Origin of the sequence: Methylocystis sp. B8 (assembly GCF_005771425.1) — a bacterium.
GTDB lineage: Bacteria > Pseudomonadota > Alphaproteobacteria > Rhizobiales > Beijerinckiaceae > Methylocystis.
In genome coordinates this window covers 54,565-110,713 of record NZ_VBTZ01000007.1, presented here as the reverse complement: position 1 = coordinate 110,713, position 56,149 = coordinate 54,565, and the positions used below count along the sequence as shown (strand labels likewise).

At 61.8% G+C, this 56,149-nt stretch carries 55 protein-coding genes (2 of these 55 running past the window's edge); 27 read left to right on the top strand and 28 right to left on the bottom strand.

Annotated elements, in window-relative coordinates; all coding sequences use genetic code 11:
- The 3 genes in view from FEV16_RS12555 to FEV16_RS12545 are tightly spaced (at most 37 nt apart) and all read right to left on the bottom strand, a layout consistent with a single transcriptional unit that may run on beyond the window.
- A protein-coding gene (locus FEV16_RS12555; RefSeq protein WP_138167977.1) for an FAD-dependent monooxygenase crosses the window boundary here: on the bottom strand, nt 1–1,002 show its 5' portion. It extends 648 nt beyond the left edge of the window; the window shows 1,002 of its 1,650 coding nt (coding positions 1–1,002); the start codon lies at nt 1,000–1,002; its stop codon lies beyond the left edge, outside the window.
- Between the two features lie 37 nt (nt 1,003–1,039).
- Nucleotides 1,040–1,540, bottom strand: a complete 501-nt coding sequence (locus FEV16_RS12550; protein WP_138167976.1) for a hypothetical protein — start codon at nt 1,538–1,540, stop codon at nt 1,040–1,042.
- On the bottom strand, nt 1,537–2,145 hold the full coding sequence (locus tag FEV16_RS12545) for a TetR/AcrR family transcriptional regulator (protein WP_138167975.1): 609 nt from the start codon (nt 2,143–2,145) through the stop codon (nt 1,537–1,539). Before FEV16_RS12545 ends, FEV16_RS12550 begins: the two co-directional genes overlap by 4 nt.
- Before the next feature lie 213 nt (nt 2,146–2,358).
- Here FEV16_RS12545 and FEV16_RS12540 point away from each other — a divergent pair, with 213 nt between their 5' ends.
- The 11 genes from FEV16_RS12540 (at nt 2,359) to FEV16_RS12490 (ending at nt 13,895) form a co-directional block, all read left to right on the top strand.
- Nucleotides 2,359–2,838, top strand: a complete 480-nt coding sequence (locus FEV16_RS12540; protein ID WP_138167974.1) for a DNA polymerase III subunit chi — start codon at nt 2,359–2,361, stop codon at nt 2,836–2,838.
- The gene (locus FEV16_RS12535; RefSeq protein ID WP_138167973.1) at nt 2,805–3,539 is read left to right on the top strand and encodes a class I SAM-dependent methyltransferase; all 735 of its coding nucleotides are present in this window, start codon (nt 2,805–2,807) and stop codon (nt 3,537–3,539) included. The genes FEV16_RS12540 and FEV16_RS12535 overlap by 34 nt, the downstream gene beginning before the upstream one ends.
- On the top strand, nt 3,536–4,624 hold the full coding sequence (locus FEV16_RS12530) for an ABC transporter ATP-binding protein (protein WP_138167972.1): 1,089 nt from the start codon (nt 3,536–3,538) through the stop codon (nt 4,622–4,624). The genes FEV16_RS12535 and FEV16_RS12530 overlap by 4 nt, the downstream gene beginning before the upstream one ends.
- Nucleotides 4,625–4,778: 154 nt before the next feature.
- Entirely contained in the window at nt 4,779–5,693 is a 915-nt protein-coding gene (locus FEV16_RS12525; protein ID WP_138167971.1) for an ABC transporter permease subunit, read from the top strand.
- Nucleotides 5,690–6,523, top strand: coding sequence for an ABC transporter permease (locus tag FEV16_RS12520; protein ID WP_138167970.1), 834 nt, complete (start codon nt 5,690–5,692; stop codon nt 6,521–6,523). Before FEV16_RS12525 ends, FEV16_RS12520 begins: the two co-directional genes overlap by 4 nt.
- On the top strand, nt 6,520–7,068 hold the full coding sequence (locus FEV16_RS12515) for a CDP-alcohol phosphatidyltransferase family protein (RefSeq protein ID WP_138167969.1): 549 nt from the start codon (nt 6,520–6,522) through the stop codon (nt 7,066–7,068). Before FEV16_RS12520 ends, FEV16_RS12515 begins: the two co-directional genes overlap by 4 nt.
- 1 nt (nt 7,069) lies before the next feature.
- The gene (locus tag FEV16_RS12510; RefSeq protein ID WP_138167968.1) at nt 7,070–8,290 is read left to right on the top strand and encodes an AI-2E family transporter; all 1,221 of its coding nucleotides are present in this window, start codon (nt 7,070–7,072) and stop codon (nt 8,288–8,290) included.
- Nucleotides 8,287–8,988 carry a DnaA/Hda family protein gene (locus tag FEV16_RS12505; protein ID WP_138167967.1) on the top strand — a complete coding sequence of 234 codons (702 nt, stop codon included), beginning with the start codon at nt 8,287–8,289 and terminating at the stop codon, nt 8,986–8,988. Before FEV16_RS12510 ends, FEV16_RS12505 begins: the two co-directional genes overlap by 4 nt.
- 59 nt (nt 8,989–9,047) lie before the next feature.
- Nucleotides 9,048–11,279 (top strand): RNA degradosome polyphosphate kinase, encoded by a 2,232-nt coding sequence (locus FEV16_RS12500; protein WP_138167966.1) that lies wholly within the window; start codon nt 9,048–9,050, stop codon nt 11,277–11,279.
- Complete coding sequence (ppx, locus tag FEV16_RS12495; protein WP_138167965.1) at nt 11,272–12,798, top strand: exopolyphosphatase; 1,527 nt, start codon at nt 11,272–11,274, stop codon at nt 12,796–12,798. The genes FEV16_RS12500 and ppx overlap by 8 nt, the downstream gene beginning before the upstream one ends.
- A 53-nt stretch (nt 12,799–12,851) precedes the next feature.
- Complete coding sequence (locus FEV16_RS12490) at nt 12,852–13,895, top strand: linear amide C-N hydrolase (protein WP_138167964.1); 1,044 nt, start codon at nt 12,852–12,854, stop codon at nt 13,893–13,895.
- Nucleotides 13,896–13,905: 10 nt separating this feature from the next.
- Here FEV16_RS12490 and FEV16_RS12485 read toward each other — a convergent pair whose 3' ends face one another.
- From FEV16_RS12485 to rnd, 4 genes are all read right to left on the bottom strand, one after another.
- Nucleotides 13,906–14,862 (bottom strand): 2Fe-2S iron-sulfur cluster-binding protein, encoded by a 957-nt coding sequence (locus tag FEV16_RS12485; protein WP_138167963.1) that lies wholly within the window; start codon nt 14,860–14,862, stop codon nt 13,906–13,908.
- Between the two features lie 118 nt (nt 14,863–14,980).
- Nucleotides 14,981–15,346 (bottom strand): group 1 truncated hemoglobin, encoded by a 366-nt coding sequence (locus FEV16_RS12480; RefSeq protein WP_138167962.1) that lies wholly within the window; start codon nt 15,344–15,346, stop codon nt 14,981–14,983.
- Nucleotides 15,347–15,487: 141 nt separating this feature from the next.
- A complete protein-coding gene (locus FEV16_RS12475; protein WP_138167961.1) occupies nt 15,488–15,877 on the bottom strand; it encodes a hypothetical protein in 390 nt (129 codons plus the stop codon).
- Nucleotides 15,878–16,122: 245 nt separating this feature from the next.
- Nucleotides 16,123–17,295 (bottom strand): ribonuclease D, encoded by a 1,173-nt coding sequence (rnd, locus tag FEV16_RS12470; protein WP_138167960.1) that lies wholly within the window; start codon nt 17,293–17,295, stop codon nt 16,123–16,125.
- A gap of 220 nt (nt 17,296–17,515) precedes the next feature.
- Here rnd and FEV16_RS12465 point away from each other — a divergent pair, with 220 nt between their 5' ends.
- Nucleotides 17,516–18,463, top strand: a complete 948-nt coding sequence (locus FEV16_RS12465) for a tetratricopeptide repeat protein (RefSeq protein ID WP_138167959.1) — start codon at nt 17,516–17,518, stop codon at nt 18,461–18,463.
- A 22-nt stretch (nt 18,464–18,485) separates the two neighbouring features.
- Here the strand turns inward: FEV16_RS12465 and FEV16_RS12460 are convergent, their stop codons facing one another.
- Nucleotides 18,486–18,989, bottom strand: a complete 504-nt coding sequence (locus FEV16_RS12460; RefSeq protein WP_138167958.1) for a peroxiredoxin — start codon at nt 18,987–18,989, stop codon at nt 18,486–18,488.
- 264 nt (nt 18,990–19,253) lie between these two features.
- Here FEV16_RS12460 and FEV16_RS12455 point away from each other — a divergent pair, with 264 nt between their 5' ends.
- The gene (locus FEV16_RS12455; RefSeq protein WP_246657308.1) at nt 19,254–22,625 is read left to right on the top strand and encodes an AsmA-like C-terminal region-containing protein; all 3,372 of its coding nucleotides are present in this window, start codon (nt 19,254–19,256) and stop codon (nt 22,623–22,625) included.
- 27 nt (nt 22,626–22,652) lie between these two features.
- Here FEV16_RS12455 and tyrS read toward each other — a convergent pair whose 3' ends face one another.
- A complete protein-coding gene (gene tyrS, locus FEV16_RS12450) occupies nt 22,653–23,915 on the bottom strand; it encodes a tyrosine--tRNA ligase (protein WP_138168052.1) in 1,263 nt (420 codons plus the stop codon).
- A gap of 147 nt (nt 23,916–24,062) precedes the next feature.
- On the opposite strand from tyrS, the gene FEV16_RS12445 reads away from it, so the two are divergent.
- Both FEV16_RS12445 and FEV16_RS12440 read left to right on the top strand, forming a co-directional pair.
- A complete protein-coding gene (locus tag FEV16_RS12445; protein ID WP_138167956.1) occupies nt 24,063–25,484 on the top strand; it encodes an MBOAT family O-acyltransferase in 1,422 nt (473 codons plus the stop codon).
- Nucleotides 25,485–25,487: 3 nt separating this feature from the next.
- Entirely contained in the window at nt 25,488–26,792 is a 1,305-nt protein-coding gene (locus FEV16_RS12440; protein ID WP_138167955.1) for an alginate O-acetyltransferase, read from the top strand.
- Between the two features lie 6 nt (nt 26,793–26,798).
- On the opposite strand, the gene FEV16_RS12435 is transcribed toward FEV16_RS12440, so the two are convergent.
- Nucleotides 26,799–27,653 (bottom strand): EcsC family protein, encoded by an 855-nt coding sequence (locus FEV16_RS12435; RefSeq protein WP_138167954.1) that lies wholly within the window; start codon nt 27,651–27,653, stop codon nt 26,799–26,801.
- A gap of 272 nt (nt 27,654–27,925) precedes the next feature.
- Here FEV16_RS12435 and FEV16_RS12430 point away from each other — a divergent pair, with 272 nt between their 5' ends.
- Complete coding sequence (locus tag FEV16_RS12430; RefSeq protein ID WP_138167953.1) at nt 27,926–28,468, top strand: DUF992 domain-containing protein; 543 nt, start codon at nt 27,926–27,928, stop codon at nt 28,466–28,468.
- A 36-nt stretch (nt 28,469–28,504) separates the two neighbouring features.
- Here the strand turns inward: FEV16_RS12430 and FEV16_RS12425 are convergent, their stop codons facing one another.
- From FEV16_RS12425 to FEV16_RS12390, 8 genes are all read right to left on the bottom strand, one after another.
- The gene (locus tag FEV16_RS12425) at nt 28,505–29,242 is read right to left on the bottom strand and encodes an SDR family NAD(P)-dependent oxidoreductase (RefSeq protein ID WP_138167952.1); all 738 of its coding nucleotides are present in this window, start codon (nt 29,240–29,242) and stop codon (nt 28,505–28,507) included.
- 68 nt (nt 29,243–29,310) lie between these two features.
- Entirely contained in the window at nt 29,311–30,807 is a 1,497-nt protein-coding gene (gene purF / locus FEV16_RS12420) for an amidophosphoribosyltransferase (RefSeq protein WP_138167951.1), read from the bottom strand.
- A 99-nt stretch (nt 30,808–30,906) separates the two neighbouring features.
- Nucleotides 30,907–31,542, bottom strand: a complete 636-nt coding sequence (locus FEV16_RS12415) for a CvpA family protein (RefSeq protein WP_138167950.1) — start codon at nt 31,540–31,542, stop codon at nt 30,907–30,909.
- Between the two features lie 192 nt (nt 31,543–31,734).
- On the bottom strand, nt 31,735–33,150 hold the full coding sequence (radA, locus tag FEV16_RS12410; RefSeq protein WP_138167949.1) for a DNA repair protein RadA: 1,416 nt from the start codon (nt 33,148–33,150) through the stop codon (nt 31,735–31,737).
- Between the two features lie 64 nt (nt 33,151–33,214).
- Nucleotides 33,215–33,559 carry an integration host factor subunit alpha gene (locus FEV16_RS12405; protein ID WP_138167948.1) on the bottom strand — a complete coding sequence of 115 codons (345 nt, stop codon included), beginning with the start codon at nt 33,557–33,559 and terminating at the stop codon, nt 33,215–33,217.
- Between the two features lie 224 nt (nt 33,560–33,783).
- On the bottom strand, nt 33,784–34,761 hold the full coding sequence (locus FEV16_RS12400) for a beta-ketoacyl-ACP synthase III (RefSeq protein WP_138168051.1): 978 nt from the start codon (nt 34,759–34,761) through the stop codon (nt 33,784–33,786).
- 8 nt (nt 34,762–34,769) lie between these two features.
- The gene (gene plsX, locus FEV16_RS12395) at nt 34,770–35,846 is read right to left on the bottom strand and encodes a phosphate acyltransferase PlsX (RefSeq protein ID WP_138167947.1); all 1,077 of its coding nucleotides are present in this window, start codon (nt 35,844–35,846) and stop codon (nt 34,770–34,772) included.
- Nucleotides 35,847–35,997: 151 nt separating this feature from the next.
- A complete protein-coding gene (locus FEV16_RS12390; RefSeq protein WP_138167946.1) occupies nt 35,998–36,552 on the bottom strand; it encodes a DUF177 domain-containing protein in 555 nt (184 codons plus the stop codon).
- 177 nt (nt 36,553–36,729) lie between these two features.
- On the opposite strand from FEV16_RS12390, the gene FEV16_RS12385 reads away from it, so the two are divergent.
- Both FEV16_RS12385 and FEV16_RS12380 read left to right on the top strand, forming a co-directional pair.
- Entirely contained in the window at nt 36,730–37,176 is a 447-nt protein-coding gene (locus FEV16_RS12385) for an outer membrane protein assembly factor BamE (RefSeq protein ID WP_138167945.1), read from the top strand.
- A gap of 265 nt (nt 37,177–37,441) precedes the next feature.
- The gene (locus tag FEV16_RS12380) at nt 37,442–38,512 is read left to right on the top strand and encodes a transglycosylase SLT domain-containing protein (protein ID WP_138167944.1); all 1,071 of its coding nucleotides are present in this window, start codon (nt 37,442–37,444) and stop codon (nt 38,510–38,512) included.
- Nucleotides 38,513–38,569: 57 nt separating this feature from the next.
- Here FEV16_RS12380 and argC read toward each other — a convergent pair whose 3' ends face one another.
- Nucleotides 38,570–39,481, bottom strand: coding sequence for an N-acetyl-gamma-glutamyl-phosphate reductase (argC, locus tag FEV16_RS12375; protein ID WP_138167943.1), 912 nt, complete (start codon nt 39,479–39,481; stop codon nt 38,570–38,572).
- A 147-nt stretch (nt 39,482–39,628) separates the two neighbouring features.
- Here argC and FEV16_RS12370 point away from each other — a divergent pair, with 147 nt between their 5' ends.
- From FEV16_RS12370 to FEV16_RS12350, 5 genes are all read left to right on the top strand, one after another.
- A complete protein-coding gene (locus tag FEV16_RS12370) occupies nt 39,629–39,823 on the top strand; it encodes a DUF1289 domain-containing protein (protein ID WP_138168050.1) in 195 nt (64 codons plus the stop codon).
- 87 nt (nt 39,824–39,910) lie between these two features.
- Entirely contained in the window at nt 39,911–40,096 is a 186-nt protein-coding gene (locus tag FEV16_RS12365) for a hypothetical protein (protein WP_138167942.1), read from the top strand.
- A 10-nt stretch (nt 40,097–40,106) separates the two neighbouring features.
- Nucleotides 40,107–40,571, top strand: a complete 465-nt coding sequence (locus FEV16_RS12360; RefSeq protein ID WP_138167941.1) for a flavodoxin family protein — start codon at nt 40,107–40,109, stop codon at nt 40,569–40,571.
- A 67-nt stretch (nt 40,572–40,638) separates the two neighbouring features.
- Nucleotides 40,639–42,021, top strand: coding sequence for a peptide MFS transporter (locus tag FEV16_RS12355; protein ID WP_138167940.1), 1,383 nt, complete (start codon nt 40,639–40,641; stop codon nt 42,019–42,021).
- Nucleotides 42,018–42,368, top strand: coding sequence for a hypothetical protein (locus tag FEV16_RS12350; RefSeq protein ID WP_138167939.1), 351 nt, complete (start codon nt 42,018–42,020; stop codon nt 42,366–42,368). Before FEV16_RS12355 ends, FEV16_RS12350 begins: the two co-directional genes overlap by 4 nt.
- 66 nt (nt 42,369–42,434) lie before the next feature.
- Here the strand turns inward: FEV16_RS12350 and rpsI are convergent, their stop codons facing one another.
- The 5 genes from rpsI to FEV16_RS12325 all read right to left on the bottom strand — a co-directional run bounded on the left by rpsI (nt 42,435) and on the right by FEV16_RS12325 (nt 46,879).
- Nucleotides 42,435–42,911, bottom strand: coding sequence for a 30S ribosomal protein S9 (rpsI, locus tag FEV16_RS12345; RefSeq protein ID WP_138167938.1), 477 nt, complete (start codon nt 42,909–42,911; stop codon nt 42,435–42,437).
- Nucleotides 42,912–42,913: 2 nt separating this feature from the next.
- The gene (gene rplM, locus FEV16_RS12340) at nt 42,914–43,384 is read right to left on the bottom strand and encodes a 50S ribosomal protein L13 (protein WP_138167937.1); all 471 of its coding nucleotides are present in this window, start codon (nt 43,382–43,384) and stop codon (nt 42,914–42,916) included.
- Between the two features lie 262 nt (nt 43,385–43,646).
- Entirely contained in the window at nt 43,647–44,909 is a 1,263-nt protein-coding gene (locus tag FEV16_RS12335) for an oxalate decarboxylase family bicupin (protein WP_138167936.1), read from the bottom strand.
- A 107-nt stretch (nt 44,910–45,016) separates the two neighbouring features.
- Nucleotides 45,017–46,495 carry an ammonium transporter gene (locus FEV16_RS12330; RefSeq protein WP_246657307.1) on the bottom strand — a complete coding sequence of 493 codons (1,479 nt, stop codon included), beginning with the start codon at nt 46,493–46,495 and terminating at the stop codon, nt 45,017–45,019.
- Between the two features lie 33 nt (nt 46,496–46,528).
- On the bottom strand, nt 46,529–46,879 hold the full coding sequence (locus FEV16_RS12325; RefSeq protein ID WP_281404856.1) for a P-II family nitrogen regulator: 351 nt from the start codon (nt 46,877–46,879) through the stop codon (nt 46,529–46,531).
- Between the two features lie 283 nt (nt 46,880–47,162).
- Between FEV16_RS12325 and FEV16_RS12320 the strand changes: the two genes are divergently transcribed.
- The 3 genes from FEV16_RS12320 to FEV16_RS12310 are packed head-to-tail and all read left to right on the top strand — an operon-like array spanning nt 47,163 to nt 49,914.
- Nucleotides 47,163–48,551 carry a leucyl aminopeptidase family protein gene (locus FEV16_RS12320; protein WP_138167934.1) on the top strand — a complete coding sequence of 463 codons (1,389 nt, stop codon included), beginning with the start codon at nt 47,163–47,165 and terminating at the stop codon, nt 48,549–48,551.
- Nucleotides 48,548–49,405 carry an NlpC/P60 family protein gene (locus tag FEV16_RS12315; protein WP_138167933.1) on the top strand — a complete coding sequence of 286 codons (858 nt, stop codon included), beginning with the start codon at nt 48,548–48,550 and terminating at the stop codon, nt 49,403–49,405. The genes FEV16_RS12320 and FEV16_RS12315 overlap by 4 nt, the downstream gene beginning before the upstream one ends.
- 2 nt (nt 49,406–49,407) lie before the next feature.
- On the top strand, nt 49,408–49,914 hold the full coding sequence (locus FEV16_RS12310; RefSeq protein ID WP_138167932.1) for a MaoC/PaaZ C-terminal domain-containing protein: 507 nt from the start codon (nt 49,408–49,410) through the stop codon (nt 49,912–49,914).
- Here FEV16_RS12310 and FEV16_RS12305 read toward each other — a convergent pair.
- From FEV16_RS12305 to FEV16_RS12290, 4 genes are all read right to left on the bottom strand, one after another.
- Complete coding sequence (locus FEV16_RS12305) at nt 49,897–51,546, bottom strand: ABC transporter ATP-binding protein (protein ID WP_138167931.1); 1,650 nt, start codon at nt 51,544–51,546, stop codon at nt 49,897–49,899. The two genes, FEV16_RS12310 and FEV16_RS12305, sit on opposite strands and share 18 nt — an antisense overlap.
- Complete coding sequence (locus FEV16_RS12300) at nt 51,543–52,715, bottom strand: ABC transporter permease (protein WP_138167930.1); 1,173 nt, start codon at nt 52,713–52,715, stop codon at nt 51,543–51,545. The genes FEV16_RS12305 and FEV16_RS12300 overlap by 4 nt, the downstream gene beginning before the upstream one ends.
- A complete protein-coding gene (locus FEV16_RS12295; RefSeq protein WP_138167929.1) occupies nt 52,712–53,824 on the bottom strand; it encodes a microcin C ABC transporter permease YejB in 1,113 nt (370 codons plus the stop codon). The genes FEV16_RS12300 and FEV16_RS12295 overlap by 4 nt, the downstream gene beginning before the upstream one ends.
- A gap of 67 nt (nt 53,825–53,891) precedes the next feature.
- Entirely contained in the window at nt 53,892–55,802 is a 1,911-nt protein-coding gene (locus tag FEV16_RS12290) for an extracellular solute-binding protein (RefSeq protein ID WP_138167928.1), read from the bottom strand.
- 157 nt (nt 55,803–55,959) lie between these two features.
- Here FEV16_RS12290 and FEV16_RS12285 point away from each other — a divergent pair, with 157 nt between their 5' ends.
- On the top strand, nt 55,960–56,149 hold the 5' end (the start) of the coding sequence (locus FEV16_RS12285; protein WP_138167927.1) for an NAD-dependent succinate-semialdehyde dehydrogenase. 1,259 nt of this gene lie beyond the right edge of the window; 190 of the gene's 1,449 nt are visible here — the first part of the coding sequence; its start codon is at nt 55,960–55,962; the stop codon falls past the right edge of the window.

The window sequence follows — 56,149 nt, the reverse complement described above, 5'->3', positions numbered from 1 at the left end:
CGGTTCATAGCTGTCGAGGAGGAGATTGGCGTCGCCAATGCCCTGAAGCGCATGGGCGAGCTTCCAGCCGAGATTCACCGCGTCCTGAATTCCGGTATTCATGCCTTGTCCGCCGGCGGGGCTGTGAACATGCGCGGCGTCGCCTGCAAGGAAGCAGCGCCCGGCCCGATAGCGCGCCGCCACGCGCTCATTGATCCGGAATGCCGATAGCCAGCTTGGATCGCGCAGACGCATGCCCGGCGGCCCGTAGCGATCGGCACGGCCTTGCAGCTCATCGAGCGTCGGCGGGATATCGGCCGCCGTGTCATTCCCGCGGATAGCGAATATCCGCCAAGTCTCCTCTTCGAACGGAAACAGGGCGACGGTTCCGCCTCGGCGCCACCATAGATAGATGTTTTTGTGGTCCAACCCGCCGCCGTCGATGCGCACGTCGCCGAGGAGGAAAGTCTGAGGTTCGGTCGAGCCTTCGAATGCAATGTCGAGCGCTCTGCGGACTTCGCTGCGGGCGCCGTCGCAACCGACGAGATAGCGGGCGCGCGCCATTTCGGTTCGCCCGTTGGCGTGGTTGAGGGTCGCAGTCGCGCCGTCATCGTCCTGAGAGAGACTAGTCAGTTCGACGCCGCGCTCCACCGTGACGCCCAAATCAGAGAGCCGCGCATTGAGCAAACGCTCGGTCTCGGACTGCGGAATAAGGAGCGGGAACGGAAACGGGCTGTCGATGCCCTCGCCAACTTCCATTCGCGCGAGTTGTCGACTGCCGTCGCCGATGCAGAGCGCGTTGAGCCGCGCGCCGTCACGCAGAAAGTCGTCGATGACGTTCATGCCCTGCATGGCTTCAAGGCTCGCGCTCCAAATAGCCAACGCCTTGGAAACGGAGCTCGGCTGCATCGCCCGATCGATGATGCGTACCGGAATTCCGTATCGACGCAGCGTGATCGCCAGCGAAAGCCCGGTTGGGCCGGCGCCGACGATCAGAACATCCTCGATTTTTTCTGCCGACATGACTTCTCTCTCGATCGGAGGACAAAAAACGGATCGTCTACTTCGCGGCGGCCTCTGCACGTTCGCGCATGAGGGCCTCGATTCGGCCGATCTGCATGAAGGAGGCGTATTCGTCGGCTAAGTCCGCCGGCGCCAGTTCGAGCATGACGCGGTTCTCGACCCAGAATTCGAGAAGGTGGAAGACTGGCGGCTTGCCAGGCGCGCCGCGGCCAAAAAACTTGGTGCGCCATCCCTCGCGGGCCCCGATGCGCTCAATGGCGGCGCGGTCGACCGGCACGGAAATCAGCGCATGGAAGGGGAAATAGCCTTCCGACGACGGCCCGGGCGTGAAGGCGACCTGCGCGCCGTCCTCGCCCGGCGTTAGGGTGATCGTGTTCGGATAGACCTCGATCATCGTGCCGTGCGGGTCGCCGCTCATCGCCATATGGGCGCCCGGCAGCGGACCGCTGAAAGGAAAGGCGCGCCCGTTCATGATCTCTGCGAGAACGTCGGCGACATGGGCCGGATCGCGCGCGGGAATGGAGATATGGTGAATCATTGCTTCCCTTGTTTTGTCGCGGATGTGTCATTCGCGGTTGGCGAGACTGGCGGCCCGTCGAGGCCGGAGGGGTCGGATTTCAGGGCGTCAGTCAGCGCGCGGATCCCCCACGAAGCGACGGTTTGCGCCTCCTCCGAAGTGAAGCGGCAGGTATCCCGCAGCCAGCGCCAATAGGTTGGGCTCCAGTACGAGGCGATGGCCAGCGCGCCACGACGCAGTTGCGTCGGGGTCAGATCGGGGAAAGCGACGCCGACTCCGGCGACCCACCCGCCGAGGCGATTGTCTCGATCAGCGTAGCGCTGCCTGTCCCAAGAGGGTTGATTCATCAGGTTCCTGAGCAGCGCCCCGTATTGATCGTAGAAAGGGAACAATCGCTGCGGCATCGTTGGGAGTTCGGCGAGCGGCGGCAGCGGCTTGTCGAGACCGAGCCGGGGCTTCAACCAGAGGAAGAAAGCCGCAACCAGATCGTCCATGGTCGCGAAATGCGCGTAGACCGTCGGCGGCGAAACCCCAGAGAGCGAAGCGATCTTGCGCAAACTCAGGCTCTCGATGCTCTCTTTTTCCAGATAGTCCTTGGCAGCCATGAGGATGCGCTCGCGGGTCATGGCCGCCTGCGCCTCACGCAAAGGGCTTTGGTACGAGCGCTCAGCCGCCATGACGTCCAAGTAGCTTTTCAATTAGAATTTGATATTACAAATGTCAGACAAAATGTCGCTTGTCAAGGAAAAGCTCGTTCGGGGCGTCGCCAGGATTTTGAGGTCTGCGCGGGTCGAGAGTTTCGAAATAGAACGCGATCGTCGTAAATGACGGCGCAAGCCATGCCTGAGATCGCTTTCTACCATCTCACCCGCGCGACGGTGGAGCAGACGCTGCCGACGCTCCTCGAGCGTACTCGCGCGCGGGGCTGGCGCGCTGTTGTGCAGGCGACGAGCGAAGCGCAACTGGCCAAACTCGACGCCGATCTTTGGTCGTACCGCCCGGAGAGTTTTCTTGCGCACGGGACGAAGGCTGACGGCGCGCCAGAGAGTCAGCCGATCTATCTCACCTGCGAGAACGACAATCCCAATGACGCCGACGTGAGATTTTTCGTGGAGGGCGCTCGCATCGCTCCGGCGCTTGCCGGCGTCGGCGCGCCGCGCGAACGCGCCGCCCTGCTTTTCGACGGGCGCGACGACGCCGAGCTTGCCGACGCCCGCGCGCAATGGAAAGAACTGCGCGAACTGGGCTATAGCCTCGTCTATCACCAGCAGAGCGAGAGCGGCGGATGGGAAGAGAAGGCGCGCGAACCCAAATCCTAGGCGAAGATTTCGCCGCGCGCCGCGCCCGAGCGCGCGAAAAACTCGACGCCGTCGATCCGCATAAGCGCCCTGGAGGGATCGAGGCAGATCCCAAGCGCCGCGAATGGTTCGAAACTGTCTACGCGCTCGCTGAAGGCGACCCGGCCGGCGTTCCTTGGGCATACCTCGAGCCGCGTCCGCTTCTCGAAGAGTGGCTCGCTTCTCGTTCGATCGCCGGCCTTCGCGCGCTCGACGTCGGCTGTGGTCTTGGCGACAACGCCGAGGCGCTGGCGCACGCTGGCGCGCATGTCGTCGCCTTCGACCTCGTTGAGCGCGCAGTGCAATGGGCGCGTAAGCGTTTTCCAAAGAGCGCGGTCGACTATCAGGTCGCCGATCTTTTCAATGCGCCCAAGGAATGGCGCGGCGCCTTCGATCTCGTGCACGAGTTTTATACTTTGCAGGCGCTGCCGGAAGCGCTTTTTCCCGACGCCGCGCATGCGCTCGCGTCCTTTGTCGCGCCGAGCGGAACGCTGCTCATTATTTCGCGCGCGCGCGACGAGGGAGAGGCGCTCGGCGGTCCGCCTTGGCCGCTCACGAGAAAGGACATCGAGTCCTTCGCCGTCGACGGCCTTCGGCTTGTTTCGCTGGAGGATATTGGCGTAAGCGGCGATTTTCCTCGCCACTGGCGCGCCGAGTTTCGTCGTGGCGAGGCCGGCGCGTGACGGCGCCGCTGCTTTCAATTACGAATGTCTGCAAAAAATTCGGCGCAGTCGTCGCGCTCGAAAAAGTGTCGCTTCATGTCGGCACCGGCGAATTCTTCGCGCTGCTCGGACCTTCCGGCTGTGGCAAGACCACGCTGATGCGCTGCATCGCTGGCTTCGAGTCGCCAGATTCTGGAACAATGGCGCTGAACGGCCTCGATCTTTCAGGCGTACCGCCGTATCGGCGTCCAGTAAATATGATGTTCCAGTCCTATGCGCTCTTTCCTCATCTCAATGTCTTCGAGAACATCGCTTTCGGCCTGCGGCGCAAGGGCGAGACGAAAGACGCCATCGAGGCGCGCGTGAGCGAACTGCTCGCGATGACTCAGCTTTCCAATTTCGGCCATCGTAGGATCGATGAACTATCGGGCGGACAGAAGCAGCGCGTCGCGCTTGCGCGCGCGCTCGCGCCGCGCCCCAAAATGTTGCTGCTCGACGAGCCGCTCGGCGCGCTCGACCGCAAACTGCGCGAAGAGACTCAATTTCAGTTGAAGGAAATTCAGCGGCTGACGCAAACGAGCTTCGTCATTGTCACCCATGATCAGGACGAGGCGCTGGCGCTCGCCGATCGCATCGCGGTGATGCGGGCGGGCAGGGTGGAGCAGGTCGCGGGGCCAATAGAAATTTACGACAAGCCGGCGACGCGCTTCGTCGCCGGCTTCGTCGGCGAAACGAATTTCATCGAAGGGCGCTTGGAACGCAACGGCGGCGCCGCGGCGCTTGTCGCCGAATTTGGACGAATCCCTTGCGAACCCGGCAATTTGCCTGATGGCGCGCGGGCGACGCTCAGCGTACGGCCGGAACGCATTGGCGTCGCCCGCGAGGGAGAAGGGATTGCGGGCTACGTGGAGAATTTCGTCTTTCGGGGCGAAACGACGCTGCTGCGGGTGCGCGTTGCAGGGAATGTCGTCTTGCGCGCGGCGGCTGGTTACGGCGAGCGCCACGCAATTGGCGATGCGGTAACGCTGAGTTTCCCGCCTGACGCGGGAACGCTGCTCGCGGAGGAGCCAGGCGATGAGGGAAGAAATGAGCGCGCGGCGCAATAAGGATTTCCTCATCCTGAGGAGGCCTCGAAGAGGCCGTCTCGAAGGGCGAGGAAATCCGCGACGCGACGCCGCGCCCTCGTCCTTCGAGACGCGCCTTTCAGGCGCTCCTCAGGATGAGGGCGTTCTGTGCGCCGCGCGCGGCGAGGGCGGTTAGATGAGCGCGCGGCGCAAGCTCTCATTAGGCGAACGGCTGGTGATCGCGGCGCCGTATTTATGGATCGGCGCTTTTTTTCTTGCGCCGATGCTGCTCGTCGCCAAGATTTCCGTTTCGCAGTCCGTGCTGGCGCGTCCGCCCTATCGTCCGATTTTCGAATTTTCTGACAGTCTCGCGGACATCTGGTCTAAAGCGCAAAACTTTACGCTCGACTCCTATCGGGCGCTCGTCAGCGACACGCTCTATGTCGAATCCTATCTTTCTTCGCTCACCATCGCCGCTATTTCGACGCTGATCACGCTTATCGTCGCCTATCCCTTCGCGCTCGCCATGGCGCGCGCGCCGGAGCGAATGCGTCCCATTCTCATCGGCCTCGCCGCCGCGCCCTTCTGGACAAGCTTTCTCATCCGCGTCTACGCCTGGATCGCGCTGTTGAAAGACGAAGGGCTGATCAACAATGCGCTAATCGCGCTCGGCGTCATTTCCGCGCCGCTACAGATGTTCGCGACGCCAGGCGCTGTCGTCGTCGGCATCGTTTATTCCTATCTGCCCTTCATGCTGTTGCCGCTCTATGCGGCGCTTGAGCGTCAAAACCCGAGCCTTCGCGAGGCTGCGGCGGACCTCGGCGCCTCGCCCGCCCAAGTATTTTTGCGCGTGACGCTGCCGCTTTCGCGTGAGGGCATCATCGCGGGCGCGCTGCTCGTTTTCATTCCCGCCGTCGGCGAATTCGTTATTCCCGACCTTCTTGGCGGCTCCGAGACGCTGATGATCGGCCGGACTTTGTGGAACGATTTCTTCTCCAATCACGACTGGCCGGCGGCGTCCGCCGCGGCGATCGCGCTCGTCGCCCTGCTGCTGATTCCGCTGCTGCTCTGGGAGCGCGCGCGGCTTAGGGAAGAGGAGCGCGCGCAATGAGCGCAGCAAGCCTATGGGCGCGTCGCGCGACTCTTTTAGTCGGCTTTGTCTTTCTTTACGCGCCGATCGTCATTCTGGCGGTCATGAGCTTCAACGCGTCGCGTCTTGTTTCCGTATGGGGAGGATTTTCGACGAAATGGTATGCGGCGCTTCTCGAAAATGAGCAGCTCCTGCGTTCCGCGAAAATCAGCCTCGCGGCCGCGCTGACATCGGCGGCGATCGCGACTCTGCTCGGCCTTTTCGCCGCCATAGCGCTGGCGCGTTTCGGCTGCTTTCGCACACGCATGCTGTTTTTCGGCGCCGTGCATGCGCCGCTCGTTTTGCCGGAAGTCGTGCTCGGACTTGCGCTCCTCACCTGTTTCGTCGCGCTCGGCGTTGGGCGTGGTTTCGTCACGCTCGTCATCGGCCATGTCACGCTGACAATGTGTTTTACGACAGTCGCCATTCTCGCGGCGATGCGCGATTGCGATCCGGCGCTCGAAGAAGCGGCGATGGATCTCGGCGCAACGCCGCCTGAAGCCTTCGTGCGCGTCGCGCTTCCGCAGATCGCGCCAGCGGTCATCACCGCCTATCTTTTGGCGTTCACCCTCTCTCTTGACGATCTCATCATAGCGAGCTTTGCGACCGGTCCCGGCGCGACGACGCTACCGATGCGCATCTATTCTCAGGTGCGTTTGGGAGTCTCGCCGCAAATCAACGCAATTTCGACACTACTTCTTGCGCTCGTCGCCGTAGCGCTCGGACTCGCCGCGCTTGTTTCTTACTGGCGAGCGAGGCGCAATTTGCAAGCGGTGAAAACTGCCGCGCCTACGCCAAATAATGCATCATGACTAACAATTGGTTCGCTTCGCTTCCAAATTTCATCACCATCGGCCGTCTCGTCCTGACGCCCGCAACGATCATCTTGATCGTTGAGCGCCAATGGAGCGCGGCCTTCGTGCTTTTCGCCGTCGCGGGCCTGTCTGATGCGCTCGACGGCTGGCTGGCTCGGACCTTCAGCCTCCAGTCGGAGCTCGGCGCGATTCTTGATCCTATCGCCGACAAGGCGCTGATCGTCTCGATGTACATTACGCTCGCCATTGTCGATGCGCTGCCGGCGTGGCTCACAATTATGGTGGTTTTTCGCGATGTCATGATCACGGGCGCGGTTTCGCTCTCCTGGCTGATGGGCCTGCCGATGGAGGTGCATCCGCACTTTTCCTCTAAAGCGACCACTGCGGCGCAACTCGCATTCGCGGGCGTGATCCTGGCCGCCCAGGCATATGGGGTTCACATTCCGATATTAAATGTGACGCTCGTCGCCCTCGTCGCCGCATTGACCGTCGCTTCCGCCTGCGTCTATCTGTGGCTTTGGGTCCAGCATATGAGGCTGTGACATGTCGCAGAGAAAATCGTCGCTCCGCTCCGACAGCGCGTTGCCGACGACTGTCCCATCCCAGTCTGTCCAAGACGACGCCGACGCCGAGATGCGGCAGCTGCAATGGGCGGGGCTGAGTCCGGAAAGGCAGCTTACGCTCTGGGGCTTAACGCTTCTGGGGCTCGGGCTCGCGCTGTATTTTCTGAGCCCGGTGCTCGCGCCTTTCGTCGCCGGGACCGCGCTAGGCTATCTGCTCGACCCAATAGCTGACCGCCTGCAGCGGCTCGGCCTGTCGCGGCTCGGCGCGGCGGGGCTTCTGCTCGTGGTCTTTCTTTTCGTGGTGGGGACCGCGGCCGTGATTCTGGTTCCGATTCTTTCGCACCAGCTTGCGGGCTTCATTGCTTCGCTGCCGGCCTATCTACAGACTCTGCACGGTCTGCTCACGCAATGGAGCGAGCGTTTCACAAGCGATTCCATCAACAATTGGCTGCAGGAGTTCGGACTTGGCGGGGCTGCGGCGACCTTCGACGCCCAAAAATACATCAGCGATCTGACGAGTCAGGCCGCGACATTGTTCGGCGATTTCGTGAAATCCCTGTTGTGGCGCGGTTATGCGCTCATCAACGTGATATCGCTCATTGTCATCACGCCGGTCGTCGCCTTTTACATGCTGCTCGATTGGGATCACATGGTCGCGATCATCGACGATCTGATTCCGCCGCGCCATCGCGAGGATGTGCGCTCGCTCGCGCGCGATATTGACCGGGCGCTTGCAGGCTTCGTGCGCGGGCAATCGCTGGTTTGCCTGTTCCTTGGCGTCTGGTATGCGGTCGGGCTCTCGGCGATCGGACTGAACTTTGGCTTCCTCATTGGGGTCAGCGCAGGCTTCCTGAGCTTCATCCCCTACGTCGGCTCCATCACAGCCTTCGTGCTCTCGGTCATCGTCGCGGTCGTTCAGGGCTGGCCGCATATCCATCTGCCGATCGAAGCGGTGGCGATCGTCACGACCGGACTGATCATGGACGGCTATGTGCTGTCGCCGCGGCTCGTCGGCGCCTCCGTCGGCCTGCATCCGGTCTGGATCATGTTCGCCTTGCTGGCGTTTGGCGCGCTATTCGGATTTACCGGCCTCATCCTCGCCGTGCCCGTCGCGGCGGCGCTGGGGGCCTTCATCCGCTTTCTCGCGCGACGCTACCGCGCGAGCGCCCTCTATCAGCATCCGATTCCGGACCGCGCATGACCAAGTCCGGCGCCCCGCAAGGGTCCGAGTCGGGAAGGCAACTGCCGCTCGATCTGCCTGCGACGCCGCGTTTCGGACGCGAGGAATTTCTATCCGCCCCATCCAACCGCGCGGCGCTCGAAATGATCGAGCGCTGGCCGGATTGGCCTGATCGCGTCCTGACGCTGATCGGGCCGAAAGGCGCGGGCAAAAGCCACCTCTGCGCGATTTGGGCGGGGCGCGCCGGCGCCCGCGCCATTGCGCCCGACGCCTTGCCGACGCTGGAACAACTCGCCGCCCATGCGCCGCCTGCGCTCCTGATCGACGACGTCGATCGGGTGGCCGACGAAACGGCGCTATTTCATCTCCTGAATTTTGTGAACGAAAGCGGCGCCTTCCTACTGATGAGCGCGAGCCGCGCGCCCACGGCGGAGGACGTCCGGCTTCCTGACCTTTTATCGCGTCTGCGTCGCGCGCCTGCCGTTGAGATCGGCGCGCCAGACGAAGAATTGATGCGGGCCGTGCTGGTGAAGCTTTTCGCGGACCGTCAGCTTATTGTCGAGCCGCCAGCGCTGGCTTTCGCGGCGCTGAGGCTGGAGCGGTCTCTCGACGCCGCGCGGTCCTACGTCGCGGCGCTCGACCGCGAGGCCTTGGCGCAAGGGAGACCTGTCACACGGGCGCTGGCGGCCAAGGTTATGGAGAAGTTCGTCCAGGATTAGGGCCAAGGCTTTCTTCGCCGCGCGAGGCTGTGGCATGATGGCTGGGACCGGAAATGGAAATGAAACCGCACATTCAGGATCAGCTCGCAGCCCAGCGCACGGGCGCCGATATCGACGTCATGGATCGCGCAGATGAGATCCTCGTCGAGGATCCCGCCAAGCTTGCGGCTTCTCCGCAACGCTTCATCAATCGAGAATTGTCGTGGCTTGAGTTCAATCGCCGCGTGCTGGAGGAGGCCTCCAATCGCAATCACCCGCTGCTTGAGCAACTGCGCTTTCTGTCGATCTCCGCCAATAATCTGGATGAATTCTTCATGGTGCGGGTCGCGGGCCTGCGCGGCCAGGTGCGCTCCGGCGTGACCGCGCGATCCGAGGACGGGCTGACGCCCGCCGAGCAGCTGACGAAGATTACTGAGCGCGTCACGCTTCTGACGAGCGAGCAACTGCGGCGATGGCGCGAGCTTCGAGCGGAAATCGAAGAAGTCGGAATCGTCATCGTCGAGCCGGCCGACGTCTCCAAGGCGGACCGCGAGTGGCTTGAGGATTACTTCCTCAGCCGCGTCTTCCCGGTGCTGACGCCGCTTGCGGTCGATCCCGCGCATCCGTTTCCCTTCATTCCCAATCTTGGCTTCACCTTGGCGCTCGAACTCGTGCGGCCGGGGGATCGCAAGACCCTGCAAGCGCTTGTCCGGTTGCCGCCGAAGATCGAACGCTTCGTGCGCCTGCCGACGACAAAGGGCGCAGAACGCGAGCGCTTCATGCTGCTCGAAACGCTGATCGCCATGAACGCGCAGCGGCTTTTCCCCGGTTATTTGCTGCGCGGGCAGGGGCTCTTCCGGGTCATCCGCGACAGCGATCTCGAAGTCGAAGAAGAAGCCGAGGACCTCGTGCTGCTTTTCGAGACGGCCTTGAAACGGCGCCGGCGCGGTTCGGTGATCCGGCTTGAAGTCGCGGCCGATATGCCCGCGACTTTGCGCGCGCTCGTCGCGGAGGAGCTCGACGTCAACGAGCCGGAAACCTTCGAGATCGACGGCATGTTGGCGCTTAACGACCTCTCCGAACTCGTCGCGCTCGATCGCCCGGACCTGAAATTCAAGCCCTATAATCCGCGTTTTCCGGAACGGGTGCGCGATAATGGCGGCGATTGTTTCCTCGCGATCAAGCAGAAGGATCTCGCGGTCCATCACCCTTACGAATCTTTCGACGTGGTGGTGCAGTTCCTGCAACAGGCGGCGCGCGACCCCAACGTCATCGCCATCAAGCAGACGCTTTACCGCACCTCAAACAACAGCCCGATCGTGCGCGCGCTTGTTGAGGCGGCGGAGGCGGGCAAATCCGTCACCGCGCTCGTCGAACTTAAGGCGCGCTTTGATGAAGAGGCGAACATTCGCTGGGCGCGCGATCTTGAGCGCGCCGGCGCGCAAGTGGTTTTCGGTTTTATTGAGCTCAAGACGCACGCCAAACTGTCGCTCGTCGTGCGTCGTGAAGGCAGCGGGCTCGTCACCTACTGCCATGTCGGCACCGGCAATTATCATCCGGTGACGGCGCGCATCTACACAGACATCTCGGTGTTCACCGCCGATCCGGCGATCGGACGGGATATTTCGCGCATCTTCAATTACATCACCGGCTATGCGGAACCCGCCGGACTTGAGCGCATGTCGGTCTCGCCGATTTCGCTCAAGAAGAAGCTTCTTGAGCACATCGAGCAGGAAATCGCCTTCGTGAAGGCGGGCAAGCCCGGCGTCATCTGGGGCAAATGCAACGCGCTCGTCGATCCCGAAATCATCGACGCGCTTTATGCCGCCTCACAGGCGGGCGTGTCGATCGAACTCATCATTCGCGGCATCTGCTGTCTGCGGCCGGGCGTTCCCGGGCTCTCCGACAATATTCGCGTGAAGTCGATTGTCGGCCGCTTTCTCGAACATGCGCGCGTCTACGCCTTCGGCGGCGGCCAAGCGTTGCCGAATCCGCGCGCGCATGTCTACATTTCTTCTGCCGACCTGATGCCGCGCAATCTTGATCGTCGTGTCGAGGCGATGATGCCGATCGTCAATCCGACCGTGCATCAGCAGATCCTCGATCAGATCATGCTCGCCAATCTGATTGACAATGAGCAGAGCTACCGCGTGCTGCCAGACGGCTCCTCTCTGCGCATCGTTCCGCCGGAAGGCGAGGAGCGATTCAACGCGCATAAATATTTCATGACCAATCCGTCGCTTTCGGGTCGCGGCAAGTCGCTGAAGGACTGGCGGCCGCGCTCGCTGCAGAAGCGCGGCCAGAATGCTTGAGAAGCTGCGGCGTCATCTGACGCAGCGCTCCGACTCCGCGCCGAAACCAGTCGCCATCGTCGATATCGGCTCGAATTCGGTGCGTCTCGTCGCCTATCAGGCGCTCGCCCGCGCGCTGACCCCGATCTTTAATGAAAAGGCGATGTGCGGGCTCGGCAAGGGCGTCGTCACGACGGGGCGGCTGCCAGACGATGGCATAGACAAGGCGCTGAAAGCGCTACGCCGCTATCGTGCGTTATGCGAAACGATGGGCGTCAACGACATTGAGGTGATCGCCACGGCCGCGGCGCGCGACGCCAAAAATGGCACCGTGTTTCTCGAAGCGGCGCGCGACGCCATTCAGCGTGACATTTCCCTGCTGTCTGGACGTCGCGAGGCGGAGCTTTCCGCCCATGGCGTTGTTTCAGCAATTCACGAGCCCGATGGCGTCGTCGGCGATCTCGGCGGCGGTTCGCTGGAATTGATCGACGTCCATAAGGAGACGCTTGGCAAGGGCGTCACTTTGCCGCTCGGCGGACTGGCCTTAATGGACGCCTCTCGGCGCTCCATGCGAGAGGCGACGCGCATCGCCCGCAAGGCCCTCGCGGACGCCAAGCCCATCGAACATCTCAAGGGCCGCACTTTTTACGCAGTGGGCGGCACCTGGCGCTCGCTCGCGAAGCTTCACATGCGTCAGCGCAACTATCCGCTCGGCGTGATGCATCATTACCGCATCCAGACGAGCGAAGCCGCAGATTTCGCCGCGCTCGTCGAACATATCGACAGCGAGGCGCTCGAAGACATCAACGTCGTCTCGGCGGCGCGTCGGCCGTTGCTCGCCTATGGCGCGATCGTGCTTGATGAGATCATCCGCCGCGCCAAGCCTCGCGAGATCGTCATCTCCGCCGCCGGCGTTCGCGAAGGCATGTTGTATGAGCGCCTGCCGTCTGCCGAGCGGCGCATCGATCCGTTGCTCGCGGCGACGCGCGAACTGGAAGCGACATTTGCCCGCGCGCCGGGCTACGGCGACGAGCTCGTCGATTGGACCGACGCCTATATGGACAAGAGCGGAATCGACGAGACGGCGGAGGAGCGCCGGTTGCGCCACGCCGCCTGTCTGCTCTCCGACATCGCCTGGCGCGCCCATCCCGAATATCGCGCGCAGCGCGCCATGAATATCGTGACGCAAGGGCCCTTTGTCGCGATCGATCATCCCGGCCGCGCGTTTCTCTCGCTCGCGATCGTATTTCGTCACGAAGGGCTTGATGGGGCTGAGGGTCTTTCTGATTTGCGCACGCTGCTGACCACGCGTCTTTTTGCGCGCGCTCGCATTCTCGGGGCCCTGATGCGCGTCGCCTATTTATTGTCGGCGTCGATGCCCGGCGTGCTGCCGCGCACGCGCCTGCGGGTCTGCGATCGCGTGGCGACGCTCACCTTGCCGCAAGCTTACGCCGATCTTGCGAGCGAGCGTGTGCTCAATCGTTTGAAGGCGCTCGGCAAGCTCATGGGCGTCGATGCGCAGATCGAAATTGCGCCGTGAAGGCGCGAGGCCTCTATATTTTAAGACTCGATTAGATGTGAAGGGAATTTAACGTGAAAAGGAAATTTGCGAAATGGCCTCTGGCCGGCGTCGCGCTGGCATTGATGAGCGCGAGCGCTGACGCCTGCACGCGCGTGCTCTATGGGACCGCTGACAAGGACTATGTCGTCGGCCGGACGATGGATTGGGACGTCGATCCGCGAACAAACCTATGGTCGTTTCCGCGTGGCATGGCGCGCGACGGCGGCGTTGGTCCCGGTTCGATTAAATGGACGTCGAAATATGGTTCGCTCATCGCCGATTTTTACGACGCCGCGACGGCTGAAGGCATAAACGAGGCGGGCCTCGCAGCTAATCTTCTCTATCTTGCCGAGGCGGATTACGGAGACCCGAAAGCGTCAAGAAAGCCGCTGCTTTCCGTCGGCGGCTGGACGCAATATGTCCTCGACAATTACGCCACCGTGGCGGATGCGGTGAAAGCGCTGCAAAAGGAGCCTTTTGCGATCGTCGCGCCCGATCTTCCGGGCGGCGTGAAAGCGGCAAGCCATATGGCGCTCGCCGATCAATCGGGCGACAGCGCCATCCTCGAATATCTGGGCGGAAAACTCGTCATCCATCACGACCGCAAATACACGGTGATGACCAATTCGCCGCCCTTCGATCAGCAGCTTGCGCTCAACACCTATTGGGTCGAGATCGGCGGGTCGAATTTCCTTCCTGGCACGCATCGGGCGTCCGATCGCTTCGCCCGCGCCAGTTGGAACTTAAACGCGACGCCGAAAGTCGAGGACAGGCGCGTTGCGATCGCCAGCGTTTTTTCCATCATTCGGAACGCCTCGGTGCCGCTTGGGATCTCCACGCCGCAGGAGCCCAACATCGCCTCGACGCGATGGCGCTCGGTCACCGACATCAAGGACCGGCTCTATTATTTCGAGCCGACGCTCAACCCCGCAATTTTTTGGGTGGAGCTGACGAAACTGAAGCTCGAACCGGGCGCAAAACCAGCGAAGCTCGATCTGGTTGGCAATCCGATTCTTTCCGGCGAGGTTTCGGATAAATTCGTTCCGGCCGAACCGTTCAAATTCCTATCGCATTAAGAGTGCGCGATCAGCGCGCCGGCGTGAAGGCGTCCGACCGAATGTTCTTCAGGCTCGCGCCGCGCATGAACAATTCGCGCTTCAAGCGCTTCACAAGATTTTCCCCGCCGCAGAGAAAAATTGCGGCCTCCGAGACGCTTTGCTCCGCTTCGAGCGCCGTCGCCGCAACGTCGCCGCCATGCGGCGCTGACGGATCGAATGCGCAGGGGCGATAGTTGACATTGTCGCGCGCGTCGGAAAGCGCCTGCAATTCGTCAGAAAGATACAAGCCTTTGCGGCTGCGGGCGCCGTGATAAAGCCGGATCGGCCCACGATGCCCTTTGTGAAGCGCGTCGCGCAGCACGCCATAGATCGGTGCGAGACCCGTGCCTGCGCCGATGAGCAGCATCGGCTGATCCACATTCACGCCCTCGTAAAAACACGAGCCCGAAGGTCCTGCGACATGCACCTTATCGCCGGGTTGCAGGGTTTCCGCCAAGTGACGGCTCATTCGCCCGTCCTGATGGAGTCGAATGTGCATTTCGAGGAAAGGGTCTTCCTCAGGGTGGCTCGCAAGCGAATAATGACGCCTGAGGTCTTCGCCTGCGCTGAGTTCGATGAACTGACCTGGCCGATAGGCGAATCCCTCAGCCTCAATCCGTAAGCGCACGATGTCGTCGCTCAACGAATCGATCGCCTGAACGACCGCTTCAAGACTCACGCCGAGATCATCGGGGCGCAGGATCGTCAGAGGCGTCGTCGGGCGGCATATGCAGGGCAGAAAATAGCCCATCGCCTTTTGCGCGTCGGTCAGGCCCGACTGTGATTCCGGCGGCGGCGCGCCGTCAATCGCCCGATGCATGCAGCTCTGACAATTGCCGGCGCGGCACGAATGCGGCGCGTCTATGCCCACGCGCAGCAGCGCTTCAAGTACAGTTTCGCCCGGCGCAACATCGACCGCGCGACCCTCGCGCCTGATGAGCGTCACGAGACTAGATCACGCTGCGTTCAGGCGGACTCGCCTGAACGCAGATAACGGGATCGATTCTAATGGCTTAGAGCGCGCTTTACGCAAAAAACCGGTTCCCACTTTTTCGCGGCGCGCTCTAGCGATTGAGCACGTCGTCGCGCACTGAATTGGCGAGATCGGCGACTTCTTTCACTTCTTTTTCGGGAACGCCGAGGTCGCGCAGCGTGTAGTTGAGATTTTCAATCACCGCGTCGACATGCGAATCGTTGAGACCCCTTTCGACAAGGCGCTTATGCGCTTTGCGCATGTCGGCGCCGGTGTAATTGTTGGGTCCGCCGAAAGCCATGGTGAGAAACGCCTTCTGCTTGGCGATCTGCTCTTCCATGTCGACGCCGTCGAAGAAATGCGCGATCCGGCCATCCGCAAGGACTTTGCGATAGAAAAGCTCAACGGCCGCGTTGACCGCGCCTTCCCCGCCCAATCGGTCATATAGGCTGGACATCTTCACCCTCCCTGGAACTGGTCTTATTCGCAACCATAGTCACGAGCGCCGCGGCAGACGCAAAGGCCAGCCGTGGTCAATTCCAGGGTTTCGATAGAGCCACGATGCGGCGGCGCCGTAGGCGTCGCCGCATCGCAACGATTATTCGGCCGCGGGGTGGGCGGCGACCCGGTTGATCTTGTCGACCCGCATGGTTTCGGCGCCCTGAGCGCAACTGAAACGCAAAGTCGAGCCTACCGCCGAGTCAAAATGCGCGGTTTTCCCATCCGCAACGGTGACGACAAGACGCGTCGCCTGAGTCGCGGGCGTCGCCTCCTCGTCCAGGGCTGAATCGATCACCATCATCGTCAGACGGCAGCCGTTCTCGCCCGAGGCGAAATAACTCACGACATGCTTTGACCCGGCGTCAAAGCTTGCCGCCATGAGTGGCTTCATGGTCACGGAAGCGTCGGCGGCGGACAGGCCCGAGCTTGTTGCAAGGCACAGCGCTCCGCCGAACGCCGCCGCGACAATTCGTTTTCCTGTGGTCATGTCTTTCCTTTCCATCTTCGAAGCAAAGGCGCGCGAGCGGGCATGAGCCAGCGCGTCTCGCTCGAACCGAAAGATGGATACTGCAACGCACCATGACAACAGTGCGGTGCAAAAAGGCAGGATAAAAAACTCTTTAAGATGATGAAATTTAATTAGGTTTTAGCAAGCTAAAATTTTGGTCATCGCAACGTCGGCACGCGCGTTGAAATGACTATTTTTGCGCTGCGGTATAAAAAATCCCCATATTATTCAGCAGTTGCGCGTTCGGCGGCCTCTTGCCAGTCAAAAGTCACGACACGGCCGTTTTCCACCGCCAGCGCGAGCCTCCCACGTTTCAGTTCTAGAGCCTTTTCGCCGAAGATCGCGCGGCGCCAGCCCTTCAGCGCCTGGATGTCGGCGTCATCGTCCTGAGCGATGGCTTCGAGGTCGTCGACGGTCGCGATCATCTTGGCGGCGACGCCCGTCTCTTCCGCCACCTGACGCAATAAGACTTTGAGCAATTCGACTGTCGCGCCGTTCGAATTTCGTCGATCGCGCTCGATGCGCGGGACCGTGGTCGGGTCGCGCGCGACGCCGCGCTCCACCGCGGCGACGATGTCCGCCCCCGCGCGCGAGCGCTCCATGCCCTTTGGAAAGGAGCGCAAATTGCCGAGCGCTTCGATTGAGCGCGGCGCGGCTTGCGCGATTTCTAGGAGCACCTCGTCCTTCAAAACTCGCGAACGCGGCACGTCGCGTGTTTGCGCCTCCAATTCGCGCCAGGCGGCAAGCTGCATCAGCACGGCGAGATCCCGCGGCTTGCGCGCCCGATGGCGTAGCCGCTCCCAGGCATTTTCTGGATGCTGTTCATAGGTCGCGGGCGAAGTGAGGGTCTGCATCTCGTCCGCGAGCCATTCAAGGCGATTGGAGCGTTCAAGCCGCGCGCGGAGCGCTGCGTAAATGTCGCGAAGATGAGTGACGTCGGCGATGGCGTAGTCGATCTGCGCCTCCGAAAGCGGACGGCGCGACCAGTCGGTGAAACGCGAAGACTTGTCGAGATTGGCGCGCGTGATCGCTTTAACGAGCTCAAGATAGGAGGCTTGCTCGCCGAATCCGCAGACCATCGCCGCGACCTGCGTGTCGAAAAGCGGTGCGGGAATGAGTCGCGCGAGGCGCCAGATGATTTCGAGGTCCTGACGAGCAGCGTGGAACACTTTGACGACGTCGGGATTGGCCATCAGCTCGAAAAACGGCGCTAGATCGAGGTCCTCGGCGAGGGCGTCGATCGCCACGGCTTCTTCCGGCGATGCGAGCTGGATGACGCACACCCGCGGCCAGAATGTCGTCTCGCGCAAAAACTCGGTGTCGACTGTTACGAAGGGATGCTGAGCGAAGCGGTCGCAGACCGCAGTCAGTTCGGCCTTGGTGGTGAGAAGACTCATTTGACTTCTGTTTTAGACGTTTTTGTTTCGAGTCTGAAGTCCTTAAGCCGAATTGGAGACGGTTCAGCGTGGCTTGGCCGCATCCAGCCCAGCCTGGCCACAATTGCGGGTTGCGAACCGGACAGGCTCGGCTGTCACATAAGCAGCATTTCCCAGTTGCGGGCGGCGCCTGTTGGGTTAGCATGCCGCCGCCACTCTATCCGGAGGCCACGTCCAACACATGCATGAATCATTCAGTTCCGCTGCGCGAACGGCCGCGCGGGCGCGGTTTCCAGCGATTCTTATCATCGCCTCGGCGCTTGTCGGCGCGCCAGCTCTGGCCACGCATCAAGGCGGCGGCGTCAGCCCAGGCTGGGGTCAATGCCGGGTTCAAGATCCGGATGCGCGCATCGCCGGATGCACGCAGGTCATTCAAAAGATCGACAAGGAGACCCCGCACAACCAGGCGGCGGCCTATGTCAATCGCGCTGGCGCCTACCAGGCGAAGGGCGACTATGCGCACGCGCTTGAAGATTTCGGCAAGGCGCTGGAGATTGAGCCGAAATCGTCGGTGGTTTTAGCTGCGCGCGGCGCTGCGCATCACGCCAAGGGCGATCTCGACAGCGCGCTCGCCGACTATGATCGGGCCATCGTCCTCGACAAGAAGAACGCCGCGGCGCTTCTCGCACGCGCCCACATCTGGCGAGCAAAGGGCGACGTCGAAAAGGCCCTTGCCGATCTCGAAGAGGCGGCGAAAGCCGATCCAAAGGCCACTGCGCCGCTCGTCACGGCTGGCGCCCTGCATCACGCGAAGGGCGATCACGACCGCGCCATTGGCGCCTTTTCCGAAGCGGCCAAACGCGATTCGAAACTCGCGGCGGCGCGCAATGGTCGCGGCGCCTGCCTGTACGCCAAGGGCGAATTCGACAAAGCGATCGCCGACTTCGACGCGGCGCTAAAAATCGACGCCAACTATGTCGGGGCTCTGGTCAACCGCGCCAACGCCTGGCGCGCCAAGAAGGACTTCGCCCGCGCCAAAGCTGATTATGACGCGGCGCTGGCGGCGAAGCCGGATCTCATGGCGGCGAAGAAGGGGGCCGAGGATATGGCCAGGCTCATCGCCAAACTGAGGCCGGGCGCGGCTCCGCCGGCCGACGCCGCTCCGGCGGCCGAGCACGACCACAACTGAAGTCACGGCCGCGGGCAGGCGCCTACAGCGCCTTCGCCGCAGCCAAAACTTCTTCGGCGTGCCCCGGCACCTTCACCTTGCGCCAGATTTTGGCGATGCGGCCATCGGGGCCGATCAGCACCGTGGTGCGCTCGACGCCCATATATTTGCGGCCATACATGCTCTTCTCGACCCAGACGCCATAGGCGTTGAGCGTCTCTTTTTTCTCATCTGACGCGAGCGGCAGCGCCAACTCATATTTCGCCCGAAACTTGTCGTGGCTTTTGATCGGATCGGGCGACATTCCGACGATCACGGTCTTCGCCTTCGCAAATTTGTCGCGCAGCCCATTGAAATCTATGGCTTCCTTGGTGCAGCCCGAGGTGTCGTCCTTAGGGTAGAAATAGAGGACGACTTTCTTGCCCTTGAGCGCTGCAAGAGACAGCTTTTCTCCTCCCGCCCCCGGGAGATCGAAGGCAGGCGCTATGTCTCCCTCTTTTAAGGCCGTCCCCTTTATCGTAGCCTTGGCGGTGACGGTTGAGTTCATGGCGCCTTCCTTTCGTCGCATCTGCAGCTAAAATCAGACGGTAGAATGCAGACTGCGCGCCAGCCGGCAAGATCTGGCCCATTGCCCGCGCCCAAGCTGCGATCGAGCCGAAAGCGAGACGAGTTGACCGACAGGGTAGGGCGCAAGCCTAGCGGCGGCGAAAACGTTGTCGACGCCGCATGGCGTTTGATGGCGCGAGCCTGTCGCGCAGCGTGGCGACCGCCGAGTTTTTGGGCGCCGCGCCGCGGAGTTTGTCGTCTGATCTTGCTCAGCGGACTCGCCGCAGTGCTGCTTTGCGCGCTGACGTTCGGCGGCTTCTTTCTGCTTTTGTCGCAGGGCTCGATCACCTTCGCCTGGCTCGCGCCGCGCATCGTCCAATCGCTGAATGAACTGGCGGGCGACCGCTACGACTTCTCGCTCGCCACCGCCTCGATCGGCAATGGCGATCATGGTCCGACGCTCTCCGTAGACAATTTCATCGTCAAGAAAGACGGCCGTCCGATCGTGGCCGCGCCGCGCGCTGAGCTGTCCGTCGATTTCCCTTCCCTGTTGATCGGCCGGGTGAAGCTGCGCCGGCTCGAAGTTCTCAATCTGGATTTGCGGCTTTCCGTTGATCCAGACGGCGCCGTCGCCATTTCCGCCGGCGCTCACCCCGTTGCGGCAAAGGCGCCCACAGCGCCCGAGGGGCCGGAGTCGGCGGCGAATGGTCCTGAAGCGAAGCGCGCGACCCTCTTGCGGGACGCCACCGAGGCCTTGCGCGGACTTATGGATCTCGCCACGAGCCCGAACAGTCCCATTGGCGCGCTCGATCGCCTTGGCGTCGCGCATGGTCGCCTCACGATCGACGATCGCACAAGCGATCACTCCATACGCTACGAAGACGTGACGCTCAGTCTCGACAAGGGCGCCAACGGCATGCGCTTCTCAGCGGCGGCCAATGGTCCCTCCGGGCGTTGGACCGCCGTCGCCGTCGCAAAGGGCGCGCCGGGAGGACGGCGCGATTTCCACGCGCAGTTTCGCGGCTTATCGATCGACGAAATTGCGCTTGCGGGCGGTTTTCGCACCACGCGGTTCGATACTGACGCGCCGCTCTCCTTCGATTTACAATTTGCGCTCGGCGCGGGCGATGAGATTCTAGAGGCGTCGGGCCAAGCAGAAGTCGGTCGCGGCTATTTCCGCTTTGATGAGCCAGACCATGAGCCGGTGATGATCGAAAAGGTCGCTGGCGTCGCGACATGGGATAGAGTTGGGCGCAAAGTCGTGATCGCGCCGCTCGTGTTCAAAGCTGGCGGCCTTGACATGACGGTCGTTGGCGAGGCGCGCCCGCCCGTTGGCGCCGCGACCATCGCCGATGCGGCGAGCCTCGACGGTCCATGGACAATCGGCCTGCGTCTGAAGGCGCCAACCCTTGTCGCGCCAGAGCGCCGAGGCGAGAAGAATGTGCGGATCGATAGCGGAATGCTCAATGCGCGCCTGTTCCGTGACCAACGCCAGATCGTTATCGACAAGTTCGCGTTTAGCGGCCCCGAAACCAATATCGCACTCAATGGGGCCGTGAGCTGGCGCGACGATATTCGCATTACGCTCAAAATGGGAATTGAGGAGACTCAGATACGCGCGCTCGCGCGCCTGTGGCCGACCCATGTCGCGCCGTCCGTGCGCGCCTGGTTCGTGGATCATGTGCCGGCCGGCGTTTTGAGACGCGCCCAATACGCCGCCGACTTTGACGGCGCGGCGCTCACCGCAATGCGTTACGAGCAGGCGCCGCCAGATCGATCGCTGTTCGCCGAGACAGACATCGAAGGAGCCGCGGTCACCGACATCTTGCCGGGCATGGCGCCGTTGACCGGCATCAACGGCCATTTGCGCATCACCGGACAAACGACGTCTTTCGTCGCGTCCTCAGGCGTCATGGCGATCGGGCCGGGCCGGCGCCTCGCGCTGTCCGCGGGCCGCTTCATCGTGGCGAACAGCGCGCTGCGTCCGACGCCCGCAACGGTCGAAGTCGATGTCGGCGGCGACGTCGAAGCGGTGGCCGACCTTCTCTCACTGCCGGCGATCGCCGAACATGCGTCAGTTCCCGTCGATCGCGGCGCGCTGAAAGGAACGATCGAAGGACGTCTGCGCGTCGATTTTGAGACGGGTTTGACGGCCCGCGACGAGGCCACAACATTCGCAGTTGACGCAACGACGTCAAACCTCGTCATCGACAGGCTGATCGGAAGGGAAAAACTCGAAGGCGGCGCTCTGCATATTGTCGCCGATGGGAGCGGACTGCGCGTCAACGGAACCGGGCATATTTACGGCGCGCCGGCGACCCTCGACGTGCGACGCGCCTTTGGCGAAAAAGGCGCGGCCCAAGCGCAGGTGGCTTTCACCTTCGACGACGCGGCGCGCCAGCGTGCGGGCTATGCCATCGCAGGCGTCGGCGGTCCAATTCTGGCGACGATACGCACGCCATTGCCGGTCGACGACGTCGATATGCAGTTCGACCTCGACCTCACGCGAACGAATTTCGACAATCCGCTGCCGGGACTCGTGAAGCCTCCTGGAAAGCCCGCAAAGGCCTCCTTCGTGCTGACGCACCGCGGCGAAGGGATGGCGCTTGAGCAATTCATATTCGACGCCGGGCCGACGCAGGCGCAGGGCTCCATTGAATTCGGGCGCGACGGCGCTTTCCGCGCCGCTCATTTCGCGCAGGCGCGTCTTTCGCCTGGAGACGACATGCATGTCGATGCGCAACGCGCCGGCGAGGCGGTGAAGATCGTCGCACGCGGCGCGAATTTTGACGCGCGTCCGATGATGCAGGGGCTGCTGCGCGCCGCCGACCGCGGCGGCAAGGGAACGATTGAAGACCTCGATCTCGATTTCAAGTCGCCGATCGTCACCGGCCATAACAAGCAAATTCTCACCAACGTCGATCTGAAAGTGGAGCGGCGCGGCGGCAAGCCGCGCGCCGTGGCGGTGACGGGTTTCTTCGGCCGCGAACAAGTCTCCGTCGGGATGAGCCGAAACCCAAATGGCCAGCCGCAGTTGGAAATTTCGACGAACGACGGCGGTTCGCTTCTCTCTTTCCTCGATGTCTATCGGAAGATGGACAGCGGCGCGCTGGCCGCGACCGTGCAGCTTGGCCAGAGCCGCGCAGACGGCGCATTGCGCATTCGTGACTTTTATGTCCGTGGCGAGCCGACCGTGCGCCAACTGATGGCGCAAAGCGGAACAGCGCGCGCCGACGATCGCGGCAACTATCGCTTCGATCCTGATCTCGTGCGCGTTGGCAAATTGGAGAGCGAATTCAGCTGGTCGGGCGGACAACTCGCGGTGCGTGACGGCGTCCTGTCGGGTCCCGAGATCGGCCTTACCTTCGACGGCTACATCGACTTCCAACACGAGCGGCTGGATCTCGTCGGCACCTATGTGCCGGCCTATGCGTTGAACAGCCTATTGTCGAACATTCCGGTTGTCGGCGTCGTTCTCGCCGGCGGACAGCATGAAGGCGTCTTCGGCCTGAGCTATCGCCTCTATGGCGCGCTCTCGTCTCCTTCGATCAACGTCAATCCGCTGTCGGCGATCGCGCCGGGATTGATGCGCAAGATTATGGGCGTCATCGACGGCACCGCGCGGATGCCGCAATAGCGGCGTGTGAGCGCAAAGCGCGTGAAGCTAAGCGCGCTCGAGCAGCACGTGCTTCTTTTTGCCAAGCGAGAGTTTGACGACGCCGTCGCCGGCAAACTCTCCTTCTCCAATGACGCCGCGTTCGTCGGTCACTGGCGCATCGTTGACGCGCAGTCCGCCGCCTTTGATCTGACGCCGCGCTTCTCCCGTCGAGGCAACGAGTCCGGCTCTTACGAAGGCCGTCAGCACGCCAAGGCCCGCAGCGACTTCCTCAGCCGAAATGGCGACCTTGGGAAGCGACAAAGCAAGCGCGCCTTCTTCGAATGTCGCACGCGCGGTTTCAGCGGCCGCATCCGCCGCCGTGCGGCCGTGAATGAGCGCCGTCGCTTCTGTCGCGAGCGTTTTCTTCGCTTCGTTGATTTCGGCGCCTTGCAGCGCCGCGAGGCGCGTGATCTCTTCCATCGGCAGGAAGGTGAAGAGCTTCAAGAAGCGCGCAACGTCGGCGTCTTCCGTGTTGCGCCAATACTGCCAATAGTCATAAGGCGACAATATATCGGCGTTGAGCCAGACGGCGCCGGCTTCGCTCTTGCCCATCTTGGCGCCAGACGTCGTCGTCAGCAGCGGCGAGGTGAGCGCATAAAGCTGCGGGCAACCCATGCGCCGGCCGAGATCGATGCCGGTGACGATATTGCCCCATTGGTCCGAGCCGCCCATCTGCAGCAGCGCGCCGTAACGCCTGTTGATCTCGACGAAGTCATAAGCCTGCAGGCACATATAGTTGAACTCGATAAAGGAGAGTTCATGCTCGCGCTCGAGCCGCAGCTTGACCGAGTCCATTGTCAGCATGCGGTTGACGGAGAAATGACGCCCGACGTCGCGTAGAAAATCGATGTAGTTCAGACCGATCAGCCAATCGGCGTTGTCGAGCATCTGCGCATCGGTTGCGCCGTCGCCGAATGTGAGGAAGCGTTCGAAGACGGTTTTGATCGACGCCTTGTTCGCGTCGATCTGTTCAACGGTCAAAAGCTTGCGGCTTTCATCCTTGCCGGAGGGATCGCCGACGCGCGTCGTGCCGCCGCCCATGAGCGGCAACGGCTTGCCGCCGGCGCGCTGCAGCCAGGCAAGCATCATGATCGGCAGCAGCGACCCGACATGGAGCGACGGCGCGGTGCAGTCGAATCCAATATAAGCGGAGAGCGCGCCCGACCGCGCCTTCTCGTCCAGGCCCTCGAAATCCGAGCATTGATGGATGAAGCCGCGCTCGATGAGCGCGCGCAGGAAATCGGACTTGGGAGAAAAATCAGCGGCCATGGAGGGGTGAATAAGCGGAACCCGGCGCCTGCGCAAGCGATCCCGCCGGCCTTCCTCACAGCCGTTTTCTTGCCCAACTGGGGTGGTTTTGGTAGAAGCCGCAGGCTTTCGCGCTCGCGCCGGCGCGCCGACGAACGCAGGAAAATCATGCTTTTCTACGAGCCGCTGTTCCTGTTTCTATTCGGGCCGGCGGTTTTTCTCATCTATCTCTTTTTCGGCGAAGTCCGCGTGCGCCGCGCCGTCATCCTTTTTGCGGCGAGCGTCGTCTTTTACGCTTGGAGCGAGCCGGTCTTCATCTTCCTCGTCTTTGCGTCGGTCACGCTCGACCTTTACGTGGCGCAGAAGATCGCCACGTCGTCAGAGTATGACGTTCGTAAGCGCTGGCTCGCGCTCGGCGTCGTCGCCAATCTGGCGATCCTCGTCTATTATAAATACACGGGCTTTCTCGCGCTCAATCTCGATGCGATCCTGAAGGCGTTGACGCTTCCGGGGATCAACATCCCACAGATCGCATTGCCGATCGGCGTCAGCTTCATCGTCTTTGAAAAGATCACCTATCTTGTCGATGTCTATCGCGGCGTCACGGCGCCGGCGCGCAGTTCTCTGCTTTACGGGCTTTACGTTTTTTTCTTTCCGAAGCTCCTTGCCGGCCCGATCATCAAATATCACGACATCGCGCGCCAATTCGAAGCGATGCCGCACGCCGACGTCGACGACTTCGTCATGGGATTCTCGCGCTTCATGCTCGGCGTCGTGAAGAAGCTGCTCTTCGCTGATACGCTTGCGAGCGGCGCAGACCTGATCTTTGCGCGCGACGTCGGCGGACTCGGTTTCGCAGAAGCTTGGGCTGGCGTGCTGTTCTTCACCTTCCAAATCTATTTCGACTTCTCCGGCTATTCCGACATGGCGATCGGACTTGGGCGCATGTTCGGCTTCCGGCTTCTAGAAAATTTCAACATGCCCTATGTGGCGACGAGCATCACAGATTTTTGGCGGCGCTGGCACATATCGCTGACGAGCTGGATTCGCGAATATTTATATTTTCCGCTTGGCGGCAATCGGCGCGGCGAAGCGCGCACCTATTTCAATCTTTGGATCTGCTTTTTGGCCTCGGGAATCTGGCACGGCGCGGCATGGACCTATGTGGTCTGGGGCGTCTATAACGGCGTGTTCCTTGTGCTCGACCGGTTGTTTTTGGTGAAGCGCCTCCAGCAATTGCCGGACTGGTTCGCCAATCTCATCGCGATGGTTATCGTCGTCGTCGGCTGGACATTTTTTCGCGCAACCTCTCTGTCTCAAGCCGGCGCGCTTCTTGCGCTGATGGCTAATCCATGGGCGCAATCGAGCGCGGCCGTCGCCATTCCGGAGGAATATATCGTCGTCGCGTTGATCGCCGCAGCGATTTGCGTCGCGCAGCGGCTGTCGCTTTACGTCAAGGACTTCGATTGGGGAAGCGCGGCGCAGCGTTTCGCCTTGGCGTCAAACAGCGCGCTTTCCATGCTCTTCCTCGCCGCGCTGGCGAAGGGACTCGCCGATCCTTTCAAGCCGTTCATCTACTTCCGGTTCTAATCGATGAGCGATCTCGCAGAAATCGACAAGCGCATCGGGCAACTCGAAGGAGAAGCTGCAACGGCGATTAACGCGCCTGTTCGTCCTGAGGGCGTGAACGCGTTTCTCAAGTCGCTCACGCTCGCGCGACTGCCGATCTTTGGATGCGCGGGATTCATCGCCTTTCTTTTTCTCGCCAATTTGTGGAATTTCGCCGTCGAAGGCGATTGGCCGAAGCTGCGTATCCGCAGCTCCTGGCCGCTTTACGGAGTGGCAAAACCAAAGCCCGCGCCTTGGACTCTTGAGGCCTTCCTTTCCGGCGAAACGCAAAAGGCCGTCTCTGCAAATCTCGGCCGAATGTCGCCGGTTTTTCCCATTTCCGTGCGCGCGAAAAATCAGCTCGTCTTTTCGGCTTTCGGCGGCTCGGCGGCGCCAGGAGTCGTGATCGGCCGAAACGGCCAGCTCTATGAGCAGTTCTATATCGACGAGTTTTGCGCCCGTGACGGCGCTTTCGATCCTTCGCGCGTGAGCGCCTGGTCGTTGACGCTGCACGAAATCCAGGAGATCGCGCAAGCGCGGGGGAAGAGCTTCGTCTTCCTCATTTCGCCGTCGAAGGCTGCACGATACCCGGAGGATCTGCCGAGGTCGGCGACTTGCTTTGCGCATGCGACGGCGATGCCAGAGAAGCTCGCGCCATACCGCGCCGCGCTCAATGGAGCTGGCGTGCGGTACGTCGATGGCGCAGCGCTGATTGAGTCGGAAAAGTCCAAACAGCCGTTGCCGCTCTTTCCGCGCGGCGGAACGCATTGGAACAGCGTCGGCGGCGCGCTTGCCATGCGCGAAGCGACGCGCGCGGTTCCCAATTCTCCGCTTGGCGTGCTGGAGTTTACGTCAGCGCCGGCGTCCGAGGCTTCGGGCACGGACCGCGATCTGCTGGACCTTATGAATCTTTTATGGCCTGACTCGCATTATCCCACGGCGGCGATCGGCCGGGCAGGGGAGAAGGGCGATTGCGCGCAGACGCCGCGGCTGCTGGCCCTTGGAGGCAGCTTCCTGCATCAAGTTTTGGCGGCGGCGACGCTCGCGCCGTGTCCACCGCAAATCGACTACTGGTTCTATATGCGGACTGAAGACAACGGGATTGAACTCGGTCACTACCGGCGCGCGCGCGGCGACGCCTCTAATGGCGAACGACTGCCGGCCACATCAGAGGAACTCGATGAAAACCTCGCCGGGGCCGATTTCATTCTGCTGGAAGAAAATGAATCGAGCATCGCCACAACGAAGCAGGTCAAACACCTCGCCGAGGCCCTACGCCGTCGGCCCTAATCGCCTTCACGCCGCCTGCGACGGATCGTTCCAATAGCCCTCAGAGCGAGCGATTCTCGCATATTCGGCGTGCACGACGGCGGGGCTGTAGAGGCGTTCTAATCGGCGGACGACGAAATGACCGCGCGCGAGGCTTTGGAAGTGCTCGGTGAAGGCGACATTGATCGCCGCGCCGCTGATCGCGCCAATGACAGGCACGGCTTGCGCGGCGGTTTTTTGCGATACGACGACGCCAAAACGCGTCCCGATCGCGCCAATCAGACGTGCGAGAGCAGGCGCCGCTTCGTTGGAAACCTGCCGGACAGTGAGAAAACGCGCGGCGTCGGACACGGATTTCGCGAGCACGGCGCGCAACGCCAAATAGCCGCCCTCCAAGACACTGCCTTCCGCGGAATGGCCGCCGAGCGCGAAGACTTCGAGGCAGGCGAGGGCCGCGCCGGGGTGTCGCAAGTCCTCTCCCTCGGCCTGCGCGATTTCCGCGATCGAGCGCAGCATGATCGTCGTCGACAGCGGCAGTTCAAGCGGAAGGCTGACGAGACCGACGGCGCCGCCGACGCCGCCCGTCAGCGCCGCGAGGCGGCGGTGAATCCTTATGGAGTCTTTTGCTGGCTGTGCGTCGAGGCTGGCTAAGGCCATCTTCATCGCCGCTGCGAGAGCCTTTCGCGTGGCGGCGGCGACTGCAGTTTGTAGCCGTGGCGGCAGAGTCAGCGCGCCAAAATTGAGCTGTCGGCTCGCCAGTCCGGCGAGCCGCGATGCAAAGCTCTGTCTTTCCAGCGCCGCGACGGCGGACCGCAGCGCCTCGACGTCAGACTGCGACAGCCCCTGGTCCATGAGAACTGGAAGCGGATGAGAATTCGACACGGATCGCCTCGGCCTTTCGATTGACTTTAAAAATCGGACTCTTCCAAGGTCTTTGCAAGCGCTGTGAAGGTTTGACGAGGCAGCAAAGCTTGGCTGGCGACTGGCGGGCTAAGTGCGCCCGCGCACAGGTTCTTTCTGACAAATCGTGACATAGGTCGGCTTCCGGCTGGAGCGGCGCTGTTGCTTTTTGGCGCCTGTTCTGTACTGCAAGGACGTGCGTTTGTGGCTCCGCTTCAGGCGTCGCCGCCGCAAATCAGGAAGAGGAGGTCTAAATGCTGAAGTTTGGATTGGGTCGCGCGCTGAGCGGCGCTTGCCTTTTGGCGCTGTTGGCGCCGGCGAGCGCGTTCGCGGGCGATCGCGTGGGCACCTTACAGTGCCGGCTGATGGGTAATGGCATCAGCGTTCTGGTCGAAAATCAGCAGTTGGACTGCATCTATCGCGACGATGCGGAAGGCGCGATTCCTGCTCATTACATCGGCACGCTCACCAAGGTTGGCGCGAATGTGACGATCAATGGTCCTGGCGAGCTTGCCTGGGGCGTTGTCGCGGCCACGAACCACATCGGACCCGGGGCTCTCGCCGGCTACTATGTCGGTCCTGAGGTTACCGCCAAGGTCGTCGTCGGCGGCGGCGGGGCCATCCTCGTCGGCGGATCCGATAACACTTTCTCGCTGCAGCCCTTCACGATGGAAGCGGGCTCCGGCGTGGGTTTGACCGCTGGCGTCGAGCGCTTGACGCTCGCCTATGTGCCGCCGCCGCCTCCGCCGATGCCGCGCCGCCACCATGTCCATCATCACCACTGGCACAGAGGCTGAGCTAGCCTCTAACGCGCGGCCCTAGAGCCGCGCGCTCTACGTCGGCGCTGAGAAACTCAGTAGCCGGTCGGTGGGAAAATCATAAAGCCTCGCGCTCTCGCGCCATTCCGGCGTCAGCAGCGCGAGGCATTTTTTTGCAAATTCGTCAGGCGTTCGGAGGGTCATCGGATCTTCGCCTGGCATCGCCTGAGCGCGCATGCGCGTGCGCAGCGGACCCGGATTGGCCAGCATCACGGTGACGCCGTCACCGACGACTTCCGACGCATAAGTGCGGGCTATCGCTTCGAGCGCCGCCTTCGAGACCGCGTAAGGGCCCCAAAACGGCTTCATGGTCGCGCGGTGCGCCGCACCCGACGTGATGAAGACGACGCGCCCGGCGCCCGATGCGCGCAGAAGCGGGTCGAGCGAACGGATCAGCCGCCAATTCGCCGTGACATTGACCGCCATGACGCGATTCCAGTCCTTCGGGTCGACATGAGCGAGCGGCGACAGCGGACCAAGCAGACCTGCGTTGCCGACAAAGGCGTCGAGTTTGCCCCAGCGTTCGAAAAGCGCCGCGCCGAGACGATCAAGCGCGTCGAAGTCGGCAAGATCGCAAGGAACGAGCGTCGCTTGGCCACCTTGTGCGCGGATTTCGTCGTCGAGTTCTTCGAGTCCGCCTTGCGTGCGCGCCAAGGCGACGACATGCGCGCCGGCGCGGGCGAGTTCGAGCGCGAGCGCGCGGCCGATGCCGCGCGACGCGCCGGTCACAAGTACGATGCGGGGAGGCTTCACGCGGTGATCTCAGGAATCATTTCGTCAACAGCAACGTCAAAGCCTAGGGTGTCGAGGTCACCCGCTTGTCAACTCGCCTCGGCCAATAGCGAAAGTTGCGCGCGATTTTCGCCGACGAGATCGGTCAGCGAGGTGGGATAGTCGCCAGTGAAGCAGTGGTCGGTGAACTGCGGCCGAACAGGATCGCGGCGCTCATAGCCCATGGAGCGATAGATGCCGTCGACCGACAGGAAGGCCAGCGAGTCGCAACCGATATATTCGCGCATCTCCTCGAGCGTATGCGTCGCGGCGAGCAGCTTCTCCTTCTGCGGCGTGTCGATCCCGTAATAATCCGGATTGGTGATCGGCGGCGACGAAATAAGAAAGTGCACTTCCGTGGCGCCTGCGTCGCGCATCATTTGCACGATTTTTACCGAGGTCGTGCCGCGCACGATTGAATCGTCGATGAGGATCACGCGCTTTCCGGCGACGACGCAGCGATTGGCGCTATGCTTCATGCGCACGCCAAAATCACGCGCGATTTGCGTCGGCTCGATGAAGGTGCGCCCGACATAGTGGTTGCGGATAATGCCGAGTTCGAACGGGACGCCGGACTGCTGCGAATAGCCGATCGCCGCCGGCACGCCGGAGTCGGGCACCGGCACCACGACATCTGCGTCGATCGGACGTTCGCGCGCAAGCTCGGCGCCCATCGCCTTGCGCACGTCATAGACCGGACGGCCATGCACGATGGAGTCGGGACGGGCGAAATAGATATATTCGAAGATGCACGGGCGCATCGGCTGCGGCGGAAAAGGTCGCAAGCTCTCGAGACCGCTCTCCGAAATAACGACGACCTCGCCATTCATCACGTCGCGCACGAAGCGCGCGCCGATGATGTCGAGCGCGCAGGTCTCTGACGCGAGAATATATTTTCCGTTGAGTTCGCCGATGACGAGCGGACGAATGCCGAGCGGATCGCGCGCGCCAATAAGCTTCTTATTAGTTAGCGCAACGAGCGAATAAGCGCCTTCGATCGAACGCAGCGCTTCGATGAATCGGTCGATGAGCAGCGGCCTGCGGCTGCGTGCGACGAGATGAAGAATGACCTCGGTGTCCGAGGTCGACTGGAAGATCGCGCCTTCGCGGATCAGCTCGCGCCGCAGGGTTTGCGCGTTGGTCAGGTTGCCGTTGTGAGCGACCGCGAAACCGCCCGTGTTCAGTTCCGCGAATAGCGGCTGAACATTGCGCAGCATGGTCTCGCCGGTGGTCGCGTAGCGCACATGGCCGATTGCGGCGGCGCCCGGCAGGCGCTCGATCGCGCTTTCCTGAGAGAAATGGTCGCCGACGAGTCCCAAACGGCGTTCGCCATGGAAACGGCCGCCGTCGAAAGTGACAATGCCGGCCGCCTCTTGTCCGCGATGTTGCAGCGCGTGCAGGCCCAGCGCGGCGATCGCTGCGGCGTCTGGCAAATCGAAGACGCCGAACACGCCGCAATATTCGCGAAGCCGGTCGCCGTCGAGATCGTCTATCGCGTCAATCTCGCGGGATGAGGACCTCTGAAGATCCTCGGCGGCGTCCGTCATGCTTCATCCCCCGTGACGCGCCGCCACCCGGCACTCCCGAGCGCCCGGGCGTCGCATTCCCGTCATATGTGCCAGCGGCGGGGTCCATCCGCAAGACCATCATTCAGGCTTGTCGGCTGACTCCGGCGCGGCCTCGGCCGGGCTCTCGACGTTTGCGTCGCTCGGCGCTGGCTGGATCTTTTCGGGTTCAACGTCAGCCGGAGGCTCCTCGTTCACAGGAGCGCCTTTCTTGGCCTTGATCTTGGCGACGATGCTGTCGATGTCGTCGGGCAGCATTTCGCGCAGTTTCTCGCCGCCGGCGACAAGGAAGGGCTTGGCGCGCGCGTCCTTAATCCATTCCGGCTGATTCGTTTCGGGCACGAGCCAGCTGTAAAAAACAAAGGCGACGACGGCGAGCAGCGCGCCGCGGACGGCGCCGAACAGGAAGCCCAGCGTGCGGTCGAGCGCGCCGACTTTCGAGTCGAGAATGACGTCCGAGAGCTTCACCGTGATAAGCGAAACGGCGACCAGAGCGACGAAAAACACCGAGGCCACGGCGGCCGCGAGAGCAATCTCATCCTTGCTGATGTACGGTTTGATGTAGGGCAGGGCGAGCGGATAGAAGAAGTATGCCGCCGCCGCCGCGGCGACCCAGGAGAGGATTGCAAGTACCTCCCGGGTGAAGCCGCGCAAAAGAGCGAGCATCCCCGACACCAAAACGACGGTAATCACTGCCAAATCCAGATATGACGGCATCGCTGGCCTCTTGGTTGTTCGCCCTGAGCTCTCAACGCTTCTGAATGGGCTGTTGGCCGCCTTCCGACGGCGCTCGCACGACCCTCTCCGGAACCTGTGTCAACTTTGCGCCTCAGTCAGGCAAGTCGTTCCGGCAGGTCATGGCTTTCGCACTTGCAGCCTTCTAACGCATCTTTACGCCAGTCGGAAACATTAAAGCGCAGGGTCTTTAGCCGCGCGCGATGGTTTTTCGCGCGCCGACATGCGGGCGATAGAGGCGACGAGGCCGCCAACGTCCCCGCAGGGACGGATCGTCACTCCAGCGCTGCGGGCATCGTCTGAAATTTGTTGTGACTGCGGGACGACGGCGTGACGAAATCCAAGTTTTCCTGCCTCGCGCAGACGCATGCCGGGATGAATGACGGGCCGCACGGCGCCCGAAAGTCCGATCTCGCCGAAAAAGCACATGTCGGGAGGCAGCACAGCGCCCGTCAGAGACGAGACGAGCGCCGCAGCGGCAGCGAGGTCGGCGGCGGGTTCGTCGGCGCGGAAGCCGCCAGCGACGTTGAGATAGACGTCGTGCATGCCAAGCTTGAGCCCGCCATGCGCCTCAAGCACGGCGAGAATCATGGAGAGGCGGTTTTGATCGAAGCCGACGACGGCGCGCCGCGGCGTGCCGAGGGACGTGGGCGCGACGAGCGCCTGAATTTCGATCAGCAACGGACGCTGCCCCTCCATGCCGGCGACGACGGCTGCGCCCGGCGCGCCCGCGTCGCGGCCGGCAAGGAAAAGCGCGGACGGATTGGCGACTTCCGCAAGACCGAGTCCGGTCATTTCGAAAACGCCGATCTCGCCGGTCGCGCCGAATCGATTCTTGGAGGCGCGCAGCATGCGGAAATGATGCGCGCCGTCGCCCTCGAAAGACAGGACCGCGTCGACCATGTGTTCGACGACGCGCGGGCCTGCGACCTGTCCGTCCTTGGTGACATGGCCGACGAGAACGATCGTCGAGCCCGTCGTCTTGGCGTGGCGCAGGAGCGCCTGGGCGCTGGCGCGCACCTGCGTCACCGTTCCCGGCGCCGACTCTGCCATGTCCGTATGCATGGTCTGAATCGAATCGATGACGATCAACGCCGGACGCGCGCCTGTCGCGCAGGTCGCGAGAATGTCCTCGACCTGAGTAGCGGCGGCAAGCTCAACGGGCGCATCGGCGAGGTTCAGTCTAGCCGCGCGCAGGCGCACCTGGGCGACCGCCTCCTCGCCAGAAATATAGACGACGCGCGCGCCGCGTCGCGCCAGAGTCGCGCATGCCTGGATCAGTAGAGTGGACTTGCCGATGCCGGGTTCGCCGCCGAGCAGCAACACTGAGCCCGGAACGAAGCCGCCGCCGGTGACACGATCAAATTCGTCGAGTCCGGTGGCTATCCGGGGCGCCGGCTTGCCTTCGCCAGCGAGCCCCTCAAGGTCAAAGGCTCGACCGCGGGCGGCGCGGCGCGTGACCGCACCGGCGCCGGCGTTCGACTCTTCAACGAGGCTGTTCCACTCGCCACATGACTCGCAGCGACCCTGCCACCGCGAAGCGACAGCGCCGCAGTTTTGACAGACATAGACCGCGCGGCTTTTGGCCATGCATGGATGGCGCATGGCGCGCCAAGGCTTGTCAAGCGGCGATGGCGCTTGTAGCGCTAAACGATCATCCGCCGTTGATTTTTGCCCGCAGCACGTTGGAGGGCTTAAAGGCGACAACGAGCCGAGCAGAAATCTGAGCGCCGTCACCGGTCTTCGGATTGCGTCCCATCCGCTCTTTTTTGGCCCGCACCGTGAACGCGCCGAAAGATGAAAGCTTGACGTCTTCGCCGGCGACGATGTGCTGGAAGATCTCTTCGAGCACCATTTCCACATATTTCGCGGAGTCGGCTCGCGGCGTCCCCACCCGCCGATGAACTGCTTCAGCGAGATCAGAGCGGGTCAGCGTCCTGACAATGCGCTTTTCTTTCGCCTCGCCGTTCGGCTTACCGATTCCGTCGCCCTGGGCCATTTTCAGCCTACTGTTCTCAAATCCCGACAGCGGCGGGCGGTTCGGAGCGGAAACGACAGGGCTCTAAAGGTCGCGCTCTATGTTCCGCGGCCCACTACGGGATTCTCCCACCTTGTTGGAATTTTTCAGAATTGGGTATGGAAGGCAAGCGCATCTTGTATTCATGCGCAAATAATTCTTTGCAATATTTGGGTTTAAGCGAAATATTATTGTATTACGCGAGGTTACCAGCGTATCAGCGCCGATCCCCACGTAAAGCCGCCGCCGACCGCTTCGAGCATGACAAGATCGCCCTGTTTAATCCGCCCATCCGCCGTTGCGACGGCCAGCGCCAGGGGAACGGAGGCCGCAGAGGTGTTGCCGTGCAGATGCACGGTGGCGACGATCTTTTCCGGAGCGATGCCGAGCTTCTGCGCGGACATATCGATGATTCGCCGATTGGCCTGATGCGGCACGAACCAGTCGAGGTCTTCAGCCGTCAGCCCAGTCGCGGCGAAAGCGTCCTTGACGACGTCGGTCACCTGTCCAACGGCGAAGCGGAACACTTCCTTGCCTTCCATGCGCAGATGGCCGACGGTCTGCGTCGCCGAAGGGCCGCCGTCGACATGTAGCTTCGCACGGTGGCGTCCGTCCGAACGCAGATGCGTCGTCAGCACGCCGCGCTCCTCGATCCCGCCCTGAGACGGTCGCGCTTCGAGGACCATGGCGCCAGCGCCGTCGCCAAACAGCACGCAGGTCGTGCGATCTGTCCAATCGATGATCCGTGAAAATGTTTCGGCGCCGATTACGAGCGCGCGCTTGTGCGAGCCTGAACGTAGAAATTTTTCCGCGGTGGCGACCGCGAAGACGAATCCGGAGCACACGGCCTGCAGATCGAAGGCCACGCCATGCGCAATGCCGAGCGCTGCTTGAATTTGCGTCGCGGTCGAAGGAAAGGTCCAGTCCGGCGTCGACGTCGCGACGATGATCAGGTCGATGTCATCCGCGCTAACGCCGGCGTTGGCGAGCGCTGCCCGCGCCGCCTTTTCGCCGAGCATCGACGTCGTCTCGCCTTCGGCGGCGATATGACGCTCCTTGATGCCGGTGCGCTGGACAATCCACTCGTCGCTCGTGTCGACGAGCTTGGCCAATTCGCCATTGGTGAGCGTTTTCTCGGGCAGATAAGCGCCGACGCCGAGAACGACCGAGCGCAGTTGCGGAATGCTTGTCGTCACTGAGCGGTTTCCCGGGGAGGACTAATTGAATCGGCGCCGTCCTGTTCCCCGAGCCTGTGCGCCAGCGCGACGGTGTCGCGAATTCGATTGAGCAGATCGCTGCCGGCCATCTCGTGGCCGATCTCGACAGCGCGGGCAAAGCCGACTGAATCGGCGCCGCCATGGCTCTTGATGACGATGCCTTCGAGCCCGAGAAAGACGCCGCCATTCGTCGCCCGCGTGTCCATTTTGGCGCGAAGCTCGCGGAAGGCGCCCTGCGCCAGAAAATAGCCGAGCTTGGCGAGCAGCGTGCCGCCCATCGTCTCTTTGAGATAGGCGGCGATCTGCGCGGCCGTTCCTTCGGCGGTCTTAAGGGCGATGTTGCCGGTAAAGCCCTCGGTGACGACGACGTCGACGACGCCTTTGCCGATGCCGTCGCCCTCAACGAAGCCGCGATAGTCGAAGCCCGGCAAAGCAAGGTCGCGCAGCTTGGTCGAGGCGGCCTTCACTTCCTCGATGCCCTTGATTTCCTCGGTGCCGACGTTGAGGAGACCCACAGTCGGACGCTCAAGTCCCAGGATCACTCGCGCCATCGCCGCGCCCATGATCGCAAGATCGACCAAATGGCTGGCGTTGGCGCCCATCGAGGCGCCGACGTCGAGCACGACGGATTGGCCGCGCAGCGTCGGCCACAGGCAGGCGAGGGCCGGCCGATCGACGCGCGCCATCGTATGCAGGCATATTTTGGCCATTGCCATGAGAGCGCCGGTGTTGCCGGCGGAAATCGCGACGTCGGCGTCGCCTTTCTTGACCGCCTCGATCGCGAGCCACATCGACGAGACCCGACGCCCATAGCGCAGCGCTTGGCTCGGCTTGTCGTCCATGCGGATTGAGACGGAAGAGTGACGCACTTCCGCGCATTCGGCGAGGCGTGGATGGCGCTCAAGCTGCGCGCGGATCGCCGGCTCGTCGCCGATCAGCAGGAAGCGGCTGTGCGGACGCCGTTCGAGCGCGCTGGCCGCGCCCGCTATGGTCACCTTCGGACCGAAATCGCCGCCCATCGCGTCGAGCGCGATCCGAACAGTCTGCGGCATTTATTACGTTTCTCCCGACTGCGCGCCCGATCCGCGGTCTTAAATTATTGACCGGCTTTGTGACGCGTCCGAGAAGCGCGTCCGCGCTCTCGCCCCCGCGGGCGACTTGCCATTTGCCGGCCATGCGCGCAAGTGCCTATGATGTCTCGCCTCACTCGCCGCGCGGCTTGAGCCGGCGCAAGGCGGCGAAAGGCGAGATTTCGAGCGATCCGTCATCAGGCTTGGGCTCGACGAAATGCGCCCCCGGCTTGCGTGGATAGGGATCGAGCGCCAGCGTAAAGAACTCTGAGATGACGCCGCCGAGATCAACGCCGCCGCCGATCAACGGGTCTGGCGGATCCTCATCCAGGGTAATTTCGGTCGACTCCTCATGGCGTCGTCGGCTGCGTGGAGTCTCGTCCGGAGGCGGCGCAAAGCGCATGTGGATGGGCTCAACAATCTCCGAGTCGAATTCCTCGAGTGTCGCGACGCAGGTTTGCCTGATGCTGGCGCGCAATTCGCCGTCGATCTCCAGTCCGTCCACGCGCCATCGCCGCGCGCGCAGCTCGGCGTGAAGCGCGCGGACCGCCGGCAACGCATTATGCCGCGCCAACGAAGCACATTCAGCCGGCGTCGCGTCAATATCGAGGTCGAGGCCTTCGGGCGGCACGTCGGAAACCGCAAGACGGCGCGTCAATGGCGGATGCGCTTCAAAAGCTTCGTTCATTGCGTCGCCTCCTGCTCGCCTCATTCCTTCAACCAAATATGTGCGCCGACGCACAGACGCCAGCGCGGCGCGATGCAAGAAGCGCTGTCTTGCTTTCGCGGCGTCCGAAGATTACGGATTTGGCGACGAATGATCGACCGGGCGCGGGCGCCGCGGCACAAGATTGTGGAGATTTTCATGGCGCAGACCTTGCGCAGCGTTTTTCGCGGGGCGGCCATCGCCAGCATTGCCGTCGGGCTTTCGGGCTGCCTTGGATATGAGGGTGTCGTCAATCGCGGCGCCGTTCTTGATTCGCGCAGCACCTCACAGGTCAAGCCCGGCATGTCGGCACAGCAGGTGATGTCGACGCTTGGCACGCCATCGACGACGTCCACTGTCGGCGGCGACGCCTGGTATTACGTCAGCCAGCGCATTGAGCGCTCCCTCGCCTTCATGCCGCAAAGCATCACTGACCAGCGCGTCTATGCGGTCTATTTCGACAAGTCGAAGAAGGTTCAGCGCGTCGCCGATTACGGCATGGAGGACGGCAAGCCGATCGACTTTATCTCGCGCACGACCCCCACCGCCGGCCCGGAATACCATCTGCTCCAGGGCATGCTCTCCAAAGTGACAAATCTCTTTTAGGGACGCGAGCTTTTAGGGACGCGAGCTTTCCTTTTCGGGACATCGCTTCGGCGCGCGGCCATTCGGCTGATGGCGCCATTGTGGCGGCTGCGGCCCGTTCATCTACAGAAATCATTGTAAAGCAAGGGCTGACGCGCGATTGCGCGTCTGCGGCGCTATCGCGATTGTGGCGCAATCATGGCCTCGGGCGCCGATTTTTTGCCCTGCCTCGCAGGTAACCTTCTGTTTACGCAAACTTTGCGTAAATGTGGAGAACCCGCGAAGCATGACGGTTACGCTGACGAACGCTCCGCCGCCTTCGAAAGGTAAGAAGACTGCGCCGCCCCGTTCACGTCGGCAGTCCAAGGGCTCGTCCCGCCGGGGTCTGTCGGGCTTCCTTCTCGATCATTCCTGTTCTCCTCTGTTGCGCGCGCTCTGCGTTGCGACCTTTCTCTCTGTGCTCGCGGTATTGGCGATAAGCTCCCAACGCGAGGACGCGCCTCGTCCAGAGCGGACCGCCCGCGCCACACGCTTACGCGCCGCCGGGTTCCCGCTGGCCGCGCTGACGACGGAATCGGTCGAAGACGACACGGCGCTCGACTCAGACTTCTCTTTGGAGCAGGCGGCGCTCACCTGGTCGCATCGTCTCGACGATGATGATTTCTCAGACCCGCCTGGCGTAATGCGGTTCGGGTCGGTCAAGGTACAGCAGTCGATCGTCGAGCACGTCGTCAAGGCCGCTCAGACGACGGAAATGGATCCGGCGCTCCTCATGGCGATCGCCGACAAGGAATCGAATTTCTCCTCGACGGCGAAGGCCCGGACATCGTCTGCGAGCGGCCTTTTCCAATTTGTCGAGAAGACGTGGTTTAAGGCGATGAAAACCTTCGGCTGGCGTCACGGCCACGGCGATACGGCGGCGGCGATCGCGAGCGATGAGGGGCCGCGAGTCAGCGGCCAGAAGCGGGCGCAAATCCTCAATTTGCGCAACGACCCATATCTTTCAGCCGCTCTCGCCGCCGAAATGCTGAAGAAGGATAGCGCTAGAATCGCCGAAAAGATCGGCCGTCCGCTAACCTCTGGCGAGACCTATCTCATCCACTTCCTGGGTCCGGACGACGCCGAGCGCTTCATGAAAACCGTGGAAGACGCGCCGAAAACGTCGGCGGCGGCGCTGCTGCCGAAGCCCGCTCGCGCCAATAAGCCGATCTTCTATGAGCAGCAGGGCCGGCGGCTCAAGGTTCGCTCAGTCCAAGAAGTGCATGAAGCCTTCGAAACGATGATGGACAAGCGCACCAGCCGTTATGAGGATGTCGCGGCAAAGCTTCCCGCAGGCGCCACCGCCTACGTGGAGTGAATCGGAAGTAGGAAGTAGTGAATAGCGCAACTCACTATTCACCACTCACTAGTCACTTCACTTTCCCATCATCAGATCGAGATTTTGCAACGCCGCGCCGGCCGCGCCCTTGCCGAGATTGTCGAGCCTCGCGACAAGCAGGGCATGACCCCGCGCCTCATTGGCGATGACGAAGACTTCCATGTCGTCAGTCCCGTTCAGCGCGAGCGCGTCAAGCTTGCCGCTTGCCGGGGCTGACGCGAAGCGGACGTGTTTCGCGTCGGCGTAGTGGCGCGCATAGGCGCCTTCCAAATCTCCGGCCTTGGGTTTGCCGGGCAAAGCGTCAAGCACCAGCGGAATCGAGACGAGCATGCCCTGGCGGAAATTGCCGACGGAGGGTGCGAAAAGCGGCCGCTGCGTGAGCTTTCCATACGCCATGATCTCCGGCACATGCTTATGCTCGAGGCCGAGCGCATAAAGCTCGAAAGCCGGCGCCTTGCCGCTCTCATAGGCTTCGATCATCTGCCTGCCGCCGCCCGAATAGCCTGAGACGGCGTTAATCGTCAGCGGCTGGGTTGGCCGGATGAGTCCGGCGTCGACGAGCGGACGAATGAGCGCAATGGCGCCGGTAGCGTAGCAGCCGACATTGGCGACGCGGCGGCTACTGGCGATCGCCGCCGCCTGTCCCTGGCAGAGCTCGGCGAAGCCGTAGACCCAGCCTTCCGCGACGCGATGGGCGGTGGAGGCGTCGAGCACTCTTGGGCCTTGGCCGCCGAGAGCGTCGCAGAGGACGACGGTTTCCTTCGCCGCCTCGTCTGGCAGACAGAGAATGGCGATATCGACGGAAGCGAGAATGTCGCGCTTGGCGGCGACGTCCTTGCGCTTTTCCTGCGGGAGCGCCAGGAGCGTGATGTCTGAGCGCCCGGCGAGCCGCTCGCGGATTTCGAGCCCGGTGGTGCCGGCGTCACCGTCGATGAAGATCCTCGTCATGGCACGCCTCTAGTCGATTTGAATGAAGAGAGAAAGATTTGCGCGAAGAACCGTCTGGCGATTTTGACGCGCGTTGCGCTCCATCCTATAGCGCGGCCGGAAGGTTCTGGCAGTCGCTTCGGCGTCGCGCCATTTATCGGTGGGTTCGTGGTCGACAGTCCGTGCATAAAAATTTGCGAACTCAATCGGGACGACATTTGCGTCGACTGCGGCCGTACGCGCGCCGAGATCGCCGGCTGGATGTCGATGTCAGAATCGCAAAAGGCCAAAGTCGTCGAATTGGCCGATAAGCGCCGATCCACAAGCGCTCTCAACCAACTGGAGCCATCAAATAATCGCTAAAAGTAGATTGGCGCCGGCCCGCGAGTCCCCTACCTTTGCACCTAAGGGCGAAGTCAGTCGCGCCCGCTTCCAAAAGGAGGAGCGGTCATGGCGAAACAGACAGCGGAAAGAGACGGCGCATTAAGAGCATACGCGCTCAGAGTCCTGGACACTGTTTACGACGCGTCGGTCTATTCGGTTATCGGTTATAGCGCGCTGCTGGCGATGCTTGCGGTCATCGCTGTGGCGATCTGTATGAAGCTGATTTACGTGCCGGAATTTCATCCCTGGTAGCCGCGCAAGCTTGCCAAAGCGTCTGCTGATCATCGCGCACGCGCCATCGCGCAATACGGAACGGCTGCGCGACGCGGTGATCGGCGGCGCGCGTTCGCCAGAGGTCGAGGACGTCGAAGTTGAGGCGCTCAGCCCTTTCGTCACGACGCCCGAACATGTTCTCGCCGCTCAGGCGGTCATACTCGGAACCACCGAAAACCTCGGCTACATGAGCGGCGCGCTCAAGGACTTCTTCGACCGTTGTTACTATCCGTTGCTGGAGCGCGCCCAGGGCATGCCTTATGCGCTTTACATCCGCGCCGGCCATGATGGGACGGGAACGCGACGCGGCGTCGAGACGATCGTGACGGGGCTGCGCTGGCGCGCGATACGCGAGCCGCTCATCTGCCGCGGCGAATGGCGCGAAGATTTCATCGACGAAGGCCGCGAACTGGGGATGTTCGTGGCGGCGGGCCTCGACGTGGGGGCGATTTGAGGCGATCGAGCCATCGTTATAGAACTGCGACGCGCAAGCTGGCGTGGGCTTGGTTTTGTTAGAGCGAATGACGCGAAGCCACAATTTTCTCGGCCATCCGCGCGGACTCGCCTTCCTCTTCGCTTCGGAAATGTGGGAGCGCTTTTCCTATTACGGCATGCGGGCGCTACTCGTTCTCTATATGGTCGAGTATCTCCTGACGCCGGAGCGCATGGAAACGGCGTTGGGCCTTGCCACATTGAAGCGTGGGCTCGAAACGCTTTCCGGTCCGCTCGGTCCACAGCCTTTCGCCTCGCAAATCTACGGGCTCTACACCGGCCTCGTTTATCTCATGCCGATCGTCGGCGGATTCATCGCCGACCGTTGGCTCGGTCGCACGCGCGCGATCGTCATCGGCGCGGCGTCGATGGCGGCCGGACATTTCATGATGGCCTACGATTCCTTGTTCTTAATCGCGATGCTTCTCATCGCGTCTGGCTGCGGCTTCTTCAAGCCAAACATCTCGACGCAGGTCGGCGAGCTTTACGCGCCGACGGACGTTCGTCGCGACCGCGCCTATTCGATCTTCTATGTCGGCATCAATATCGGCGCCTTCTTCGCGCCGCTCGTTTGCGGAACAATCGGGGAGACGATCGGTTGGCATTATGGCTTCGCCTGCGCCGGCGTCGGCATGGTCATCGGACTTGTGACTTACGTGATCGGTCTCCCGAGTCTGCCGCCGGAGCCGTCTCGTAACGAAAGGCGCAAACCGACGGCGCAGACGCACGCCCATTTTCGAAGGTCCCTGTTCACGCTTCTATTGCTCTTTGCGCCCTCCGCGCTTTTCTGGGCGGCTTTCGAGCAGCAGGGCAATACGATCGCACTCTGGGCCGCTCAATCGACGGATCGCGGCCTCGATGTCTTCGGATGGCGCGCCGAACTTCCGGTGACGTGGTTTCAGGCCTTCAATCCGCTGATGATCTTCCTCTTCACGCCTCCGCTTGTTTCGCTATGGGCCTGGCTTTCGCGGTTCGGGCGCGAGCCTTCGACGATCCGCAAAATGTCGCTTGGCTGTCTTGGCGTCGCGGCGAGTTATGGCGTCATGGCGCTCGCTGCTTGGACGAGCGACGGCGGCAAGGCAAGCTGGCTTTGGCTACTCGCTTATTTTGCCATCATCACCGTTTCGGAGCTGCACTTCTCGCCAATCGCTTTGTCGCTCGTTTCGCATGTCGCGCCTCAAGGTTCGCGCTCGGCGTTGATGGGTTTTTGGTTCACCTCGATGTTTCTCGGCAATCTTATGGCGGGGTGGCTCGGCAGTTTTTGGTCAAGCGTCCCAAGCCTATATTTCTTTCTGCTCATGGGCGCGCTCGGCGTCGTCGGCGCGTTGATCGTCGAAGCGGCGCGGCGGCCGCTGGATGATCTCATGCCTTCCTGCGTGGCGGCCGTTGGACAATGGGAGCGACTTTCATGAGAAGAATTGCCTATTTGATTGTGTCAGTCATCATGGCGCAGCAGGTTTTTGTCGCGAACGCCGACGCTAAAACGGCCAAATGCGTCGTCATCGGCAATGGCATGACGCCCTACAACGGGACGTGCAAATTCACGCCTGACAATGGCGGCAGCTTCGCGATCGAGCCAAGCGGAAAGTCTGGATTTGACGGCGTGACGTTGATCAGCGTCGCCATCGTTTCGCCGGGCGTCGCGGAAGTGAGAGGGCTGACGCGCGACGGCGTCAACTCCCGTTGGGGAGAAGCGAAACGCTCCAAAGCCGATCCCGCCTGTTGGGTCGGGAGCGATTTCAAGATTTGCGTCTATTGACCCAAAACAAAAGCGGCGCCGAAGCGCCGCTTGATATGTTTGGTCCAACTTCGATGAACGGGAAGCTTAGCGCTTCGAGAACTGGAAGCTGCGGCGCGCTTTCCGCTTGCCGTATTTCTTGCGCTCGACGACGCGGGAGTCGCGGGTGAGAAAACCTTCCTTCTTGAGCGCGGGACGCAGTTCCGGCTCGTAATTGGTCAGCGCCTTGGCGAGGCCATGGCGCACCGCGCCGGCCTGACCGGAAAGCCCGCCGCCCGCAACCGAAACGACGAGATCATATTGACCCGTGCGCTTGGCGACGACGAGCGGCTGCGCGAGGATCATCCGCAGCACCGGGCGCGCGAAATAGGCCTCGATGTCCTTGCCATTGACAGTGACCTTGCCGGCGCCGGGTTTGACCCAGACGCGCGCGACGGCGTTCTTGCGCTTGCCGGTGGCGTAGGCGCGGCCCTGCTTGTCGAGCTTTTGCACATAGCGGGGCGCTTCCGGCGCCGCGACGCTCGCCTGCAGATCGGAAAGCGAGGAAAGAGTGGTCTCGGCCATGATCAGGCGCTCCGGCTATTCTTGACGTTTAGGGCGGCGACATCGAGCGTCTGCGGGCTCTGCGCCTCATGCGGATGTTCGGCGCCTTTGTAGACTCGCAGATTGCCAAGCTGCTTGCGGCCCAGGGGGCCGCGCGGCAGCATGCGCTGCACGGCCTTCTCGAGAACGCGTTCAGGGAAGCGCCCCTCGAGAATGAACTTCGCCGAGCGTTCCTTGATGCCGCCCGGGAAGCCGGTGTGATGATGATAGACCTTCTGGTCGCGCTTGCGGCCGGTCAGAACCACCTTGTCGGCGTTGATGACGATGATGTTGTCGCCGTCATCCATATGCGGCGTGAAGCTCGCCTTATGCTTGCCGCGAAGGCGTAGCGCGATGAGCGAGGCGAGTCGGCCGACGATAAGCCCGGAGGCGTCGATCAGCACCCACTTCTTTTCGATGTCGGCGGGTTTCGCCGAATAAGTCTTGCCGTACATGAGGAGAGATTCCGCGTGAACTCTAAGGTTCCGATGGCGGGTGGATAAGGCAAGCGGGGGCGGCCGTCAAGCAGTTTTGAGGCGATCAATAGCGCGGAATAGCAAGAAAACCAGCAGACAGAACATAATGGTATTATAATACCTTAAATGGCTCCGTCATTGCGAGGAGCGAAAGCGACGAAGCAATCCGGGCTCGTCAAGGTTTTTGGATTGCTTCGCTTCGCTCGCAATGACGGACAAATCTGCTTATGCGCACGCCGATTCACAAAGGCGGCATGATCTCAGGCTTGTTGTTCGGAAACTTCGCGATCACCTCTTCGCTGACGTTCAGATGCTGCGCGACCATCGCTGGCGGCGTGTGAGTCAGCCAATCCGATAGTGAGACGTCGGCGAAATAAGGACTGCGGAAGACTTCCAGAAACTGCAGGTCCGTATCGCCGACATTTTTGATGTAGTGGCCGTTGCTGCGCTTCACATAGCCGATGTCGCCGGGATTGAAGTCCATCGTCACCGCTTTCGGGCCGGTGTCGAACACGGTCATCCGGCCCTTGCCCTTGATCCAATATTGCCATTCGTCGGCGTTGGGGTGCCAATGCAATTCGCGCAAAGCGCCAGGACGCAGCGTGACAAGCGCGGCGGCGATCGTCTTCGAGACATGGAAATTATTGCTGTCGGCGACGCGCACTTCGCCGGCTTTCGACTGGCGTATCGGCGCGCTGGAGCCGAGCGAAAAGGTGAATGGGTGCGGCGGGGCGCCGGCTTTCGTCTTCACAGCCTCGCGGTCGGCGCTCAAAGGCCCCGGCATTTTGCCCTGGAAGATGTAAAGCTGGTGGAGCGGAATTTTTGCGAACGTCTCTGCGGGAACGCCGAAATTTTCAGCGAGAATCTCCGGCGGCGTATGCGCCATCCAGTCGGTCAGCAGCAGAGTGTTATATTCAGTCTCTTTGCCGTCGTCGAAACAGAGAATGAATTCGCAGCCATCCGGTCCAAGGCCTTGCAATGAATGCGGCAGGCCGGCGGGAAAATACCAGAGATCGCCTTCCTTCACATCGGCGACATAGGGTCGGCCCATTTCGTCGAGCACCGTGACGCGGCAATTGCCATAAGACACAAATCCCCATTCTGCCGCGAGATGCCAATGCATCTCTCTGATGCCGCCGGCCGTGAGCCGCATGTCGACGCCTGAAATCTCTTCTGCAATCGCGAAATCCGCCTGCGTCACCTGTCGGGCCCAGCCGCCATTCTGCACGCGCTTTGGCGCATTGTTGAACGACGCCCAAAACATCGGCATGTCGCTGACGTCGGTCGGCGGCGGAAATTGCGCCGAGGGGAATTGATTTCCGATCGCCGGATTTTGGGGGCCGGGATCGGTGAGGCTCGCGGGATTGTCTTTCGTGTTGATCGCGCCTTGCGGCGGTTCGTCAGGGTTTCCGAAAGTCGCGGCCGCGCTTCTTTCCATCGCAGCTGCGATCATCGCGCCGCTCGCTGTCGCGGACAAAATGTCTCTGCGCGAAATTTTCGACATGGAAGGAGCCTTTCGGTTTCGTTTTGGAACCTCCAACGAAACCTAATTGCGCCAGTCGAGAATCACACACCCGAGCTTGAAAGATTTCTCCTGCAGCTTCGTCCAAGCTACTGGTGGAGCGCCTCCCCGTGCAGCGCGATGTCGAGACCTTCGCGCTCATCGTCTGAATTGACGCGCAACGTCATGATCAGCGAGACGATTTTCAGCGTCGCCCAGGTGCCGATCACGCACCAGACGAGGGTGACAAGAACCCCGATCGCTTGCACGAGAAGCTGATGCGGGTCGCCGTCCAATAAGCCGGCGACGCCAGGATCGTTTCCTGAAGCAGTGATCGCGCGCGTTGCGAAGACGCCGGCGAACAGCGTCCCCATAATGCCGCCGACGCCATGCACGCCGAAGACGTCGAGCGTGTCGTCATAGCGGAATTTGTGTTTTGCGACGGTGCAGAACCAATAGCAGACGCCGCCAGCGATCAGCCCGATGACGACGCCATGCCAGGGCAGGATATAGCCGGAGGCCGGCGTGATCGTGCCGAGGCCGGCGACGGCGCCCGAGATGACGCCGAGCACGGAAGGCTTGCCGCGCTGGACCCATTCGAGCCCGCTCCACACCAGCGCGCCGGCGCATGCGGCGAGATGCGTCGCGACGATGGCGAAGACGGCGCGGGAATTGGCGGCAAGCGCCGAGCCGCCGTTGAAGCCGAACCAGCCGACCCAAAGAAGCCCCGTGCCGACGACGGCGAGCGAGAGATCGAAGGGCGAGAGATTTTCGCGTCCGAAACCAACGCGATTTCCGAGGACGAGCGCGCAGACGAGGCCGGCGACGCCGGCATTGATGTGCACGACGGTGCCGCCGGCGAAATCGAGGAGGCCCATCTTCTGCAGAAAGCCGCCGCCCCAGACCCAATGCGTCGAAGGCACATAGACGATAAAGAGCCACAACGCGCAAAACAGCATGAAGGCCGAGAATTTCATGCGTTCGGCGACGGAGCCGGCGACCAGCGCGCAAGTGATGACCGCGAAGGTCATCTGATAGATCATGAACAGAATTTCGGGGATGGTCTTCGCGAAAGGACTGACCGTACCGAGCCCAATTCCGGCCAGCAGCATCCGCGACGCGTCGCCGATATAGGCGCCGTCGCCGCTGAAGGCGAGGCTGTAGGCGACGCCGATCCAAAGGAGCGAGACTAGGGCGGTGGCGATGAGGCTCTGCGCCATGGTGGCGAGCACATTCTTCTTGCGCACCATGCCGCTGTAAAAGAGCGCAAGACCCGGCAGCGTCATCATCAGGACGAGCGCGGTGGCGGCGATCATGAAGGCTGTGTCGGCGGCGTCGATCTTCGTGGCGCCTTCCTGCGCGAGGGCGGGGTGCGAGATAATGAGCGTCACGAGTGCTGCCGCTGCTCCCAAAATCGTGCGGCGCAATGCGCCGCCCTCATGCTGAGGAGCGCCTGAAAGGCGCGTCTCGAAGCGCGAGGGCGAGAGATACGGCGCGGGCGGATTTCCTCGCCCTTCGAGACGCCCGCGTTGCAGGCCCCTCAGGATGAGGAAATCCTCGCTCGACACGCGCGCAAACGAGTTGTGCATCGCTTGATCCTGATTGATAGTTGGAAGAGGCGCTTAGAGCGCGTCGGAGTCGGTTTCGCCGGTACGGATGCGCATGGCGCGCTCCAGCGGCGAAACGAAGATTTTGCCGTCGCCGATATGACCCGTATAGGCGGCGAGCCTGACCGCCTCGATGGCGCGGTCGACGAGGGCGTCGGCAAGCGCGACCTCGATTTTGATCTTGGGCAGGAAGGAGACGATATATTCCGTGCCCCGATAGATTTCGGCATGGCCCTTCTGCCGGCCATAGCCTTTCACCTCGGTTGCGGTCATTCCATGCGCGCCGATTTCCGTCATCGCCTCGCGCACCTCGTCGAGCTTGAAGGGCTTGATGATGGCCGTGATGATCTTCATTTGCGCAGTCATGCCCTCAAGAGTGGCGAAGTGAGCGTTACCTCAGCAATTGGCGTACCATATTGCGCATAAAATAATCGTTTTGCATCTTAGCGCCGCTCACGGTTCTGGCGAGTTCTGAGGCACATTGCGGTTAATTTTTATACATTTTGAGTAAACATTTTGCTGTGGCGGAGCTGGCGTGACGGCCCCGAAGCGCCGAGCCCCTTGATATCGGCGAGTCTTTCGCTTTTGTGTGATGCGCCCAGATGGAGACAAGCGCGAGTTGGTCGGCGCAAAGAAAGCAGCGGAACGAATGAAGCTTGAAGACTGGTCGCCTGAAGCCACCGCCATCGAGTTCGTCAGCAAGGAAGACTGGCCCGAACGCCGCGCAAAACTCCCCGAACCGACAGCGCATCTTGCGGACCTTGTGGCATTTGAGGCGATGCCGGGAACTCTCTTTTCTGCGCCAGACGTCGAAGGCGCGCCGCGCGTCTTCTTCGGCGCGGAGGGGAGGGAGCCGAAGTCGCGCGATCCTTTTTTTGCTGGAAAGCTCGCAACTGCGTTGCCGAAGGGGCTTTATCGCTTCGCGGAGGGCGCCGAAGCGCCGGAGCAGAGGGCGCTGGCATTCCTTCTGTCGAGCTATTCGTTCTCGCGTTACAAGGCGCGCAAGAACGAAGCGCCGCGTCTCTGCGCCCCGCAGGGCGTTGACCGCGCGCGCATCGAACGCATCGCAAGCGCCGTCGCCATGGGCCGCGATCTCATCAATACGCCGACGAACGATATGGGTCCCGAGGCGCTCGCAGAAGCGGCGCTTGCACTCGGCGCGAAATATGGCGCCGAGTGCCGGGTCATTGTTGGCGATGCGCTGCTTGTTGAAAACTTTCCATTGATCCACGCTGTCGGGCGCGCGGCGGCCCAGGCGCCGCGGCTCGTCGAATTCGAGCGCGGCCCAGAGGACGGTATGCGAGTCACGCTCGTCGGCAAGGGCGTCTGTTTCGATACGGGCGGACTCGACATCAAGCCTTCGAGCGCGATGCAGCTGATGAAGAAGGACATGGGCGGCGCCGCGACGGCTCTATCGCTTGCGTCGATGCTGCTTGATAGCGATGCGCCAGTCCGCTTGCGTGTGCTGATTCCGATCGTTGAAAATTCGATCTCCGCTCAGGCGTTCCGTACGAGCGACATTTACCGTAGCCGCAAGGGATTGACTGTCGAAGTCGGCAACACCGACGCAGAGGGGAGACTCATTCTCGCCGATGCGCTCGCCTATGCGAGCGAAACGCCGTCCGATCTTTTGTTCGATTTCGCGACGCTGACTGGAGCAGCGCGGGTTGCGCTCGGTCCCGAAATTCCCCCTTTCTATACTGGCGACGACGCGCTCGCAGATGAGATCGCCACCAAGGCCGCAGCGTCGAACGATCCAGTGTGGCGGATGCCGCTATGGGACAATTACGATAGCGGCCTCGACGGCAAAATCTCCGATCTCGTCAATGTGACGAGCGGTCCCTTCGCCGGATCGATCACCGCCGCGCTGTTCCTGAGGCGCTTCGTCGCTGATCCAATGCGCTGGGCGCATTTCGACGTTTATTGCTGGAATCCTTCGACGAAGCCTGGCCGTCCGGAAGGCGGCGATGTGCAAGCTGCGCGCCTCCTTTATGATTTGATCGAGGCCCGCGCCGAGCAAGGGAAAGCGACGTCGTGAGCGAAATTTTCGATCGGCGGCTGACGCCCGCGCGCCCCGAAATCGCCGCAGCCTATCTCAAGGGCCGCGTGACCGCCGACCGCTATGTCGAAGGCGTGGCGATGGAGGTCAGGGACTGCGTCGTCGATCTTCGACACGAGCCCCGACCGGACGCCGCCGTCGACACCCAGGCGCTCTACGGCGAACACGTCACCGTTTACGATGAAGAGGAGGGGTGGGCCTGGGCGCAGCTTGCGCGCGACAATTATGTCGGCTGGATCGCCGCGAATACGTTGTGGCGCGAATTGAGCGCGCCGACGCACCGAGTCTGCGCGCCACGGACGTTCATTTATCCAGGTCCAAACATCAAATTGCCGCCGCTCAACGCGCTGCCGCTCGGCGCCGAAGTCGCGATCGCCGAAGAGCGCGACGGATTTTACGTGACGCCGGAACTCGGATTTATTTATCGCAAACATCTTGCCCCGCGCGAGACGGAGGCGCCTGACTTCGTCGCCGTGGCCGAGACTCTTATTGGGGCGCCCTATCTCTGGGGCGGCAAGTCCTGGATGGGCGTCGATTGCTCGGGATTGCTGCAGGTTTCGTTGCTAATGGCAGGAGTGAAGGCGCCGCGCGACACAGATATGCAGGAAGCGGCGCTCGGCGCGCCGCTTGCGTCCAACGCGCCGCTCATGCGCGGCGACATCGTGTTCTGGAAGGGGCATGTCGGGATCATGCGAGACGCCGTCACGCTGCTTCACGCGAACGCCACGCATATGCAGGTCACGAGCGAGCCGCTCGATATCGTGCGTTCGCGTAACGAAGCTGGGGGAGCGGGACCGGTCACAAGCGTGAAGCGCTTAGCGAAAGACGTTTGAGCATGACGAAGAAGCTTTATCTCGAAGATCTTCGCGTCGGGCAGCGGCTGCGCTCAAAGAGCGTCACGATCAGCGCTGAAGACATCATCCGCTTCGCGCGCCAGAATGATCCGCAGTATTTTCATCTCGACGAAAAGGCCGCAAAGGACAGCATGTTCGGTGGGCTTGTCGCGAGCGGCTGGCAGACGGGCGCGTTGAGCATAAAGCTCCTCATCGAGTCGGCCGATCCGCCTTTCGCAGGCGGGCTCGTCGGCGTCGAGGCGCATATCGCCTGGAAGCTGCCGGTGCGGCCCGGCGATTCTCTGAGAGTGGAAGCCGAAGTGACGCGGATCGTTCATCCGCGCCGCCATAGGGATCGCGGCTTCGTTTCGATGGATATGGCGACCTATAATCAGCGTGACGAAGCCGTTCTGACGCAACGCGTCACGGTTGTCGCCTTTCGTGATCCCGCCCGCGCTGGCGTTAGCTCGAACGGCGAGACGCTCTCGGACTCATTTTCCGCCGAGTGAATTGCCCGAAATCGGCTCCGCCTCATTGCGAAAGGCCGCCGCGAAAAGCGCGCGCGTATAATCGCTCTTGGGCTCGGCAAACACCTGGGTCGCCGGTCCTTCCTCAACCACCTTGCCGTAGCGCATGACGATGAGATGCGCGGCGAGCGCTTTCACCACGCGCAGATCGTGGCTGATGAAGAGATAGGCGAGCGAGCGGCGCCGCTGGAGGTCGCGCAATAGATCGATGATCTGCGCTTGCACGGACATATCGAGCGCCGACGTCGGCTCATCGAGCACGACGAATTTTGGCTCGAGCACCATGGCGCGCGCGATGGCGATGCGCTGTCGCTGGCCGCCGGAAAATTCGTGCGGATAGCGATCCATCGTCGATGGATCGAGTCCGGTCTCCTGTAGCGCGCGCGCAACGATTTCGCGGCGCTGATCAAGCGTAAGTTCGGGCCGTTGCACGGTGAGCCCTTCGGCGACGATATCCGCCACTGACATGCGCGGAGAAAGCGAACCATATGGGTCCTGGAAAACGATCTGCATGTCGCGGCGAAGCGGACGCATGGAGTCGACGCTCTTGCCGTCGATGCGTTGCCCGAGGAAAGCGATCGGCCCCTCTGAGCGAATGAGCCGCAGCATGGCGAGCGCCAGCGTCGTCTTGCCGGAGCCGGACTCGCCGACGACGCCGACAGTCGCGCCCTCGCGCACCTCGACCGTGACGCCGTCGACCGCCTTCACATGACCAACCGTGCGACGCATGAAGCCGCGCTTGATCGGAAACCAGACGCGCAGTTCTTCGGCCGATGCGACAACAGGGGCTTGCGTGTTTTCGACGATTGGCGCGCCCTTTGGCTCCGCCGTAAGCAGCGCCTTGGTGTAAGGGTGACGCGGCGATGTGAAGACTTCTTCCACCTGGCCCTGCTCGACGATGCGGCCCTTTTGCATGACGCAGACCGTATCGGCGAAACGGCGCACGAGTCCGAGGTCGTGCGTGATGAACAGCATCGCCATGCCGTAGGTTTCTTGCAGCCGCTCCAACAGCGCGAGGATTTGCGCCTGGACGGTGACGTCGAGCGCCGTCGTCGGCTCGTCGGCGATGAGCAGATCGGGTTTGTTGGCGAGCGCCATGGCGATCATGACGCGCTGACGTTGGCCGCCTGAGAGCTGATGCGGATAGGCGTTAAGCCGCGCCTGAGGATCGGGTATGCCGACTTCTCCGAGAAGCTCAACGACTCGCTTGCGAACGGCCTTTTCGCCGCGCATGCCATGCAGTTCGAGAATTTCCGCAATCTGCTGCTCGATCGTGTGCAGCGGATTGAGCGAGGTCATCGGCTCCTGGAAAACCATCGTGATGCGCGCGCCGCGGACGGCGCGCAGCCGATCGTCGTCAATCGCGAGCATATCCTGGCCGTCGAAGAGCGCTTCGCCGGACGCGATCGCGCCAGGAGGAAGCAGACGCACGATCGACAGCGCGCTGATCGACTTGCCGGAGCCAGATTCGCCGACGAGCGCAAGCGTCTTGCCGCGCTCGAGAGAGAAGGAGGCGCGATCGACCGCTTTTGTCTCGCGTCCGCCTTGCAGAAAGGAGACCGAGAGATCGCGAACGTCGAGGAGGGGAGACGCTGCAGCGCCGTGAGCCGTCACCGGAAATTCTTCCTCGGGTCGAAGGCGTCGCGGACCGCCTCGCCAACAAAGACCAGGAGCGACAACATCAGCGCGATGATGGCGAAGCCGGTCAATCCCAGCCATGGAGCCTGAAGATTGGATTTTCCCTGCAACAATAGTTCGCCGAGGGACGGCGAACCGGGCGGCAGGCCAAACCCCAGAAAGTCTAGCGCCGTAAGAGTCGTGATCGACGAATTGAGAATAAACGGCAGGAAGGTCAGCGTCGCCACCGTCGCGTTGGGCAGCAGATGCTTGATGATGATGCGGAAGTTGGAGAGCCCGAGAGCGCGCGCGGCGTTGACATATTCAAAATTGCGCGCGCGCAGGAACTCGGCGCGTACGACATGCACCAGCGACACCCAGGAGAAGAGCAGCAGGATGCCGAGCAGCACGAAAAATCCGGGCGTCAGGAACGATGAAACGATGATCAGCAGATAGAGCTGCGGCAGCGACGACCAGACTTCGATGAAGCGCTGGAAGACAAGATCGACGCGCCCGCCGAAATAGCCCTGTATCGCGCCTGCCGCGACGCCAACGATCGAGGAAACCGTCGCCAGGATCAGCCCGAACAGAACTGAAATTCGAAATCCGTAGAGCAGGCGCGCCACTACGTCGCGGCCCTGATCGTCGGTGCCGAGCCAATTATATTCGAGAGCGGCGCAGCCCCGATTGGGTTGGCCCGGCCGCAGGCCTTTCGCCGCGGCGACCTCGCATTGCTTCTGCGTCAGCATCCAGGTCGGCGGCGACGGCGCCGGCGTCGGCAGCTCCAGATTATGCGTGTCATAGGAAAAGTGGATCGGCGGCCAAAGCATCCAGCCATGCGCGTTGATCTCGTCGGCGATCACAGGATCGCGATAATCGGTGCGCGCCAGGAAGCCGCCGAATTTCTCTTCTGGATAAGAGACGAAGGCCGGAAACAGCAGTTCGCCTTTATACCAAGCGAGAATAGGGCGATCATTCGCCAGGAAATTCGAACCGAGCGACATGAGGAACAGAGTCATAAAGATCCAGAACGACCAGTAGCCGCGCCTGTTGGCCTTGAAACTTTCCAGGCGACGTCGATCGAGCGGCGTAAGCCGCAGCCAGCCTTCGCGATGAAGGGGAGGCGCAAGAACAGGTTCGGCTTCGACTGCTGCGCTCACCATCATACCTCGCGCGTTTCGAAATCGATGCGCGGATCGATCCAAGTATAGGTGAGATCGGAAATGAGATTCACCACAAGTCCGAGCAGCGCGAAGATGTAGAGATTGGCGAAAACGACCGGATAGTCACGGTTGACGATGCTCTCGAAGGAGAGATAGCCGAGTCCGTCGAGCGAGAAAATCGTTTCGATAAGCACCGAACCGGTAAGAAAGGCGTGCACGAAAGCGCCAGGGAAGCCGGCGATGACGATCAGCATGGCGTTGCGAAACACATGGCCATAAAGCACGCGCCGCTCGGTGAGGCCCTTCATGCGCGCGGTCTGCACATATTGCTTGCGGATTTCATCGAGAAACGAGTTCTTCGTCAGAAAGGTCTGCGTCGCGAAGGCTCCGAGCGTCATTGCGGTGACGGGCAGAACGATATGCCAGAGGTAATCCTTCATTTTGTCAAAGAGCGAGAGCTGCCAGAAGTCGTCCGACGTCAGGCCGCGCAGCGGGAAAATCTGCCAGAAAGAGCCCCCTGCGAAGAGCACGATCAGCAGCATCGCAAAAAGAAAACTCGGAATGGCGTAGCCGATGATGACGGCGTTCGACGTCCACATGTCGAATTTTGTTCCGTCACGCACCGCCTTGGCGATGCCGAGCGGAATTGAGATCGAGTAAGAGAGAAGCGTCATCCAAAGACCGAGCGAAATCGAGACGGGAAGTTTCTCGCCGATAAGCTTGATGACGCTTTCGTCGCGAAAATAACTGCGGCCGAAGTCGAACATCGCATAATTCTTCACCATCAGCAGAAAGCGCTCCCAGGCCGGCTTGTCGAAGCCGAACTGCTTCTCGAGCTCCGCGATGAATTTCGGATCAAGTCCCTGAGCGCCGCGATATTTTGAGGCGGTTTCAGCGGCCATCGTGCCTGTCTGGCTCGCGCCGCCCTGTCCGACATCACCCCCGCCGCCGGAGAAGCGTCCGGTCGCGCCGACGTCGAAGCCTTGCAGTTGCGCGATGATGCGTTCCACCGGTCCCCCCGGCGCGAACTGCACGATGGCGAAGGAGATGAGCATGATGCCGAGGATCGTCGGGATCATCAGCAGCACGCGGCGGGCGATATAGGCTCCCATTAAGCTCTCACGTTTTCTTGCGCCGGCGTCGCGTCCGACGGCCTCGCATCAGGCGAAAAGATCGTTTTCAGCGCCCAGCAAAGTTGATCTTGCGCGCCTTGTCGTCGTCCCACCACCAGGTCCATAGCACGCCCGTGTCGAACTTCGGCGCCCGCTCCGGCTGGCCAAATAGATCCCAATAGGCGAAGCGATGCACCGGATTATACCAATGGGGAACCCAGTAACGCTCCGAGCGCAAGGCGCGGTCGAGCGCTCGGCAACAAATGACGAGTTCTTCGCGCGTTTGCGCCTGAAGCGCCTTTTCGACCAGCGCGTCGATCGCCGGATTGGAGACGCCCGGCAAATTGCGTGAGCCGGGGACGTCGGCGGTTTTTGAGCTGAAATAAGCGCGAAGCTCCTCCCCGGGACTCCAGCTCATCATCAGCACGTCGTGGACGATGTCGAAGTCGAAATCCTCGAGACGCTTCTTATATTGAGCGGCGTCGACGACGCGAATGCGCGCGGTGACGCCAAGAAGCTTCAAATTCTTGATGAAGGGCTGCGTATGCCGCTCGAAGACGCTCGAATTGTCAAGAAACTCGAATTCAAGCGGCGTTCCGTCGGGCAGGCAGAGAACGCCGTCCTTGCGCGTGCAGCCGGCGGCGACAAAAAGATCATTCGCCTTTTTTAAGAGGCTGCGGTCCTGTCCCGAGCCGTCAGAGACAGGCGCGACAAAGGGCTCGCCAAAAACTTCAGCGGGAAGATCGGCGCGATAGGGCTCGAGCAGGGCCTTTTCCTGTTCGCTCGGCAGTCCCTTCGCTTCGAGCTCGGAATTTTCGAAGTAGGATGAGATTCGCTTATAGGCGTCATACATCAGGTTGCGGCTTGTCCATTCATAGTCGAAGGCGTAGCCGATCGCTTCACGCACGCGCGGATCCTTGAAGATCTTCCGTCGCGTGTTGAAGAACCATCCCTGGATCTGCGGAATATTGTTGTTAGGCGTTGTCGTGCGCTTGACGCGGCCGTCCTTGAAGGCTGGAAAATCATAGCCCGTCGCCCAGACGCGGGCGATGTTTTCCTCGCGTTCCGTGAACGCGCCCGCCTTGAACGCCTCGAAGGCCACCTGGCTGTCGCCGAAATATTCGAAGCGGACGACATCGAAGTTGCCTTGCCCTAGGGCGACAGGAAGGTCCTTTGCCCAATAGTCGGGATTTCGATGATAGGCGATGAAGCGGCCTTGCTCGAAGGCGCCAACCTTGTAGGGCCCAGACCCAAGCGGCGGCTCCAACGTCGTCGCCTCGAAGTCGCGGTCCTTATAATAGGCGCGCGAGAAAATAGGCTGACCGACGACGCTCACCGGCAGATCGCGGGTGCGACCGGGAGCGAAACGCACGACAAGAACGTCGTCCGCCTCCGCTTCAGCGCTTTCGAGATCACGCAGCAATTGGCTGATAACGGGATGGCCCTTGCTCTTGAGAATGTTGAGCGAAAAGGCGGCGTCATGCGCCGTCAGCGGCGAACCGTCGTGAAAGCGCGCTTCCTTGCGCAAAAGGAATGCGTAAGTGAGTTTATCTGCCGAGATACGCACCTTCTTCGCGACGAGTCCGTAATAGGCGTCGCGCTCGTCGAGGCTCTGGTTCATCAGGCTGTCGAAGACGAGCGACATGCCTGTCGCGGGATTGCCGCGCAATACATAGGCGTTGAAACTGTCGTAGGTCGGGCTCGCCGGCGACAGCGCCAATGTTCCGCCCTTTGGCGCTTTCGGATTGACGTAGCCGAAATGTTTGAAGTCGGCCGGCTCGGCAAGGTCGCCGAACGTGGAAAGCCCATGGCTCTCGGTCTCGCCCGGAGCGAGAGCGCCGAAGCGGTTCGAGGCGGCGGCAGATGCGTCCGGCTTGGCCAGCGCGCGCGGCGTCAACAGGGCTGTGGCGCCGGCGCCGATAACAAAGCGACGGGAGAGGCGAATGCGCGTCAGATCGACGATCTTGGAATGAGCCAAAAGTGACCTCAGGCGGAGGAGCGCGTGGCCGGCCGCTGCCCATGGGCCGCAATTATGTCGGTTTTTAGCGGGTTCGCTAGCGGCCCCATAAGGACCGTCACGCCGCCTTGGCATTTTTATCAAAACTGCGCGACAAGCCGCCAGAGGACATCAAAAAATGAATCAAATCAACCTCGGCCTTCGCGAGCAGGGTTTTATCGACGGCGTGTGGGTCGACGCCGAGAATGGCGCAACCTTCGCCGTTAATAATCCGGCTACTGGCAAGATCATCGGCCAAGTTCCCGACATGGGCGTCGCAGAGACGCGCCGGGCGATCGAGTCTTGCGCACGAGCGCTGCCAAGCTGGC

What these genes read in the sequence shown, in the direction of transcription:
- FEV16_RS12550 (WP_138167976.1), bottom strand. Translation starts at nt 1,540, where the DNA reads ATGATTCACCATATCTCCATTCCCGCGCGCGATCCGGCCCATGTCGCC.
- FEV16_RS12545 (WP_138167975.1), bottom strand. Translation starts at nt 2,145, where the DNA reads ATGACCCGCGAGCGCATCCTCATGGCTGCCAAGGACTATCTGGAAAAA.
- FEV16_RS12540 (WP_138167974.1), top strand. Translation starts at nt 2,359, where the DNA reads ATGCCTGAGATCGCTTTCTACCATCTCACCCGCGCGACGGTGGAGCAG.
- FEV16_RS12535 (WP_138167973.1), top strand. Translation starts at nt 2,805, where the DNA reads ATGGGAAGAGAAGGCGCGCGAACCCAAATCCTAGGCGAAGATTTCGCC.
- FEV16_RS12525 (WP_138167971.1), top strand. Translation starts at nt 4,779, where the DNA reads ATGAGCGCGCGGCGCAAGCTCTCATTAGGCGAACGGCTGGTGATCGCG.
- FEV16_RS12520 (WP_138167970.1), top strand. Translation starts at nt 5,690, where the DNA reads ATGAGCGCAGCAAGCCTATGGGCGCGTCGCGCGACTCTTTTAGTCGGC.
- FEV16_RS12515 (WP_138167969.1), top strand. Translation starts at nt 6,520, where the DNA reads ATGACTAACAATTGGTTCGCTTCGCTTCCAAATTTCATCACCATCGGC.
- FEV16_RS12510 (WP_138167968.1), top strand. Translation starts at nt 7,070, where the DNA reads ATGTCGCAGAGAAAATCGTCGCTCCGCTCCGACAGCGCGTTGCCGACG.
- FEV16_RS12505 (WP_138167967.1), top strand. Translation starts at nt 8,287, where the DNA reads ATGACCAAGTCCGGCGCCCCGCAAGGGTCCGAGTCGGGAAGGCAACTG.
- FEV16_RS12500 (WP_138167966.1), top strand. Translation starts at nt 9,048, where the DNA reads ATGAAACCGCACATTCAGGATCAGCTCGCAGCCCAGCGCACGGGCGCC.
- ppx (WP_138167965.1), top strand. Translation starts at nt 11,272, where the DNA reads ATGCTTGAGAAGCTGCGGCGTCATCTGACGCAGCGCTCCGACTCCGCG.
- FEV16_RS12480 (WP_138167962.1), bottom strand. Translation starts at nt 15,346, where the DNA reads ATGTCCAGCCTATATGACCGATTGGGCGGGGAAGGCGCGGTCAACGCG.
- FEV16_RS12475 (WP_138167961.1), bottom strand. Translation starts at nt 15,877, where the DNA reads ATGACCACAGGAAAACGAATTGTCGCGGCGGCGTTCGGCGGAGCGCTG.
- rnd (WP_138167960.1), bottom strand. Translation starts at nt 17,295, where the DNA reads ATGAGTCTTCTCACCACCAAGGCCGAACTGACTGCGGTCTGCGACCGC.
- FEV16_RS12465 (WP_138167959.1), top strand. Translation starts at nt 17,516, where the DNA reads ATGCATGAATCATTCAGTTCCGCTGCGCGAACGGCCGCGCGGGCGCGG.
- FEV16_RS12460 (WP_138167958.1), bottom strand. Translation starts at nt 18,989, where the DNA reads ATGAACTCAACCGTCACCGCCAAGGCTACGATAAAGGGGACGGCCTTA.
- tyrS (WP_138168052.1), bottom strand. Translation starts at nt 23,915, where the DNA reads ATGGCCGCTGATTTTTCTCCCAAGTCCGATTTCCTGCGCGCGCTCATC.
- FEV16_RS12445 (WP_138167956.1), top strand. Translation starts at nt 24,063, where the DNA reads ATGCTTTTCTACGAGCCGCTGTTCCTGTTTCTATTCGGGCCGGCGGTT.
- FEV16_RS12440 (WP_138167955.1), top strand. Translation starts at nt 25,488, where the DNA reads ATGAGCGATCTCGCAGAAATCGACAAGCGCATCGGGCAACTCGAAGGA.
- FEV16_RS12430 (WP_138167953.1), top strand. Translation starts at nt 27,926, where the DNA reads ATGCTGAAGTTTGGATTGGGTCGCGCGCTGAGCGGCGCTTGCCTTTTG.
- purF (WP_138167951.1), bottom strand. Translation starts at nt 30,807, where the DNA reads ATGACGGACGCCGCCGAGGATCTTCAGAGGTCCTCATCCCGCGAGATT.
- FEV16_RS12415 (WP_138167950.1), bottom strand. Translation starts at nt 31,542, where the DNA reads ATGCCGTCATATCTGGATTTGGCAGTGATTACCGTCGTTTTGGTGTCG.
- radA (WP_138167949.1), bottom strand. Translation starts at nt 33,150, where the DNA reads ATGGCCAAAAGCCGCGCGGTCTATGTCTGTCAAAACTGCGGCGCTGTC.
- FEV16_RS12405 (WP_138167948.1), bottom strand. Translation starts at nt 33,559, where the DNA reads ATGGCCCAGGGCGACGGAATCGGTAAGCCGAACGGCGAGGCGAAAGAA.
- plsX (WP_138167947.1), bottom strand. Translation starts at nt 35,846, where the DNA reads ATGCCGCAGACTGTTCGGATCGCGCTCGACGCGATGGGCGGCGATTTC.
- FEV16_RS12390 (WP_138167946.1), bottom strand. Translation starts at nt 36,552, where the DNA reads ATGAACGAAGCTTTTGAAGCGCATCCGCCATTGACGCGCCGTCTTGCG.
- FEV16_RS12385 (WP_138167945.1), top strand. Translation starts at nt 36,730, where the DNA reads ATGGCGCAGACCTTGCGCAGCGTTTTTCGCGGGGCGGCCATCGCCAGC.
- FEV16_RS12380 (WP_138167944.1), top strand. Translation starts at nt 37,442, where the DNA reads ATGACGGTTACGCTGACGAACGCTCCGCCGCCTTCGAAAGGTAAGAAG.
- argC (WP_138167943.1), bottom strand. Translation starts at nt 39,481, where the DNA reads ATGACGAGGATCTTCATCGACGGTGACGCCGGCACCACCGGGCTCGAA.
- FEV16_RS12365 (WP_138167942.1), top strand. Translation starts at nt 39,911, where the DNA reads ATGGCGAAACAGACAGCGGAAAGAGACGGCGCATTAAGAGCATACGCG.
- FEV16_RS12355 (WP_138167940.1), top strand. Translation starts at nt 40,639, where the DNA reads ATGACGCGAAGCCACAATTTTCTCGGCCATCCGCGCGGACTCGCCTTC.
- FEV16_RS12350 (WP_138167939.1), top strand. Translation starts at nt 42,018, where the DNA reads ATGAGAAGAATTGCCTATTTGATTGTGTCAGTCATCATGGCGCAGCAG.
- rpsI (WP_138167938.1), bottom strand. Translation starts at nt 42,911, where the DNA reads ATGGCCGAGACCACTCTTTCCTCGCTTTCCGATCTGCAGGCGAGCGTC.
- rplM (WP_138167937.1), bottom strand. Translation starts at nt 43,384, where the DNA reads ATGTACGGCAAGACTTATTCGGCGAAACCCGCCGACATCGAAAAGAAG.
- FEV16_RS12335 (WP_138167936.1), bottom strand. Translation starts at nt 44,909, where the DNA reads ATGTCGAAAATTTCGCGCAGAGACATTTTGTCCGCGACAGCGAGCGGC.
- FEV16_RS12330 (WP_246657307.1), bottom strand. Translation starts at nt 46,495, where the DNA reads ATGCACAACTCGTTTGCGCGCGTGTCGAGCGAGGATTTCCTCATCCTG.
- FEV16_RS12325 (WP_281404856.1), bottom strand. Translation starts at nt 46,879, where the DNA reads ATGACTGCGCAAATGAAGATCATCACGGCCATCATCAAGCCCTTCAAG.
- FEV16_RS12320 (WP_138167934.1), top strand. Translation starts at nt 47,163, where the DNA reads ATGAAGCTTGAAGACTGGTCGCCTGAAGCCACCGCCATCGAGTTCGTC.
- FEV16_RS12310 (WP_138167932.1), top strand. Translation starts at nt 49,408, where the DNA reads ATGACGAAGAAGCTTTATCTCGAAGATCTTCGCGTCGGGCAGCGGCTG.
- FEV16_RS12300 (WP_138167930.1), bottom strand. Translation starts at nt 52,715, where the DNA reads ATGATGGTGAGCGCAGCAGTCGAAGCCGAACCTGTTCTTGCGCCTCCC.
- FEV16_RS12295 (WP_138167929.1), bottom strand. Translation starts at nt 53,824, where the DNA reads ATGGGAGCCTATATCGCCCGCCGCGTGCTGCTGATGATCCCGACGATC.